We start from the raw sequence: 57671 nt of genomic DNA, 5'->3' as shown, positions 1-57671 counted from the left end.
GTTCCCGCTGTATGAACAGCTCCACCAAATCCGCGCCCAGTGGAAATCCATTATTAGCGTCTGTTTTATTGGCAGCATTGTCGCCATGGTCACGGGAACTGCCATCGCATTATGGGCAGGTGCAACACCTGAAATTGCAGCCTCTGTCCTGCCCAAATCGGTGACGACCCCAATTGCGATGGCTGTGGCCACTTCCATTGGTGGAATTCCTGCCATTAGCGCAGCTTGTGTCATTGCAGTCGGTATTTTGGGCGCTATTTTTGGCCACAATCTGTTTAACGTTCTAAAAATAAAAACGCAGGCTTCACGGGGGTTGGCAATGGGTACGGCTTCCCATGCGGTGGGAACGGCTCGCTGTGCGGAAATGGATCATGTTGAAGGGGCATACAGTTCACTGGCCTTAATGACCTGCGGCATTATTACCTCACTGATTGCGCCTTTTCTCTTCCCGATATTATTGCACCTGTTTGGTTAATCATTCTACAAATGACTATTTTATTAATGGCTATGCTATTAATGGCTATTTTATTAATGGCTATGCTATTAATGACCATGTTATTAGCGGTGAGGCGCCTAATGGCTGCGGTGCCCCATTACGATGGCCTGAATGGTTGCAAAACGGTAACAAAAAAGTAAAAAATCCCATTAAAATATTAAAAATTTGATATAACTCGCTAAAATAATGTCTTTATTACACGAATTTCATTAATTTTATAGCGCTTATCACATTGCAAACCTGAAAAGACGTCCTAGAATGATCTTCAATCAATTTGGAGATCATTCTATGCAAGCTCGTTTTCACGCCATTTGGTCAGGGATTGCGCCTGAACTGCAAAAAGCGCTATTGCCTTATCTTGGCAACGACGATTTTCCGGCCATGCTGACAGCAGAACAAGTGGAAGCTATCAAACAGATCAGCGGATTTGATGATCAGGCACTGGCATTGGCTTTATTGCCACTTGCGGCAGCCTGCTCCCTTGCGCCTATTTCTCACTTTTATGTGGGCGCAATTGCACGGGGAGAAAGTGGCAATCTCTATTTCGGTGCCAATATGGAATTCGCCGGCGTTCCCTTACAGCAAACCGTTCATGCAGAGCAATCCGCCATCACGCATGCTTGGCTGCGTGGGGAGAAAAAGCTGGTTTCCATCACGATCAACTATTCACCCTGTGGTCATTGCCGACAATTTATGAATGAATTGAATAGTGGAACACAATTGGAAGTTTACCTGCCCAACCGTCCACGGTTAACGTTGGCCGACTACCTGCCAGAAGCCTTTGGCCCGCGTGATTTAACCGATACCCCCTTGTTGCTGGATACGGTCAATCACGGCTATCAATTGACGACCAATGATGAACTGGTTCAGGCAGCACTGGATGCAGCGAACCGCAGCCATGCACCTTATAGCCAATCCCATGCCGGCATTGCCCTGCTGGATGAACAAGGGAAAATTTATACTGGCCGTTATGCAGAAAATGCCGCATTTAACCCAAGTTTGCCCCCCTTACAGGCAGCGCTGATATTCATGAATATGGCCGGCGGCAATTGTCAGTCCATTAAACGAGCGGTATTGGTGGAAAACGGAAGTAGCCATTTATCACAATGGAGTGCGACAGAATCCACCTTAACTGCGCTAGGTTGTACGAAAATAGAGCGTCATGCATTTTAACGAGATACATCCTAAAGCAGAAAAAGAGTAAATTAACAAAATAGCGGTTTTCTCCTCGATATCCTCCAAGAGGGGCAAAACGAAAAATTAAATAACATTTTTTTAGCTAATTCTGTTTGTTATCTCTCATTTTTGCTCATGATAATGATATTTAAGTAACATTTACTGTACTTATTTTTCTTATCTTCTTAGGATCTATCAGCCGATTTTGTTATTGATAAGTTCAAGAGTAAGCATCATGGAACTGGAACACGAAAGTAAACGTCCTCTTTATATTCCCTACGCTGGCCCTATCTTGTTGGAATTTCCCCTATTGAATAAGGGCAGTGCCTTTACCGAAGAAGAACGCAGTAATTTCAACTTGCATGGTTTATTGCCACAGGCCGTTGAAACCATTGAAGAGCAGGCCGAGCGCGCCTATCGCCAATATCGCGATTTCAAAAACGACATTGATAAACACATTTATTTAAGGAACATTCAGGACACCAACGAAACGCTGTTCTACCGGCTCCTTGACGCCCATCTCAGCGATATGATGCCTATTATCTACACGCCAACCGTTGGGGCTGCGTGTGAGCATTTTTCTGACATTTACCGCCGCGCCCGTGGCTTGTTTATCTCCTACCCAAACAAGGCTTATATTGATGACATGCTGCAAAATGCCACCAAGCAGAATGTAAAAGTTATCGTTGTTACCGATGGTGAACGCATTCTCGGTCTGGGGGATCAGGGGATCGGCGGCATGGGTATTCCTATCGGTAAACTGTCACTGTATACCTCCTGTGGCGGGATCAGTCCGGCTTATACCCTGCCCGTGGTGCTGGATGTCGGGACAAATAACCCACAGCGCCTCAATGATCCACTCTACATGGGCTGGCGTCATCCACGCATTACGGGCAAAGAGTACGATGAATTTGTGGATGAGTTTGTTCAGGCCGTGAAACGTCGCTGGCCTAACGTACTGCTGCAATTCGAAGATTTCGCCCAGAACAACGCCATGCCGCTATTGACCCGTTATCGCGATGAACTTTGTTGTTTCAATGATGACATCCAAGGCACCGCAGCCGTTGCCCTGGGTAGCCTGATTGCCGCCAGCCATGCCGCAGGCCGCCAATTGAAAGATCAAACCGTCGCCTTCCTGGGTGCTGGCTCCGCTGGTTGTGGTATTGCAGAACAGATCATTGCTCAAATGAAGTCTGAAGGATTGAGCGATAAACAGGCCCGCGCCCGTGTGTTTATGGTTGACCGCTTCGGTCTTCTGACTGACAAACTGCCAAACTTACTGGATTTCCAAAGTGCCTTGGTACAAAAAAGCGCTGCCTTGCAATCGTGGGATGTCACCAACGATTCTCTCTCATTGATGGACGTGGTTCGCAATGCCAAACCGACTGTCCTGATTGGTGTTTCCGGTCAGTCGGGCCTGTTCACTGAAGAGATTATCCGTGAAATGCACAAACATTGTGAACGTCCGATCGTGATGCCGCTGTCCAACCCAACATCACGGGTGGAAGCGCGTCCGGAAGACATCATCAACTGGACGGATGGCCAAGCACTGGTCGCGACAGGCAGCCCGTTTGCCCCCGTGAAATATGGTGATCAGGAATACCCGATCGCGCAATGCAACAACTCCTATATCTTCCCGGGGATCGGCTTAGGTGTTATCGCTTCTGGCGCTAAACGTGTTACCGATGACATGCTGATGGCTGCCAGCCGCGCATTAGCAGACTGTTCACCACTGGCGCAAACAGGCTCTGGCCCATTGTTGCCGCTGATTGATGACATTCAGGAAGTTTCCCGCAAAATAGCCAAAGAAGTGGCGAAAAAAGCCCAAATCCAAGGCGTCGCGGTTGTGACATCGGAAGATGCACTGGATGAAGCGATTGAGCGCAATTTCTGGAAACCAGAATATCGCATCTATAAACGCACCTCATTCTGATCATCGCTGTGATAAGCCTGCCAATCCTATTGGCAGGCGTTAAAAATCCCCCAATTATCCGCCAGTTAAACCATCACTCGCCTCTCAGCATTGAATCAGGTTAGATCTAATATGCTCCAGCGAAAACTTGCTTCGCTATTTCAAGTCAAGTAGCCTTTAGAACCATTGCTCATCAGCCCATATCACTTTTAAGGCAAACAAAAATCATGTGGAAGCGCTTGATTACTGGTTTCATTTTTATCATTGCTGTCCTGATATTGACGGCTATTATGCTTGATCGTTGGATTAGCTGGAAAACCGCCCCGTACATTTTTGATGATCTCAGGCAACTTCCTGAACGAGAAGTCGGTATGGTACTCGGCACATCCAAATATTATAAGACCGGTAAATATAACCAATATTATTTCTACCGGATCCAAGGCGCCGCGAATGCTTACAACAGTGGAAAAGTCAAATATTTGCTATTGAGTGGGGATAACGCCCAACATAATTATAATGAGCCAATGACCATGCGGAAGGATTTGATCAAGGCAGGCGTTCCGGCCAGTAGTATTGTCATGGATTTTGCCGGTTTCAGGACACTGGACTCGATTGTCAGAACCCGAAAAGTGTTTGATACCAACGACTTTACTATCATTACTCAGCGCTTCCATTGCGAACGCGCGCTGTTTATCGCGATGTATTTTGGTATAGAAGCGCAATGTTATGTCGTTCCCTCCCCGAAAAACATGATGACAATTCGTCTCAGGGAAGTATTGGCTCGTCTCGGTGCCTTGACTGACCTCTATATTTTAAAACGCGAACCCCGCTTTTTAGGCCCATTAATGCCTATTCCTGCCCCATATGCCATACCAGCAGGAATTCAAGGTTATCCTGCCGTATCACCGGAAGAGTTACAGGAATTAGAAAAAAAATCACAAAAGCAATAAGAATGGAGTTGCAGTTTATTTAATGGCCAGAACTAAAACTGCAACTTAAAATCTGTCAGTGGTGAAATGGTTGGCAAAATGTTTCCCTAAACCTTACCTGCCAATTTTGCGGTTAAACTACGCCAGAGCTTTTCCATCGGCCCCTGAGAATAATGTTTCAACCACCAGCAAGCAAACCCGATATTCAATGCCCAGATAAAAGGAATAAATGCCATCAACTCCAAACGACTAAACTGCCCGAATAACTCAAAGCGATAAAAAAGTGTGGTACAAATCAAGGTTTGCAGCAAGTAGCTGCTTAACGCCATTTTCCCGACCTGCCGGAGCCAAAATGTGACTTTCCAATGCGCAATAGCAGGCCAAAACCCATAAATCAGCGCGATATAAGCCAATGCCAGTAACGGTGTTGCTAATTCGGTAATGGTATAACGAACCGTCCATGAAGCATAATAACTGTAGGGATATAAATATTGTATCGACAAAGCAATACATTGAATCACCATGCCAGCAGGCAGCAGACATAGCGCCAGCCGGCGGTAATGCCTACGACTGAATTTTCCTTTCAACCAACCATTGCGCAGTAACATGGCACCACAAAGCATCACCCCCACTATTTGCCAACCGTATTGCACAACCACCAAAATCATCGCACCGCTTATCTGCCGAATACGATGTTCTATCGCTAATAATCCACCGTATGTTTTCCAATAACTTTCATGAAAAATATCCTCCTGTGTAGGCTGCCAGAATGAATTATTTTCCCCTAAAGGAAACAACCCCAGAAGATAAAACATCATCAAACCGAACAAATAGCAAGTCGCCGCTGTACTAAACAGCTTTTGCCGGGTATTGATAAAATGCCATGCCAATAAGCCAACAATGCCATAGGCCAACAAGATATCACCATCCCACAGCAAGGCACCGTGCAACAAACCAATCACAGCCAAAATCAGTAGCCTGGGAATATTCCAGTCACGCCCCCGTTGCCGAAGCAATTCAAGTGATGCACCAAACAACAGCGTCAGGATGAACAGGAATTTTCCCTGAGTAAAGGCATTCAATACCGACCATGTCACCACATCAGAAAATGAGACTGAATCTTGATAAAACAGATTCATATAGGCGGCATATGGCAAGGCAAAGCTGGAAATATTCAGCAACAATATTCCCAAAATAGCAAAACCACGCACACTATCCAGTACCTCGATTCTCTTATGCATTACCCCATTATCACTATGTTGCATGAGTTTCATGATAATAAAAATTCATCATGATAAATGCAGGGGACGCACGGCACGCAGGAATTCCTGCCGTGTATTCTGGCTGGTTTTAAATAACCCGCCCAGAGACGTTGTTGTCGTGGTACTGGTTGCATCGCGAATGCCACGCGCTTTCACACAATAATGGACAGCATCAATGGAAACAGCGACATTATTTGTGCCAAGCAGGGTTTGTAGTGCAATCAGGATCTGCTGTGTCAAACGCTCCTGTACTTGCGGGCGCTGTGCAAAAAACTGAACAATCCGGTTAATCTTCGACAAGCCAATCACTTTATCCTTAGGGATATAAGCCACCGTGGCTTTGCCATCAATGGTGACAAAATGGTGTTCACAAGTGCTGGTCATCGTAATATCACGCACGGTCACCATTTCATCCACGTTCATTTTATTTTCTATCAGGGTAATTTTCGGAAAATTGTTATAATTCAACCCTGAAAATATCTCATCCACATACATTTTCGCGATACGACTTGGTGTATCCGCCAGACTGTCATCACTCAAATCGAGATTTAACAGCTTCATAATTTCTGTCATGTGTTCCTCAATGCGCACCTTACGCACTTCTGGCTCCAAAGTTTGTTCACGCAATGGGGTTTCAAGACCACGGGTAACCAGTGCCGAATGCACCAGTTCAGCTTCTGTACTTAGGGATGACATCAGTTTCTCCAAGGGAATATTTTCCGTTACTTGAGGGAAATAAGGTCGCTTATTTTACGCAGATATCCACAAATGTAACACTACACAATGTCTATTTATTTATCTTGTTCTACACCTATCAATAAGCTTTCATCATTGTGATACACGCAAATGATGAGGATAGCTGCGCATCATCAATTTCAATGCAGCAAATCAGGCGGGTTCATGCTGCGTATTGGTGCGATAAAATACCAAGGAGCCGGCAATGAGCAACCCAATAAATGCGAGATATAAAGCCGGCTCCAGTTTACCCGTCAGCCATGTTGAAATGGCCGATAACATTGGCCCGATCAGTTGCCCCAGCGCATAACCTGTGGTCAGCAATCCCGCCATATAACGCGCATGATGAGGTGCCAGTTCACGTCCATACTGCAAAGCCAGTTGTACCACGCACATAAATCCACCGCCTATCAGCAATGCCCCCGTCATCAGGCCACCAATGCCCGGCACCATTTCCGCAATCAAAATACCCAGTGCCTGAAGCCATAATGTCACCGCCAGACGGATTTGAGTGGTTGATACATTACGCAGCAAAATTCCCAACATAATGCCAATGACCGAGGCTCCCCCAAATATCGGCCAGACAAATTGGGCAAACAAGCTATCAGGAAAACGCGCGGTCGCCATTTGAGAAAGAAATGTCGCAGGCAAAATATAGCCAAACCCGGCCAGACTATAACTCCATACCAATCGCTTGATTTCCGGTGTCAGGCTCAGTGCCTGGATCGCTGTTTGCGGACGGTGCAATTCACCACGGCGAGGGAGATAGCGACTGACATAAAGGCTGAATAACAACGCTAAAATGCCATATAACACCCACGCACTGGCTGCACCCAACTGCCAAGATTGAACCCCGATTGCCAGCATGCCACTGATAAAAATCCCGACGCCTGTACCGGAGAAAACCGCCGCACTCAACCCCGGACGATTCAATTTTCCCAATTCCTCATTTGCCCACGCAGCGACCAGCACCAACGTCCAACCACTTGCCCAGCCAATAAAAAAACGGGCAATACTGTGCAATATCGGCCCATCCAACAAGGCGGAAAGCAGGGTAATCATGACGGCTCCCCATAATCCGCTCCACAAGCGGTATTCCACAAAACGCTGCGCCCGCATGGCATCATAAGAACCCACCAGATAACCGAGGTAATTGAATGCGGCAACGATACCGGCACTTGTCAATGTGAGCTGGGATTCAGCGATCATCAATGGCACTTGTGGGGTAAAAGTGAAGCGCCCTATTCCCATTGCAACAACCAACGCAAGGAAACCGCTTAAGGCAATCTGAAAGGCTTGATAGTGACGATGATGAGAGGTAACCGTTTTATTTTTCATAGTGATTAAAGAGTGATGGAATTAATGGATTGAGTTGGCATCGTTTGGTTATAACAAATCATATATGTAATATATATCTTTTATTAACAACGCGTTTCTCAGCGACAATCAGCCTTTCCCGTCATTCCCCATCAATGCAATCTTTGCCATAATGCCCAGAATACAAGCATAAACACTTGTCCGTAATCTGTGAGAATGACAATTTGCGGCATATAGGGAGTTTGTTATGGATCACTGTCATACCTCTGGCTTAATTTCACTTGAGCAAGCACTGGAAAAACTACTGGCACAAACCGTCCCCCTGACTTCCAGAGAAACCATTAACCTGACTGAATCGGCGGATCGAATTACCGCCGCAGATATTATTTCTCCGATCAATGTTCCCTCTTTTGATAATTCAGCAATGGATGGTTATGCCATCCGCCTTGCCGATCTTAATGGCAAACAGACCTTACCCGTGGCAGGTAAGGCACTGGCTGGCGCGCCGTTTCAGGGAGAATGGCCGACTGGTCGCTGCATCCGCATCATGACCGGTGCCCCTGTGCCTGCCGGCACGGATGCCGTTGTGATGCAGGAACACACCGAGCTGACTGAAACCGGGGTCCGATTCACCCATCCGGTAACATCAGGGCAAAACATACGTACCATCGGAGAAGATATCACGCAGAATTCGCTGGTATTGCCAAAAGGAATCAAACTCTCCACCGCACAATTACCACTGATGGCTTCACTTGGCATTGCAACGGTTGATGTGGTGCGCAAACTGAAAGTGGCCGTTTTTTCAACGGGTGACGAATTGCAAGCTATCGGTGAACCTTTACAGGCAGGCCAAATTTACGATACCAATCGATTTGCTATTCGCCTGATGTTGGAAAAACTGAACTGCGAAGTTATCGATCTGGGGGTGATCCGCGACAATCCCGATACATTGCGCCAAGCCTTTATCACGGCAGGCCAACAAGCGGATTTAGTGATCAGCAGCGGCGGCGTTTCTGTTGGTGAAGCCGATTACACCAAACAAATTTTAGATGAAATAGGAAAAATCAGTTTCTGGAACCTCGCCATTAAACCGGGTAAACCGTTTGCCTTTGGTCAATTGCAAAATGCCTGGTTCTGCGGCTTGCCGGGCAATCCCGTGTCTGCCGTGCTCACGTTTTACCAACTGGTGCAACCGCTGATTGCGCATTTATCAGGTTTTACTGCATGGCAGCCACCGGTGCGTCTGGCTGCCAAGACAACAACGCCTTTAAAGAAATCCACCGGCAGGCTGGATTTTCAACGCGGTATTGCTTCCCTGAATAAACAGGGGGAGTTAGAAGTACAAACCACAGGACATCAAGGTTCCCATATCTTTAGTTCATATCATCTCGGTAACTGTTTTATTGTTTTGGAACGGGAACGCGGGCACGTTGCGATCAGCGAAACAGTGCAAATTGAATTTTTCAATCACTTACTGAAAAATCAATAATAGAGGCTGCCTTATTCCCCTCGCGTGGCGAGGCGAAATAAATGCACCTTTCAATACGAATGAGTATAAGAACATATCATTTCAAGAAGATAGCGAAAAATGACCGTTAAACTGACCGATGAAGAAACCTTGCGTTATAACCGGCAAATTGTCTTACGTGGTTTCGACTTCGACGGACAGGAAAGATTAAAATCTGCCAAAGTGCTGATAGTCGGTATGGGCGGCCTCGGTTGCGCGGCTGCCCAATACCTTGCAGCGGCAGGGATTGGCACCATGACCCTGCTGGATTTTGATACCGTTTCCCTTTCCAATCTGCAACGGCAGATCCTCCATCGCGATGAACGCATTGGTATGGCAAAAGTGCATTCTGCGGCGCTGGCCCTGCGGGAGATCAATCCACATACCCTCATCAATCCCGTTGCAGGGCTTTTGGATGATCCGGCGTTAGATGAGTTAGTGGGTCAACACGAAATGGTACTCGACTGTACCGATCATGTTGCCATTCGCGAACAGCTTAACCGCCTGTGTTATGACCGGAAGATACCGTTGGTTTCGGGGGCAGCAATCCGCATGGAAGGCCAGCTTGCTGTCTTTACTTACCAACCGCAGTCGCCTTGCTATCGTTGCCTGAGTCGCTTGTTCGGTGAAAACAGCCTGACGTGTATTGAAGCGGGCGTTATGGCGCCATTGGTAGGCACCATCGGTTCCCTACAGGCAATGGAAGCCATTAAGTTATTGACTCAATATGGAAAAATCTGTCATGGCAAAGTATTACTTTTCGATGCCATGACAATGCAATTTCGCCAAATCACGTTGCCGAAAGATCCGCTGTGTGAAGTTTGCCAATCGTAAGACGAAAATAACTTATTCTCTCCCCGCGCTGCGGGAAGAGAATAAAACATCATGCGATTTATTCGGCAATATTACTCAACAATTCCCTGACTTGTCAGGTACTCATCATAAGTGCCTTTAAAATCAATCACTTTATCGGATTTAATTTCCAAAACACGACTGGCCAGTGAACTGACAAAGGCACGGTCATGAGAGACGAAAATCAGCGTTCCCTGATAGATCTCCAGCGCCAGATTCAAAGATTCGATAGATTCCATATCCAAGTGGTTGGTCGGTTCATCCATCACCAGAATGTTAGGCTTATGCATCATCAGCTTACCAAACAGCATCCGGCCTTGTTCACCACCGGAAAGCACGCCAACTTTCTTCTTGATATCATCCTGCCCGAACAGCAAGCGGCCGAGAATACCGCGCACTGCCTGCTCATCATCACCTTCGCGCTTCCATTGGCTCATCCACTCAAATACGGTCATATCACAGGCAAAATCACTGGCATGATCCTGCGCATAATAGCCAATGGCACTGTTTTCAGACCATTTCACCGTGCCACTGGTCGGATTTTCTTCCCCAATCAGTGTTTTCAGGAAAGTGGTTTTACCGATACCGTTTTCACCGATGACCGCCACTTTTTCGCCAACTTCCAGCAGCAGATTCAGATTGTTGAATAATGGCCCGTTATCGTAACCCTTAGTCAGACCTTCCAATTCCAGTGCATTACGGAACAGTTTTTTCTCCTGCTCAAAGCGAATATAAGGGTTCTGACGGCTGGAAGCCTTCACTTCTTCCAACTGGATCTTATCAATCTGACGGGCGCGGGAAGTCGCCTGTTTAGATTTGGAAGCATTGGCACTGAAGCGGCTGACGAATGACTGCAATTCAGCAATCTGCGCCTTTTTCTTGGCATTATCTGCCACCAGACGTTCACGGGCTTGCGTGGCGGCGATCATATACTCATCATAGTTACCGGGGAACAAACGCAGTTCGCCATAATCCAAATCGGCCATATGAGTACATACCGTATTCAGGAAATGACGGTCGTGGGAAATGATGATCATGGTGCTGTTACGGTCGTTGAGCACTTGCTCCAACCAGCGGATCGTATCGATATCCAAGTTGTTGGTTGGTTCATCAAGCAGCAGGACGTCAGGGTTGGAAAACAGGGCTTGCGCCAGCAATACACGCAATTTCCAGCCCGGTGCCACGGCACTCATCAGGCCATAATGCTGCTCTACGGGAATGCCGACACCCAGCAATAATTCGCCGGCACGCGCTTCTGCGCTGTAGCCATCCATCTCACCATACGCGACTTCCAGATCAGCGACCCGATAGCCATCTTCTTCGCTCATTTCTGCCATCGCATAAATGCGGTCACGTTCCTGCTTGACTTCCCACAGCTCCGTGTGTCCCATGATGACGGTATCCAACACGGTATATTCTTCGAAGGCAAACTGATCCTGACGCAATTTACCCAGACGCTCATTAGGATCAAGACTGACATTACCGGCAGTCGGGACTAAATCGCCGCCCAAGATTTTCATGAACGTCGATTTACCTGCCCCATTCGCGCCAATCAAACCATAACGGTTGCCGTTGCCGAATTTAACAGAAATATTTTCAAACAGTGGCTTACTGCCAAACTGCATAGTGATGTTGTTTGTACTTAACACAACTGTTGCTCTTAAGGTGAATAAAAAAGGGAAATTATAAAATCGATAGCTGCGTATTATGCCACAACAGGGGAAAAGTATCGCCAGAATGCGTTATCCCCCCTTAAAATCAGAACAAAGCATCAATTACACCATTGAATATTAACTATTTTTTATAAACACACCTGAATCTATCGAATGGAGAAATAGAGAACAAAAAATGGTACTGTTACAGGCTTCTCACTGAATTTTACGACTTAACAATTTGATATACCGGAAAATACAATGCAAAAAGTAAGATGGGGTATTATAGGTTGTGGTGATGTCACGGAAGTCAAGAGTGGCCCGGCTTTTTATAAATTGGAAAATTCAGAATTAGTCGCCGTCATGCGGCGCAATGCGGATTTAGCCAAAGATTTTGCCGAACGGCACAATATCAGAAAATGGTATTCAGATGCCGAATCTTTGATTAATGATCCGGAAATTGACGCCGTTTACATTGCGACCCCGCCTTCTACCCATAAAGAATATACTCTTCTGGCAGCACAGGCCGGAAAAAACGTGTATGTCGAAAAACCAATGGCATTAACATTCGAAGAATGCAACGAGATGATTGCCATCTGCCGATTTCAAAAAGTTTCGCTGTTCGTCGCTTACTATCGCAGGGCGTTACCCAGATTTATCAAAATAAAAGCATTAATTGATTCTGGCGCAATAGGTACACCACGCATGGTCAATTGCATGTTATTCCGGGAAATGGCTGCTATCTATCAAGATCCTGATAATTTGCCGTGGTTTGTGCAACCAGAAATATCGGGTGGAGGCTTGTTTGTTGATTTAGCTTGCCACACGCTCGATATATTGGATTTTTTGCTGGGTAAAATTATTTCAGTTAAAGGACATGCCAATTCACAGGCAAAAGCCTATCCTGCCGAAGATTGTGTTTCCATGTCATTGGTGTTCGAGAACGCCGTCCAAGGGGTGGGGATTTGGAATTTTGTCGCCGGTTCTCGCGAGGATAAAGTCGAAATTATCGGTACAAAAGGAAAAATCATTTTTGCTACCTTTGGTGATTCCCCCATTTCATACTATGACGAAAATAACCAACTGCATCAGTACTCTTTCGAAAATCCCAAACATATTCAAATGCCACTCATTCAAACAGTGATTAATGACATGCAGGGTAATGGCCGTTGTCCATCCAACGGTGAATCAGCCGCCCGTACCAGTTGGGTGATTGATGAAGTATTAAAAGAGTATCGGCTAGCTTCAATTAACTCAAAATAATCACGTAGTATCATTACAGCCAGCATTAGCTGGCTGATTTGGCTATTTAAAGGGAAAGTTTAATCTATTATGTTTAGATCACAGCGTAATCGCCATCGTTCTGCCCACTTCTTGATACCCTTCCCTTACATAAAAACGGATGGCATCAACATTCTGAGATAATACATTCAATTCCAGATGTGAATAATGTTTTTCTTGCGCCCACTTTTTCATACCAGCCAATAATTTCTGACCAATTCCAAGGCCCCGGGCATCCTGACTGACGACCAAATCAAAAATATGACCATAAGTTCTCGGAACCAAACAATTAAAAGGCGGGGTTTTCTGCTCTTGCGCAATAGCAAAACCGCTAATATCACCTTTTTTATCTTCTGCAACGAGCAGGTGAAATTTATCATTATTGATAGAGGAAGAAATAAAATCCCTGTCTTGTTCAACCGCTTGTAATCTATCAGGCTGTAATACAGACATTTCGCTAAATAATAGACGATAGAGAGATAAAATAGCCTCGATGTCCTGCGTGGAAGCAGTTCTTATTATCATGAATTCCTCCTGATGTTGAAATTATTCCTGATAATTTTTCACCTTAGATTTTTCACCTTAGATAATAGTCTATGGTGATGAAAACAATCAAGCCATTATCCCCATGATAGTGGCGTGAATAAGAGAGGGGATCCTCAATCCAAGACCCGCTATTTTTATAGCAGCCGATGATGATGATAAAACAGCCTAACACGCCTACACCGGATAATAATCGTGTTGAGTTATTTCTGGTTCACTGCGAAGATGGCTCCCTTTAATAACACGTTATGACAGAGGTTTTCTCTAAAATGTCTCTTTCCAAGCATCGGGCGGCTTCTTTTCCACTGCTTCCTGTGATTCTATTGTTACTGTCAATGACATCAATTCAAGCTGGGGCCTCACTGGCTAAAACACTATTTCCTGTCATTGGCGCGCCCGGTGTCACCGCCATGAGACTTGCATTAGGAACGATTATTCTATTTCTGATTTTTAAACCGTGGCGCCTGAAATTTCAGCGTGCTTCGCTGATCCCACTTTTTGCCTATGGTATTTCTCTGGGAGCAATGAACTACCTGTTTTATATGTCTTTATCCCGGATTCCTCTCGGCATTGCCGTTGCACTTGAATTTACCGGACCTTTGGCAGTAGCCATGTTTTCCTCCCGACGCCCGTTGGATTTTCTCTGGATTGGGTTGGTTATTGTTGGATTAGGCTTCCTGCTGCCACTCGGAGATAGCGTCAATACACTCGATCCTATCGGTATTTTATACGCTCTGGGCGCAGGCGTTTTCTGGGCACTTTATATTATCTTTGGACAACGTGCTGGCGCGGGTTATGGTGCCGCAACGGTATCTGTCGGTTCACTGATTGCTGCCTTTATCTTCTTCCCCATCGGATTAATGCAGACTGGCCCTGAATTACTGTTTGATGTTTCCCTGCTGCCTATTGCGCTGGGGATTGCCATCTTATCTACTGCATTTCCCTACACGCTGGAAATGATTGCGCTGACCCGTCTGCCAGCCAAAACATTCGGGACATTAATGAGCCTTGAACCTGCATTGGGGGCATTATCGGGTATCATCTTCCTTAATGAACATTTGACAATGACCCAATGGGTTGCCCTTTTCTGCATTATTTGTGCTTCCATGGGTTCCACCCTGACCATTAAACGAAAAACTAAAATAGAAAAAGTAGAATAATGATTTAAAAATAGTGATGTCATTCATTAAACCGGAGAAAATTTTTTATTCTCCGGTAGCTTATTTTCATAAATTATCAATGTGTTAATGACGGAAGTGATGGCTATCAATTCAATAGAGATAAGCAATATGACATCTGGCAGATGATCAGCTAAATTTATTCTATCTAATGAAACAATTCATTATTCAGAATTAAGGAAGCATTATTATGAGTACAGCGAAATTAATCAAAACCCAACCTTCCGGCCTGATTTATACCCGCAACAATATTGATGAAGGTATTAAACAGAGAACGATTACTGCCTTAAATCATAGGGTGACCCAATTCATTGACCTCTCCATGCTGACTAAACAAGCCCACTGGAATATGCGTGGCCGAAATTTCATTGCCATCCATGAAATGCTGGATGATTTCCGCAATGCTATCATGGAACATCTTGATATATTTGCAGAACGGGCAGTCCAATTAGGTGGAACCGCATTGGGAACTGTTCAGGAAGTGCATCAACGTACCACACTGAAAAGCTACCCAACGGATATTCACAATGTTCAAGACCATCTCAAGGCATTGGCCGATCGCTATGCTGTTGTTGCCAACGATACCCGTCAGGCTATTGTTGATGCCGAAGATGAAGATACTGCGGATATGTTTACTGCTGCATCCCGTGATCTTGACAAATTTTTATGGTTTATCGAAGCAAATATTGAGCAATAAAATAAAAACACTATTTTTTCATTAAGTTAAGGCCACGGTTGTGGCCTTTTTTACATCAATTTTGTTGTTGATGGAGAAAAACATTAAAAAACAGAAGCTATCACCGTGAAAAGCATACCAGCCTTTAAAAAGATCGATTTTCTCTCTATAATCCCTGTTTGACTCAAAAATAAACATGAGGATTCTATAAAATGGATATCGAAGTTAAAGATTCTAATGGTGCGTTGCTGGATGACGGCGACTCCGTTCAGGTTATCAAAGACTTGAAAGTCAAGGGAACTTCCAAGACCCTGAAACGCGGCACCCTGATCAAAAACATCCGCCTGACTCACCGCGAGGATGAAGTTGAGTGTAATGCGGACAAAATCAAAGGGTTAGTTCTGAAAACCTGCTTCCTGAAAAAAGTAGATAAATAACAGTTACAAACCCATTTTTGATTAAAGGATAAATAATATTAACTCTTATATTATTTATCCTTTTTTATTAATAGGGTTAAAAATCGAATAATATGAGATCAGATGAATCATTATTACCACTGCCAATTACATTTGATCAAAAAAGTGAAATATTACCTAAAAAATCAAACCATTAAATAGATCATCCATAAAAAATACCAAATAGATTGGAATTTCAACAAAGGGGATTTATTATAATTCCGTCTTTATTCCAACACAGATTAAAGATATTTAAAATACTGAAATTTACCTGATGGTGATAATATGAAAACACTACTGGCTCTATGTACGGCCATTTTGCTATTAGCATCATGGAATACCTTTGCAACACAAGCAACACAAGATCCCGACAAATCTGGTCGATGTATGGAAAAAGCACGTACCATATGTGCTAAGCATATAAAACACCATAAAAAATATAATTTTTGCATCAAAGAGGTATATAGCGATTGTATGCACCAATAGATACAATCAATTTCACTTTTACATGAAGGTGACAAGATGAAAATTTTACTGACTCTATGCACAGCCATTTTACTATTAACATCATGGAGTACCTTTGCGACTGATAAACCTGATGAATGTTCACTACGCGCGCACATTGCATGTGGCAAATACCTGGGCCACCCTGGAAAATATAAATACTGTGTTGATACGGAATATAACAAGTGTATGCACCAATAGATACCGTATAACTTCAATTTTGGTTAACATTTGGGGTTTCAATAGGCTGTGATTTCAACTCAATGTTTAATTTGGAATGTATATCCGTCATATTAAGGTACTCAATACCTTCAATAGTGACGGGTATACATACCTGAAGCTGACAGTCCCTTAGCCATTGCCCCGTTGAGATTTATCCATGAATAATTTTTTATAAAAAACTATTTTTTAGCATGATAAAGAATCATTTATAAAATCACCAAGAATAAAGGTAAAATCAATTTCGTTAAAGGTGTTGATCAAAACCCTTGCTGACAAAAGAATTTTCATTCTAAGTGCTCATGATGAGAATTTTTTACAAGGGTTAATGACCCATGATTATAAAATAGATAAGAATCAAATCATCAAATTATAGCATTGATGTAACGCGATTGGATAAATAACGCCTCCTTGTGTTATTTATCCTTTTTCATGATGACCAATTCCTTTTCCGAGGGCACATTTGGCCGTTCGATGGGAAATACAGGCAAAGACTTCAATAAACGCGGGCCATAACGTTTGGTCAGTAACCGATTGTCATAAATCACCACCTCACCATAACATTGATGGCTACGAATTAACCTTCCTACTTGTTGGATCAAGTTAAAAGATGCGCAAGGCAAACTCTGTACTTCGAATGGGTAACGCCTCAACGATTTCAACCATGCACTTTCAGTCACAATGACCGGATTGGTTACCGGAGGAAATGCAATTTTATGGATATGGACTTGTGAAAGATAATCACCTTTTAAATCCAATCCTTCGGCAAATGACTGCAATCCAATCAGGACGCTGGCTTGCCCTTCATCAATACGCTTGCAATGCGTTTCTACCAATCGATAGCGAGGCTGATCACCTTGTACCAATAACATCAGCCGCAGGTCTGTAACAAAAGTCAGGAATCCTTCCATTGCTCGCTGGCTACTAAAAAGTACCAACATTCCCCGATGCTTCCCTTCCATTACCTGAGAGCGAAAATAGCGTGCCATTTCCTCAAGGTGCTGCATTTCATGATGAATGGTCGGTTCCTGTGTCATTTGGGGTATAATCAGACGCCCTTGTCGTACATGCTCAAAAGGTGATGACAGGGCAACAAAACGATCATCATGATTTTCATGCAATCCGGTCAGTTCCTGAATGCGGGAAAAACTATTCAGTGAACGCAATGTGGCCGATGTCACGACAACATGGGGAATAGAGCGCCATAATAGCTGAGTTAATTGTTCACTGACCCGAATTCCCGCACAATGAAAATAAAGATGCGATTGGTTTTTCTCATGGCGACGCGTCAGCCATTTAGATATCGGCGCATGGGACGACTCTTCTTGTGAAGCCAAACGCCACAGTTTTGCCATATTTTCAAAATAGCCCAGTGTTCGACTGGTTTGCAAAATGGCACGATGTAATCGGACAATATCCTGTTTGGCCGTCTGATCGTTTAAATCATTTAAAATTGCTTCAGCTAAACTACGCAGGCTATCTGTAAGTTTAAATAATTGCTGACAACACAGCAGTAAACTATCCGGCAACTTTCCCAGTTCGAATAAGTATTCTTCTGCTTCACCGCGCTCAGGCAATAGCGCCTGAGTTATCTCCGCCAATTCCTTAAAGTGTTCGCTGATTGTTGCACAATGCGTTTGTAAGCGAGGGATATTTGCCAAAGCAGGCGGTTTTGCCGGCCGAAACTGCGTCAGGTATTGCTCGACATGACGAACAAATGCGTCTAACTGCCCATTAAGCTGGAATAGGGTAATCTCGCCTTCAACTTCCAACGCATCCCTTGCCACCTCAGGGATATGATGCCCTTCATCCAGCACTAACAACAGATTTTTTGCTTCCGGTAAAACCGATTCACTTTCCAATGCCGCCATAACCAAAGCGTGATTAGCAACGATAACATCGGCCCCTTCAATTTCCCTGCGGGCAAGAAAAAATGGGCAACAGTAGTAAAACTGGCAGTTTCGTGCCAGACAGTTCATTTTGTCCGTACTGATTTTTGCCCACAGAGAGTCAGCCAATGCCAGTTTATGGTGGTCACGTAAACCATCCCATGCAAACGTCGTATAATCACTGCGCAAGCGGCGACAGAGTTCCCGCTCTTCACTATTGGCTATTTCCGCCTGATCTTCGACCAGAAACATCAGGTCAATCTGCTCTCCCTCTGCGGCACAAATGGCTTCTAAATTGCGCGGGCAGACATAACGCGCCCGACCAAAAGCGCCCGTAAATTTCAGGTCAGGAATAATTTTACGCAGTAGTGGCAAATCCTTGCTGTAAATTTGATCTTGCAAGGCTACATTGGCTGTACTGACCACCAAGGGTTTCTGCACTGCCCGGCTAACGGCAATCCCCGGAATCAGATATGACAATGTTTTTCCCACTCCCGTTGGGGCTTCTATCACCAAATGCCGCCCCTCTTCATCCGCCAATGTTTTTGCAACCTCTGCGATCATTTGACGTTGGGGTGCACGTGGAATGAACCCCTCAATATGGGTGGATAATGATTTATACCACTGACTAATCTGATTCTTTATTGAACTGGAAAGTGCCATAAGTTTTGCTGCTTAAAAATCGGTTATTGCTTGTCTGATATGAAGAACCCGATATACTTTTGACCGTCTATCTTTCGGCTTTTTATGGCTATTGTCACGCTTTATTAAAACCTTATCGGATACAGAGATGAAAAAAATCCTGCTCATTATCATCATATTATTTTCTATCGGCTCAGTTGGTGGGATCTTTCTGGCGGGGATGAATATCTATACCCGCTCAACCACACCCGCCGAAGAACCACAACAGACTCAGCAGGAAAATACTTCCGTCGGGCAACAATAATACATTGGCTTGTATCGTAACACCAAATGAGGAAGCACATGAAAAATGAATATTTTGTCAATCCACAATGGTTAAACGAGCATCTCTTTGATGAGAATGTCGTTGTCGTTGATGCCAGTGCCCCAATGCCCACCCAATCTATTGATTATCACCAACTCTGGTTGGAAAAACACATTCCGGGCGCCCCGTTTTTTGATCTTGATAACATCGCCAATCGACAGACCGACCTGCCGCACATGCTGCCAGAACCAGAAACATTCAGCCAAGCGGTGAGTCACATGGGCATAAGTGAAAATCATTTGGTGGTCATTTACGATCAGGGAAATATGTTTTCCGCCCCGCGGGCATGGTGGACGTTCAAAATCTTTGGCGCCCGTCATGTCCGTATTCTTGAAGGGGGTTTACAAGGCTGGCAACAAGCCGGTTATCCCACCGAATCAGGAAAAGTTGCCCGTTCCCCCGAAGTTTTCAATGCTCAGTTGACGCCTGAAAAAGTCTGTTCCCAGACTCAGATCCTTGCTGCACTGCATAACAATGCCTCTGTACAATTTATTGATGCCAGGGCAGAAGAGCGTTTTCTGGCAAAAGTGCCAGAACCCCGACCAGGCTTAAGAATGGGGCATCTGCCCGGCGCTAAAAATGTTCCGTGGACCGCATTGATTGATAACGGTCGTTATAAATCAGTAGAAGAAATTGCGGCAATATTCCGTCAACAAGGCGTTAATTTAGACCAGCCGATAATGACCAGTTGTGGCTCTGGCATGACCGCAGCCGTTTTAGTTTTGGGTCTTGATATGATTGGTTACAAAGAAGCAAGATTATACGATGGTTCTTGGGCTGAATGGGGAGCCAATGATTCACTGCCGTTAGAAAAATAACGATTAGCAAAATAACTCATTGGAAATGATGAACAATAACGAAGGGCAGCCAAATAGCATGCCCTTTCTTGTTATTAATCATATGGATTCCAATCCTTAAAGCAGAGGTATAAAACTATTGATGTATAGAGATCTTGATGTATAGAGATATCGTGTATAGAGATATCATGTATAAGGTTATTGGTTAGCAATTTTATGATAGGCAAATAGAACGATGATTGCGCCAATCACGGCAATAACGAAGCTCCCTAAATTAAAGCCATCCACTTTCCCCATGCCAAAGAATGTACTAATATACCCACCAACAACGGCGCCTACAATACCTAAAATCACAGTCATAATGATGCCACTACTGTTATTTCCCGGCATAATCCATTTAGCAAGAATTCCAGCAATCAGGCCAAAGATAATCCATGACAGGATACCCATATGCAACCTCCAGAATTGTTTAGATTATTGTGTTATGAATTTCATTATGCTTTTACACCCTAAGTTAAGACACTAATGAAAAAAATTGCAAATTTTAAAAATTTCACTAAATAAGTAAGAAGGCTAATGATCAAATTTTTCTATATTAAATAGGATGTTATAATAGTAACACCCTCAAATTATGAGTATCCCTTACTCCTTGCACCGCAAGGAGTAAGGGGGTGCTCGACAACTTTGGAGTATTATTTAACTTCATGCATTTAACCCTCTGATATTTTGAATAATAGTTTGGTTGAAAAATTGAAATGCATTATCATCTAACAATATATTTTGCGGGAAATTTAGATCAGGCGATAAATATCGTAATTCATGATATAGCCACTCATTGACACTAAAACGAGAAAAATCGGTTCTTCCCCAAATGTTTTTCATTATATTCATTGTACTAACATTAAATTCTGATACGTTTCTTATGTTAGTAAGCACGATATGGCGAAAACCAGTAACAATATTAGTAACAGAAGAACTTATATCACGAGTATTTAATATGCCAGTACTTATAAAGGGCAAATATAATTTTTCAAAATCTTCATTTGAAATATTGAATGGTACTTGAGAGACCTGTCCTACTGTAGTGGTATTATTGACAATTTCTATTGTGGAGTTATCCCCTCTTGGCCTGAATAGTGCTCTTCTCAAGTATTCTACTTCTCCTCCCTCAGGCAATAATCCGTTAGTTTCGAGTCCTACAGTATAAATACCGCTGCCAACAGGGTTTTCAATTTGCATAATCCTATTATCGCTCATAGCATGCCTAAACGCGATTTCATAATCATTACTTCCTGATACTGAATGGGAAGCCAGACTCGATCCCGCAGCTCCCCGGCCGGACAGTCCCTCACCAAACGCGCCGGTTAGCCGCCGGCCCAGCCGCTGTAAGCCGTTGGCAATCCCGACCGCCCCGATGGCACCCAGACTCGCCACCCCCAGCCCCAGGGATACCCAGCCGAGCACAGCGGACGCCTGCGGGTTGCTGTCTTCGGTGGCCGCACTGGCAATTCCCGTGATATCCGCCAGCGCGCCCACCCCGGCGATAATCGCCCCACTGACGCTCAGCGATGCGCCCCCGGTCGGGATCGCCAGCGCTATCCCCACCACCAACCCGATCGCCCCCAGCACTATCCCAAAAATACCGCCCCAACTCATATGCCCGGTCGGGTCCATCCGGTTAATGGGATCACCGAGGCAATAGGCATAGGCATTGATGCCCCCGGCACCAAACGGGCTCTCGCTGTCGGGGGCATTGAAGCGCATCAGGACCGGGTTATAGGCCCGATACCCGTTGCCCAGGTGATAGCCACCCGCCAGCGGATCCAGCCGCTCGCCATTATAGGCCGGGATATCCGCCCCCTGTTCCGCGGGGTCCTGCTGCCCATAAGGCGAGTAACGATAACGGGTTTCGGTGCCGTCACCGTGCTGGTTGACCAGCACACTGCCGTGGTTATCCGTGCCCAGCACATGGGTTTCCGCCCCCGTCACCGTGGCAACCGTGGTGCCGTGCGCCTGCAACAGCCGGGTCACGGTGCCCTGCTCGCGCACGATTTCTGCCACCCGCGCGGCCCCCTGATAATAGAGTTCGTGGGTGTTGCCTGTGCCGATGTGCTGTAGCACCAAACGGTCAGCGGCATCATAGCCATAAGTCCCGGCGCTCTCCCCCTGATGGATCGCCGCCAGCCGCCCCAGTGCGTCATAGGTCAGCCGGCGCCCGGCTTCATCCTGGATCAGGCGCCCGGCAGCGTCATACGCCAGGGTGACCGTGGCCGGATACCGGGGATGGGTGTGGGTGACCGTCTGCAACTGGCAGGGATCGGACGGGCTGTAGGCAAAGGTCGCCGTGTCACGGCTGCCGTCCGCCAGTGTCGTGGTACAGGTCAGCATATTCCCCAGTACGTCATAGGTAAAACGCTGCCCGGCCAGGCTAAAACCGTACGCATCCCTTGGACATTCCGCACCGGTGCAATCGTATGCCACTAGCCAGTAACGGGCGGGATCATACCCGTAGGTTTCCTGCCGCAACAGGCCGGCCTGTTGGGAACGGGTCGTGCGCGAGGCCACCTGCCCGTTGACCGTATAACCCTGTTCGAGGGTCAGCGTGTCGCTGCCCGTCTGGATCTGCCGGCTGACCTCCCGGCCAAAGTCATCAAAATCCACGGTGGTGGTTAACCGCCGGTCATGCGGTTTGTCATGCACCTGCCAACGCTTGACCCGGCTGGCCGCGTCGTAGGTCAGCGCGATATCAATCGCCGGATCACTGGCCGCCACCGGACGGCCATACTGATCAAAACTCACCTGCCGGCAGTTCCCCGCCACATCCTGATACCCCGTCAACTGTCCCCCCGGCGAATAGGCATAACCGGCCGTCCGCGCCGCGTCCTTCTGAGCGGCATCCGCCCCATCGTCCTCAAAACGGAAGGTTTCCTGCTGTAACCGGCCGGCGGCGGTATAGTGCCTGCCGTGGTCCAGCTGCCCGACGGCACTCGCCCGGCTTATCGCGCCGGTCTTCGGGTCGTAGGCAAAGCGCTGCCGGATGTCCCCGGCGTCAACCTGTGTCAGGGCGTTGCCTAACTGCGGCTCATAGTGGTGGGTGACTGTATTGCCCAGCGGATCGGTGATCTGGTCGGGCAACGGGCTGTCCTGCTGATAATGGGCGTGATAGGTCCGCCCGCCACAGGTGGTCGATATCACCCGATGCAGGCTGTCGAATTCGCGGGTTCCCAGGATAATATCGCCGACCTGAATCTGCGTCACCAGGTTGCCCGGGCTGAACGGGGCGTAGGATTTTTGGATCACCGTGCCGTCGCTGTGCCGGATGCGGGAAACCCGGCCAAACAGGTCATAGCTGTATTCGGTTTTTTGCCCCGAGGGGTCAACGGTAGCCCGTAACCGGCCCAGGCCGTCATACTGATGCTGTTGCTGGCTGTATTGTTTGCCCTGGCTGTCATAGAGGGTGGTGGTGACCGGCTGGTGACGCAGGTCATACACCACGCTGCAACGACTGAACAGTACCCCTTCCGCCTGCCGGGTTATCTGCGCCGTGCGGGTGACCGGATCATAATCGTGCTGGATAAGCTCGCCCGTGTCCCGGATAACCCGGTGGATGTGTCCCCAGTCATCGTATTCAAAACGCTGCTGCACCGCCACCGGCACCGGCACCACCGGGGTCTGGCCAGTGGCGTTTCCCACCGGCAGCCAGTCATAATGGGTCTGGCTGATCACCCGTCCCCAACTGTCCCGCGCCGTGTCAGACAGTGACCGCCAGCCCCCGGCTTCCTGTCCCTTCTCCAGCACCGCCTGCCGGCACGGTTGCCCCAGCCCGTCAAAGTGCACGCGCGCCTGGTTGCCCCACACATCGGTTTTCGTGGTGGTCACCGCCCCCTTTTCTTTTTCTTCATCTTCAATGGCATAGGCATACTGCACCTGTTGGGCATAGTCGGTATGCGCATTGCTGGCCTGCGTGAGGAGCCGGCCAAGGTGATCATAGTCATACGCGCCGTGCATTTCTGGCTATCCACTTCATGCCACAGCTGGCCGCTGACCTGCGATTGCCGGCGCTGGGCCGTCCGGCTGAGCCGGTCATGCCCGATCCATTGGGTGCTTTTGACCAGCGCCTCCCCTTCAAGCGCATAGCGGAAGGTTTGGCTACTCGTCCAGGCCTTGCCGGCGGCCAGCCCGTCTTCCGGCAGGGCATGTTTTGTCCCGTCAATGCGCTGGACGCGCCCGTGATCGGGGGAATTCACGTCATTCACGTAGCAGATATGGCTTTCATGCAGCAACCGGCCGGCGCCATACTCGCCCTGATAGGTACAGACCACCGCATCGTCACTAGGCGCACCGGGGAGCGTCGGTAACGTCCCATAGCGATAAACGGTTTGATGCACCGGCGCATCCTCATGGCTCCCCGCCGGTGAGGCCCTGCCCGGGGTGACCGTTTTGGATTTGACAAAACGCACAAAATCCTGCCGGGTCGCCGGGCTGCCACCGGCTTTTTTGTCTTTCTTGTCTTTCTTGTCTTTCTTGTCTTTCCTGCCGGCCTCGCCGGCCGGGTAATAGACCCAGTCCGTGCGGGTGCCGTCCGGCGTTATCTGCACGGTCGGGTTCCCTGCTTCATCGAACTCCGTCTGCATCACCTCCCCGTCAGGGGCATCATTAAAGCTGACCGTGGCCGTTTTAGGCATCTGGAACTGGGGCGGTTGTTCCTTAAACGAATGCCCCACCCGGGCATAATAGTCCGTCTGGTGCACCCGCTTGCAGCCGTTCTGCTCCGTGGTTTCGCTCACCAGCAGGTGGTATTGGTTATAACGCCGGGTAATATGGCGTTGTGATGTCCCGTTATCCCAGTGTTCCGTCGAGCCATACCGGTAATCACTCAGGGTACCGTAAAGGTAGTCCTCATCCGGGTGCCAGCGCCCCTTCGCGCCGTGACCGAGAAAGTTCGCCCCGGTGTATTCATAGGTGCGCACAATCTCAGGGCCGTGGCCGGGAAATTGCGTGTAGCGGGTGACATACGGTAAATACGACAGCGGTGCCCCGTCAGGAAACCGGTGACCCCGGGCGAGATAATTCACCTGCTCCGTCAACCCGGTCGGGGAAGCGATCCGGGTTAAGAACCGGCTCTCGGGGTCATACCCCAGCGCCCAAACCAGCGGTTTATCGCCCGGGGTCTCTTTTTGCACCCGGCTCACCCGGTCGTTCTTAAACTGCACCCGGATCGTGTAAGCCTCCGTCGTCCCCGGCCAGACCGAGAAACGGGTGTAACTGCCGGTTTCATAGTGCACGTTCAACAACACCCGCCCGGTGTCATCCGTGATCGCCGTCAGGCCCTGGACAGCCCCCACATGATGATCCCATGCCAAGGTCAGGGCATGCCCCAGCGGGCTGATTATCCGGGTCGGCACCTTGAGGCTGTAGGCATTGTCCGGCCCGGTCAGCACCTCCACCGTGCCGGACTTGTGGATCACGCGGTAGACATTCTGGGCCACATCCTTTTCAAACCGCACCACATCCTGCTTATACTGTTTCAGGTAGACGGCATCCGCGTATTCATCCACCTTATAGCGCTCGCCGGTGGACAGGCTTAACACCCGTTGCTGGCGGTCATACTGGGTCAGCCCCAGGGAAAAACCGATACCGAACCCGCGGTTGCCGCTATTCAGCGGGCTGTACGCCAGTGCGATGGTCTGGGCCGGGCCAAGGTGATGATTGCCGGTTAACTGGGCAATCAGCAGGGTATACGTAAACAGGCCGGTACGGGGATCGACGCTGCCGGCGGCCGCACTTTGGAAATTGTGGGCCTGCGAGAAAAAATCATTCTGCATTTTGCTGCCTCACTTTTTGATTTTATGGGGAAATGGGTTTTTCTCATTTCATCAATAAAGGATGTGCAAGAAAAACTCGTTACGGCAACGGGCAAAAAAACGTTATATAGAGAGCAAACATTCTCGTTTATTTAAGCAGTAACTATCCCAGATTCAATATGTAATCTCTTTAAGGCGAAATTTTATCTTTAAGATGAATTTTGGCTTTTTCGTCGTTATTATCATTTCGTGGCTCCACAAGAAATGTCCCTGTATTTCCATATTGATCATAAATGGTAATATAAAAATCATCATACCAAGTATCCTGTATTCTAGGATTATTAGAAAGAGAAATAAGAGTTATTATAGTAAAACAAAGCGAGTCAATTTTTTGTCCAATTTCGATTTCTAAATCATGATCAATAGACAGTCCAAACCAATCAGTTCGGCCTATGGAAACTTTCCTTGGTTTTCCTAGAGACCAAAGGAAATGTGCAAAATAAAAAACAGTTACAATCGGAAAATTATCATGATAAAGCTGATGAACTTTATCAACATATCCCCCTTAATCGTCTAATTTTATAATACGTCGTTTTTCATAGAGATCATGCGAATCTTTTATTGTTACATATGTATTAGACTGGGCCCAATTAAAGCCATTTTTTAAATCTTCTATATGTGAATCGACTAATTCAGTCTCCATATCTAGATCAGATACCATATAAAGCATTTCAGCTTTAGCGTTAAGTTGGATACATGAATCAAATTCTTTTCCATATGCAGAAGAGTATTTTGTGTTATCTGGTGCCACTACCAAGGCCGCCACTTGTTTTATTTTATTCGCTGCCGCAGGTGAGCAGTATAGATAAAAAGTCACTTTACTGAATTTATAATTGCCATTTTCCTCATAATGAGTAAAAGATGAAATTCCTGGCGTTGCAGTAAATTCATTAATTCATCCGTATAAGCCCAGGTAAAATTACTGCTTTCCGCTGCCTGCCAGCTCAACTTTTCCCCTGTGTCATAATCAATAAGCCAAGTATGCTGTAAAAGAATCTTACTTGGAACTAATACCTGATTATTATCAGAATCAGTGCCTTGAATATAAACATCGACAATCACCCTGTTTCTTCCGTTAGCAAAGATACCGGCCTCATTACTTACCTGACGTAATTTTATCCTCAATACAGTTAGCCCATGCCAAGTTCCAGATTGATCGTTATCTTGAGAATTTTTCATATATTTTTCCTCTAACTTAATAAAATCATTGACGAAATAACAATAGATATTAGAATGTCGCCTTATTAACAACAACTCGTTACATTAAATTTCAATAAGTTAATAACTGGAAGATTTCCCTCTATTTATAAAAATTAAATATATTTATACTTTACCAAAAAATCCATTTTAAATACTTTCAGTTATAAGTCACAAGCGACTCACGCAATGGCCTTTAGAGTATAAATATAGTCAAAACGGCCAGATTTTCCAGTGGTGAAAAAGCCTATTTACCATATTCTCTTATATACTAATGTTTATTTCATCATATAAATAAAAATAGATAAATTAATCTTGATTTAAATGAGAAGAAAAAATGGGTCAGTTTATTTTTCATAATGATAATTAAACATAAATCCAATCTATCTCTATAAAACCTTTATAGTAAGATAAATTAGATTTAATCGGTATTATTCCTGATTTATAAGAAAATAGTATGTATTTTATTTATCCTCAATAGATAAAAGTATGCGATGTCACCCAATGTAACTGGAGGAAAATAGTTTGGTTAACAGAAAATCGGGGATTCTTTGGTAAGATACCGCTGCCGCAGTAAACATTTATCTACAGCAGAAGCAATAACATCAGCGATCTGAGCAGAGGTTTTTAATGCCCTGATCTGCATAAATAACGCATCTGCTTCACGATACTCTTTACGCAAATACCCTGACCATTGCTTGATTCGGGCAACGTGATACAGCCCCGTATCACCCTGTTTTTCCAGATAAGTGTATTTTTGCAATAACTTGAGTACGCCACTCCACGGCATCTTTGGTTCGTTATATTTAATCACCCGACTTAAATTTGGCGTATGCAGTGCACCACGGCCGATCATCACAGCATCACATCCTGTCGTGTTGATACACGCCTGAGCACTTTGCCAATCCCAAATTTCGCCGTTGGCAATGACAGGAATAGAAAGGCGACGCCGGATCTCGCCTATCGCCTCCCAGTTGATACGCTCTGCCTTATAACCATCTTCTTTGGTTCGTCCATGCACAACCAGTTCAGTCGCACCCGCCTGCTGGACTGCATCCGCAATCTCAAACTGGCGTGAATCAGAATCCCATCCCAGACGTACTTTTACCGTTACCGGCAGATGGGCGGGCACCGCTTCACGCATGGCCTTGGCACCCTGATAGATGAGTTCGGGATCTTTCAATAAGGTAGCCCCACCACCACTGCCATTCACCGCCTTGGAAGGGCAGCCACAGTTCAGGTCAATACCCCATGATCCCAGCTCAACCGCCCTGACCGCGTTTTCTGCCAACCATGAAGGATGTTGCCCCAGAAGCTGAACCCTGACCGGTGTTCCCGACGGTGTGCGACCCTGATGACGCAGCTCAGGGCACAGCCGGTAAAAAGATTTTACCGGCTGTAAGCTGTCAACCACACGCAGGAATTCTGTGATACACAGGTCATATTCATTGACTTCACTCAACAATTCCCTGACCAGAGAATCCAAGACACCTTCCATCGGCGCCAGCAAAACGCGCATGGATTACTCTCCCGACGACGCCGCACGTGGTGCTTTGGTGCTGATCCGTTGACGACGTTGACGCGATGGTGTCCCTTGGTTACGTGGACGATCACCATTTTGGTTCACATGATCTGATTTGGCATGACCTTGCTTGCCATTGCTACATTGACTGCGGGGCTGTTCACTACGTGAATGATTATCGCGAGAACTGTTACCCCACGGGCTATTGCCATGAGAATGGTTTTCACCAGAGCCATTTCTCCGAGAACTGTTGTCACGTGGGCTGTTGTGACTCTGTGACTTGTTGTTATCACGCGAATGGTTGTTACCGCGTGAAGGGTTGCCACGATCATTGCGCCCATTCTGAATAGGTTCTGCCTTGATAGAAGGATCAGGTTCATAACCCTGAATGGCAATGCGCGGAATTTCTCGCTTCAATAAGCGCTCGATATCTTTCAGCAGCTTGTGTTCATCGACACACACCAGTGACAGTGCCTGCCCAGTCGCATCTGCACGCCCGGTACGGCCAATGCGGTGCACATAATCTTCGGCAACGTTTGGCAATTCATAGTTGACGACATGTGGCAATTGATCAATGTCCAGTCCACGCGCCGCGATATCTGTGGCGACCAACGCACGGATGTTCCCTGTCTTGAAATCAGCCAGCGCACGGGTTCTCGCTCCCTGACTCTTGTTACCGTGGATCGCTGCGGCAGTCACACCATCTTTATTCAACTGTTCCGCCAGCCGGTTTGCCCCATGTTTGGTTCGGGTAAATATCAATACCTGCTGCCAGTTCTGGCTGCCGATCATGTAAGAGAGCAATTCACCCTTACGCTTTTTGTCCACAAAATGGACGGATTGTTCAATCTGTTCAGAGGCCGAATTACGCCGTGCCACTTCTACGCTTACGGGTTCTTTCAGCAACTTATTGGCGAGGCTTTTAATTTCATCGGAGAATGTCGCAGAAAAGAGTAAATTTTGGCGTTTTGCTGGCAGTTTGTTCAGAACACGACGAATATCGTGAATAAAACCCATGTCCAGCATGCGATCGGCTTCATCCAACACCAGAATTTCAACGTGGGAAAGATCGACTGCATTCTGGTGCTCTAAATCCAACAAACGCCCGGGGGTTGCAACCAGAATATCTACCCCGCCACGCAGCTTCATCATCTGTGGATTAATGCTGACACCACCAAAGACAACAAACGAACGTAATCTGAGATGTTTGCTGTAATCACGTACATTTTCACCCACCTGAGCCGCCAGCTCTCTGGTCGGGGTTAAAATCAATGCCCTAACCGGGCGGCGACCTTTTCCTTGGGTCGGGAATTCACTCAAAAGTTGCAGGATAGGCAACGTAAATCCTGCTGTTTTGCCTGTGCCTGTCTGGGCACTGGCCAGTAGATCTTTGCCGGATAACACAACAGGAATGGCCTGCTGCTGAATAGGGGTAGGTTCCACGTAGCCTTGCTCTTCGACGGCACGCAAAATATCAGCTTTCAAGCCGAGGGACTCAAAATTCATAAATAAGAAATACTCCAGACTTCACCATTCCTGATATCAATTCAGGGGCAGTTTTATGGGAAGAAAACAGACGCGATAAAACGCAGAGAAATTACACAAACTGCAATGTGCCATAATAATAACGTGGGATTATAACAGATATGTCTTTCCACGCAGACCTAAAGAAACCAATAAATTAAATAAAAACCGGCTGAATCGCTTTCGCCATAGAAAGTGAGTGAAAACAGGCGGATTATTTTTTATGGACGTCTATTAAAAAGACAATTTGTGTCAACTTTACTTCGAATGACTTTAGCCTTAAAGTTAATCATACGATTGATATATTTTTTGGCATTCCCGAAAATTCTTTGTAACAGGAAATAGTTAAACATGGCAGCGAAGACAGCTCAGACATTACGGGGCGAACAAGCCAAGCAACAACTGCTCGAAGCAGCAATAGAAATCTTTGGCAAATCAGGCCTGGATGGTGCAACCACCCGCAACATTGCCCAACGTGCACAGCAAAATATTGCCGCCATCGCCTACTATTTCGGTTCCAAAGAAGGATTATACCTCGCAGTCGTGCAACATATTGCCGATAAGCTGAAATCGGAGTTTTCCCCGCTCATTGAAGTGATTGACCGTTTTTTCGATGAAACGCCGAAACCCTATCCACAAGACCAGATACTGGCATTGATTCATCAGGGCATGGTGAGCTATAACCGGCTGATTTTTGAGAAAAGCAGTATCAATATCAGTCGGATCATGTCCCATGAACAATTGACACCCACAGAGGCTTACAGTGTCATGCACGAACAGGGACTCGCCCCCATCTATTCCCGGCTGAATAAACTCATCGCCAATTATATCGGCGCAGATGAACGCCACATTTCAACCCAGATCCACACCCATGCCTTATTGGGTGAGATCCTGTCTTTTCGTCTGGCCAGGGAAGCCTTACTACGCCAGACAGGATGGGACAATATTGGTGCCAAGGAATACGAATTAATCAATCAGGTTTTATCTCAACACATCAATTTATTGCTTGATGGATTAAGAAAGAAATCATAAGACGAAAACAGCTTATTATCTCCCCTATTCTGTGGGGAGGGTATCCATTGAACAAGGCATAAGGGATAGTATGAACAGTAAAAAGTTTGCTCTTGCCCTATTGGCGCTCATTGTTGTTATCGGTGCGATTGTTGGTATCTACTATTATCAGGAACAAAATAGCAGGGAGTTGACCCTGTATGGCAATGTCGATGTCAGGTCTGTCAATCTGGGTTTTCGAGTGGCAGGTAAGCTGGCTTCCCTACACGTGGACGAAGGTGATGCCATTACGGTCGGTCAGGCGCTGGGTCGCCTTGATGATGCCCCCTTTATTAATGCCTTGAATCAGGCCAAAGCAGCCCGTGATGTCGCCAGGGCAAATCTTGCCAAGGCGAAAGCGGGTTATCGCAGTGAGGAGATCGCTCAGGTACGTTCTGAAGTGGCGCAAAAAGAGTCAGCATTTCGTTTTGCCGACAGTTTCCTGAAACGCCAGCAAGGTTTGTGGCAAAGCAAAACTATCTCAGCCAATGATCTGGAAAATGCCAGAACCGGACGCAATCAAGCACAGGCCGCTTACCAAGCGGCAAAAGATAAATTGCGGCAGTTCGAAACAGGTTATCGCTTGGAAGAAATTGCGGCGGCAAAAGCCCAGCTTATTCAGGCAGACGCTGCTGTAGCACAAGCTGAACTCAATCTGAAAGATACCCAACTCACCGCGCCATCAGCAGGGATGATCCTGACCAGGGCCATTGAGCCGGGCACCATGCTGGCGGCCGGCAATACGGTTTTTACTCTGTCACTCACCAACCCTGTTTGGATCAGGGCCTATATTGATGAGCCTAATCTCAATCAGGCTATCGCCGGACGGGAAATCCTGATTGATACCGATGGACGGAAAGATCAACCCTATCACGGCAAAATCGGTTTTGTTTCCCCGACCGCCGAATTTACCCCCAAAAATGTCGAAACGCCCGATTTAAGGACAGACTTAGTTTATCGCCTGAGGATCATTGTCCTCGATCCCGATGAAAGCCTGAAACAAGGGATGCCTGTCACCTTGCGTTTTGCCGATGCAAATTTAACCGAAGCCAGTCTTCCTGCAACAAATCTTACTAAAACAAGCAAATAAGGCGATCACATGACCAGTTCAGCTTATACGATAAAACTGAACGGCGTGGAGAAAACGTTTTCAGGATTGGACGTACCTGCTGTCTCTCATCTGCAAGCCGAAATTCAGGGCGGATCAGTGACGGGGCTTGTCGGTCCAGATGGCGCGGGAAAAACCACGCTGATAAGAATGTTGGCCGGTTTGTTGAAGCCTGATAGCGGCAACATTGAAATTATGGGGCTTGATCCCATCAAGGACAGTGTTCAAGTCCGTTCTGAACTCGGTTACATGCCGCAGAAATTTGGCTTATATGAAGATTTGACTGTCATGGAAAATCTCACTTTATATGCCGATCTCCGTGGGGTACTGGGTGAGGAGCGCATAACAACCTTTCAGAAGTTATTGACCTTTACGGACTTAACCCGTTTTACCGCACGGTTGGCGGGGAAATTATCCGGTGGCATGAAACAAAAACTGGGGCTGGCTTGTACCTTATTGGGTAGCCCAAAGGTTTTACTTCTGGATGAACCGGGCGTAGGTGTTGATCCCATCGCCCGTCGTGAATTATGGCAAATGGTACATGAGCTCGCTTCTGACGGTATGTTGATCCTGTGGAGTACCTCTTATCTGGATGAAGCTGAGTTATGTCGTGATGTTTTGTTGATGAATCGGGGTGAGTTGCTCTATCGCGGCCAGCCACAAGATTTAACGCAAGGGATTGCTGGCCGATCATTTTTGCTTGATGTCAAACAAGGTGCCCGTCGCAAAACGCTGCAACAAGCCCTCACCCTGCCCCAAGTGACGGATGGTGTCATTCAGGGGAAATATGTCCGCCTGATCTTGAAAGAACAAGCGGATAAAAACACATTACTCCAGCAAATCGGGCTGCCTGAGGGCAATATCTTCGATGCCGAACCGCGCTTTGAAGATGCCTTTATCGATTTATTGGGTGGCGGCCCGTCCCATCGCTCCGAATTAGCGGAGATCATGCCGCAAATTCCGCCAAACCCGACAGAAACCGTGATCGAAGCCCGTCACCTGACGAAAAAATTTGGCGATTTTGCGGCCACCGACCATGTGGATTTTCAGGTGAAACGGGGGGAAATTTTTGGCCTGTTAGGGCCGAATGGTGCCGGAAAATCAACGACCTTCAAAATGATGTGTGGCCTGATGATCCCTACTTCGGGTAAGGCACTGGTTCTGGGCATGGATTTAAAAACCGGTTCAGGCAAGGCTCGCCAGCGCCTTGGCTATATGGCGCAAAAATTCTCACTGTATGGCAACCTGACGGTTGAGCAAAATCTTAAGTTTTTTTCTGGTGTGTATGGGCTGAAAGGTCGCCATCAACAAGAAAAGATGACCGGCATGATCCATGCCTTCAATCTTGAGTCAATTTTATACCAAAAGACGGACAGCCTTCCGCTCGGATTTAAGCAGCGGCTCGCCCTTTCCTGCGCATTAATGCACGAGCCTGATATTCTGTTTTTGGATGAACCGACTTCGGGCGTTGACCCGCTGACCCGCCGCGAATTTTGGCTGCACATTAATGGCATGGTGGATAAAGGGGTAACCGTGATGGTCACCACCCATTTTATGGATGAAGCAGAATACTGTGACCGTATCGGGCTGGTATTTCGTGGCAAACTGATTGCAGCCGGCACGCCCGATGAACTGAAACAACTGGTCGCAACGGATGAGCGCCCGAATCCTTCCATGGAAGAGGCTTTTATCGATCTCGTGGTGAACTACGATAAGGAGCCGCAATGAGTCATTCTGAACAGGCAACCGCCCAGAAAGCGGTCAGTTTCTCATGGCGTCGCTTGAAAGCACTCTGTATCAAGGAGACTAAGCAGATTGTCCGTGATCCCAGCAGTGCGTTGATTGCAGTGGTTATCCCTTTGATGTTGCTGTTTATTTTTGGTTATGGCATTAATCTGGATTCCAGCAAACTTCGCCTCGGTATTTTAATGGAACAACAGAGCGAAGACGCCCGTGAGTTAGTGCATGTATTTACCGGATCGCCCTATATTGAGGCCACTATCAGCGACAACCGCCAGCTTTTAATCAAAAAAATGCAGGAAAACCAAATCCGGGGCATTATCGTCATCCCTGTCAATTTTGCTGCCCGGCTTGCCCGCGCAGGCAGCCACGCGCCCATTCAGGTGATCACCGATGGCAGTGAACCCAACACCGCGAATTTTGTTCAGGGTTATACCAAAGGCATCTGGCAAATTTGGTTACAACAACGAGGGCAAAATCGTGGGATATCGACCACACCCTTGATTGATACGGAAATTCGCTATTGGTTTAATCCCGCTGCCATCAGCCGGCATTTTCTCATTCCCGGGGCCATCTCAATTATCATCACCGTGGTAGGTGCCATTCTTACCTCACTTGTGGTCGCCCGTGAATGGGAGCGCGGAACCATGGAAGCGCTGCTTTCAACCCAAGTGACCCGCACCGAATTACTGCTCGCCAAATTATTGCCTTATCAAATACTGGGATCTTTTGTCATGGTACTTTGCATGATATTCACGGTATTTGTGCTGGGCGTTCCCTATCGCGGCTCACTCTGGCTATTGGCACTCGTCTCCAGCCTCTATCTGGCTACCGCCTTGGGGATGGGGTTACTGATTTCTACCCTGACACGCAATCAGTTCAATGCGGCGATGATCTCGCTCAATGCGGCGTTTTTACCTGCCATCATGTTGTCTGGTTTTGTGTTTGAGATAGACAGTATGCCTGTGCTTATTCAGGCTTCAACTTATGTCATACCTGCACGTTACTTCGTCAGCAGCCTACAGACACTCTTTCTGGCTGGCAATATTGGTACGGTATTGATGACCAACCTGCTCCTGTTAATCGCCAGTTCCATTGTCTTTATCGGCTTGACCGCGTGGAAAACCCGTCGGCATCTGGATTAAAAAGGAAAGCGCATGTTTTATCGTCTGTATACCCTCATCATGAAAGAGTTGCAGTCTCTTTTGAGAGAGCCACAAACACGGAATATTTTGATTTTGACCGTGATTATACAAATGATCCTGTTTCCGTGGGCAGCAACGCTGGAAGTCAAGAACGCCACCATAGCCATTTATAACGAGGATAAAGGGCAGGCATCGATTGAATTAACCCAACGGCTGGCAAAATCGAAAGCCTTCCCTGATGTTATTTTGCTGACCAGTTCGCAAGCCATCCGCCCGACGCTGGATAACCGTAAGGCGCTATTACTGGTGCGTTTTCCCCAAAATTTCAGTGCTAATCTCGCCAATCATCAGCCGGCTTCAATTCAGGTTTTGCTGGACGGGCGTAATTCAAACAGTGCTCAGATTGCTGCCAACTATATCCAGCAAATCGTGCTGGATTATCAGAAACAGTTATTGGGCAATAGCGCCAATTTCAATAACAGTGAGTTAATTATTCGTAACTGGTATAACGCGAATTTGGATTATAAATGGTTCGTTATACCGTCACTGGTTGCCATGATTACCACCATTGGCGTGCTCATCGTGACGGCACTGTCGGTCGCACGTGAGCGGGAACAGGGAACACTGGATCAATTGCTGGTTTCCCCATTGGCGACGTGGCAAATTTTCCTTGGCAAAGCCATTCCGGCGTTAGTTGTCGCGACGATGCAGGCAAGCATTGTGTTGCTGATTGGCACCCTGTTTTATCAAATTCCATTCGCCGGTTCATTGCTGCTATTTTATGGCTGCATGTTAATTTACGGATTATCTCTGGTGGGTTTCGGTCTGCTGATTTCTGCGGTCTGCTCCACCCAGCAACAAGCGTTTATTGGCGTATTTGTATTTATGATGCCCGCTATTCTGCTTTCTGGTTATATCTCTCCGGTTGAGAATATGCCGGTTTGGTTACAAGACATCACCTGGATTAACCCCATTCGACATTTTACGGATATCACCAAGCAAATTTATTTGAAAGGCGCGGATTTAGCGGTTATTTGGCCCAATTTATGGCCTTTGTTGGTCATTACGGCAACAACCGGAGGGATTGCTTATCGGTTGTTCCGTCGTCAAATTGCTTGATAACCCCTTTATTCAACATAACACTCTAACCAATAGGAAAGAGAACGGATATTGATAAAGTCTGCTCTCTTTCTTAATGTTTTTTAGGGAGTATCTAATTACTTCTCCTGAAATTTTGGCGCGCTTAATCAATGGAGGACTCATGGATACCGCTTTGTGGATTGCCAAACATCAACACCATAATATGGCTTTGTCCGAAGCCTTAAAGGCTCTTGATATTTTATTAGGTGGGTTAAAAAAGGTATAAATGAAATAAGTTCAAAGCATTACCAAATACCTGTAAATTTACACACTACTATTAGCAATTACTTGATAATGATAAATTACCTATTAATTGCTTTCCAAAGGAAATTTCGCTATCTTATGCCATCATTGGCTGTTCCATCACGTACTTAACCTTCAATATACTTTAACTTATAGCTATTGTTTGGTCTAATGGAATAAATAGATTTTTATCATAATGATATATTCAAGTTATGCGGGAACAGTAATCTATTACTTTAATATTTTTCATAAAATCAACTTTATAAAAAATAACATACATTAAAATACATCTAAACAACCATCATATAAACTCATTAATTAAGATAAATAATATGTCCATAGAAACTATTCTTAAAAATGCATCAAATCATTCAAGGAATTTATTTAACTTAAAGTCCGAAAACAAACTTTACTTAAGACCTGAGAGATTACCAGAACCCAAACGTCAATTTTATTCATTAGAAAATTGGCATATGAAGAAAGAACTGTTTTCAAGGACATTAAATGAAATTCCGATAACAAGTAATCCGTATGAAAGGAACAGTATTCTTCTTAGAGTACAAGGCAACAACAACGTGGGTAATTGTGATCAATTCTCATATATGGCTCTAGAATACTTAGTAGAAAACTCAAAATTTATTTTTGAGTTATACAAAAAGCCATTTAATATTTCACTTGTCAGTGTTTGTTCTAATTCAAATGATTTCGGTCATATTTTTGTGGTATTATCGAACAATTACCAACATCAATTGAATGAATTATTCAAACAGCATGAAAACTCAGAGGTATGGATATGCGATCCTTGGGCAAATATAGTTTGTCGTTCACATAAATATCCTTTTGAATGGAAAATTAAAATGCTAAAATGGCATGCACAAGAAAAATATTTATTCACACAGAAAGGAATTACTTCACCAACGAAACCACAGGTTTATCAATTAATGGAACTTAATAATAGTCATATAAATGTATCGTATAGTGAATTTATAGATTTTACTCACTACCCTATACGATAATAGATAGCGCATTTTATATGTTGATTATTCTTAAATAAAATACCAACGTGTAGAGCAAAACTTTTCTTCTCACAGGCAATCCAACGTTGCCTAAATGGTCGTTCCTAATATCGTTAATATCAGGGAAATTAGATGTTTTTTGGTGTTTAATTGTCTATAAGTAAAAAGCCCTGCTGGTGCAGGGCTTTTTATATTAAAGAATGATTAGATATATCAATAACTACCGACGATCACCCAGAATACGCAGCAACATCAAGAACAGGTTAATGAAGTCGAGATATAGCGTCAGTGCACCTGTAATCGAGTATCGGCGCAAGTTCTCTTTATCATTAACATCTAATTGCTCACCCATTTCTTTCAGCTTCTGGGTATCGTATGCTGTCAGGCCGGCAAAAACCACCACACCGATATAGGTGATTGCCCACATCAATGCCGAGCTTTTCAGCCAGATATTTAATAAAGAAGCCAGAACAATACCGATTAGCCCCATAAACAGGAAACTACCCATACCGCTCAGGCTACGCTTGGTGGTATAACCATAAATGCTCAATGCACCAAACATACCCGCTGAAATGACAAAAGTGCTGGCAATAGAACTACTGGTATAAGCCACAAAGATACTGGAAAGTGTCAACCCGGTCAGCATGGAGTACAGCATAAACAACCCAGTCGCCAGTGCGCCACTCATTTTATGCACCAAACCAGACAGGACAAATACCAATGCAAGCTGTGCAATGATTAAGCCATAGAAAACAATGGAGCTACTGAAAATAGCGTCTAAAAGATCAGGGGTATTTGCCACATACCATGCAACAAATGCTGTTAACAACAAGCCACAAGTCATCCAACCGTAGACTTGCGCCATGTACGTTTGTATACCAGAACCCGCTTTCTGAACAATCGAACCATTAGAACGTTGATATCGGTCCATGACGATTACCTTTTCATAACAATGTTTAGGGATTAAGAATGTTTAAAAATAAACAATCTACTCAAAAGTTATACATTAGCATAGAACATTAATAAAACCATCCGCCAATTAATGACTACTTCAGTGACATATTATTTATCTATCCCGTTACCAGCGCTTCACCGCGTCTTGATCACTCTGTCTCGCCCCTACCCAACGCTCTCCCTCTGCAAGGGATTCTTTTTTCCAGAATGGGGCCTGGGTTTTCAGATAGTCCATGATGAATTCCGTTGCCATAAAGGCCATATTGCGATGAGAACTGGTAACACCGACAAATACAATCTCCTCCCCCGGATACAATTCACCAATGCGATGAATAACACTGACGCGTTGCAGGGGCCAACGCTCGCGGGCTTCATCAACAATTTTCTGCAACATCTTTTCTGTCATGCCGGCATAATGTTCCAAGGTCAGTGCCTTAACATGATCGCCCAGATTATGGTTGCGAACCTTTCCGGTAAACGTCACAACCGCGCCATCTTCATCACATTGCGCGAGCCATTGATATTCTTCACCAACATTGAATGTCTCCCGCTGAACACTGATCCGCGTATGTTCCATTGTCATCCCCCCGTCACCGGCGGGAAAAAAGCCACTTCATCACCCTCATTCAAGGCATATCCTGCATGAGTAAAAGATTGATTCACGGCAGACAACACTTTACCTTCTTCCAATGCCAGCGCCCAGCGTTCCCCCTTTTCGGTCAGTGCATGACGCAGGTGTGCAACCGTTGGGTAGTCGCTAGGCAGTTCAAGTGAATCCGTACCCACCAATTCACGGACTTGCGCAAAAAACAGTACCTTTATCATGCCTCCACCTTAAAATTTCCTGATTTGCCACCCTTTTTTTCCAACAAACGCACAGGCCCGATGGCCATATCTTTTTGCACGGCTTTGCACATGTCGTAAATGGTCAAAGCCGCTACCGATGCCGCGGTCAGAGCCTCCATTTCCACACCGGTTTTCCCTGTTAAACGGCAACAGGATTCGATTCTGACCCGATTGTGTTCTGCTTGTGCTTCCAGTTGGACTTCAACTTTACTGAGCAGCAGTGGATGGCAAAGCGGGATTAATTCCCATGTCCGCTTCGCCGCCTGAATACCCGCAATACGGGCAGTCGCAAAAACATCCCCTTTGTGGTGATCGCCGGCAACAATCATGGCTAACGTTTCAGCCTGCATTGTCACAAATGCTTCTGCCCGTGCTTCACGCACCGTTTCTGCTTTGGCAGAAATATCCACCATATGCGCTTCACCCGCCGTATTGATATGGGTTAATTGAGACATGCTTTACTCCTGAAAAATTGCATCTGAAAAATAAACTTTGCCGCTAAGTTAGCCGCCAATAAAAGAAAGATTCGGGGTAATGCCGCTGTCACCCTGATGTAGAAAATGCGTTTCACGCTTATGGCGCAAGCCACCTTGAATACGTAGTTTCAACTCAGCAAGTGATGCGTCATCCGACAATAAATCACGCAATGGAATGCCCTGTTCACCAAACAGGCACAAATGCAAATTGCCGATGGCGGATATTCTCAGGCGATTGCAGCTTTGGCAAAAGTCTTTTTCATACGGCATGATAAGGCCAATTTCTCCCTGATAATCGGGATGACGGAAAACTTGAGCCGGCCCGTCACTCCGCGCACGTTGTTGCTGTTGCCACCCCTGTTGCAGCAGTTGATGACGGATCACTTCACCAGAAAGGTGATGGCGGTGAAAAATATCACTGCCCTCCCCCGTTTCCATCAGTTCAATAAAGCGCAACTGGATAGAACGCGGTTTAATCCAATCAAGAAAAGCGGGCAGGTTGGTATCATTCACATTCTTCATCAGCACGACATTCACTTTCACGGTGTTGAATCCCGCTTCAAAAGCCGCGTCAATACCTCGCATGATCTGGAAAAACTTATCTTGTCCGGTAATGGCGTAAAATTGACGGGGATCTAAACTATCAACACTCACGTTAATCGCGGTCAGGCCAGCCCGTTTCCATTGGGAAACGTTCCGCTCCATGCGGTAGCCGTTCGTTGTCACCGCAATTTTTTTGATTTGTGGGTTTTCATGAACCGCTGAGATAATGTCGCTGAAATCACGGCGTAGGGTAGGTTCTCCGCCTGTCAGTCGGATTTTTTCTGTGCCAAGTTCAGCAAATGCCCGGCTGACGCGACGAATTTCTGGCAGGGAAAGAAATGATTTGTGGCCATGAGGCCGATAGCCATCAGGCAGACAATAGGTGCAACGAAAGTTACACACATCGGTAATAGACAATCTCAAGTAATAGAACTTGCGCGAGAATACATCGACGAGTTGTTCCACAGTAACACCTTCCAAGTACGGGAGATGCCGGCATTTCTACCTTGCATCTTGGTGACTCAGGAGCCACGGCCAGAGCATCATATCAATGTGGTATCCATTTGATAGAACAGCGACTTAGACACAGAGGCTAGGAGTTAATATCCGTTAAATTTTTATATGAATCATTGCGCGGGAAGCGGTGCGCCAGCCGGAGATTCTAACGCTTAAAATAACAAAAAGCGAATGCCATAATCGATATCCATCTTATTATACAACGAGTTAACTAATGGTGATAACATCAGCTTCCGGCGATATTTCTGAACGCATCCTATTTTGTGATAGATTACATGCGATTTATTAAAGCCCTTACATTTAGCCAGTAACAGGAATCCTATGCGAAATCGCACATTAGCTGATTTGGATCGCGTTGTCGCCCTCGGCGGTGGTCATGGACTTGGACGCGTTATGTCTTCTCTTTCTTCCCTTGGCGCCCGCCTGACCGGCATAGTCACGACAACGGATAATGGCGGCTCAACCGGTAGAATACGCCGCTCGGAAGGTGGGATCGCGTGGGGCGATATGCGTAATTGCCTCAATCAGTTAATCACGGAACCCACCATCGCTTCTGCCATGTTTGAATATCGGTTCAGTGGCAACGGCGAATTATCTGGGCATAATTTAGGCAATTTGATGTTGAAAGCGCTGGACCATTTAAGTGTCCGCCCGCTTGAGGCGATTAACCTGATCCGCAACCTGCTGAAAGTCAATGCACAGTTGATTCCTATGTCCGAGCAGTCGGTTGATTTAATGGCTGTCGATGATCAAGGCAATACCGTGTATGGCGAAGTGAATATCGATCAGCTCAATTGTGTGCCACAGGAGCTATTGCTTTACCCTCATGTCAACGCCACGAAAGAAGCCCTGGATGCCATTGAGCAAGCCGATTTGATTTTGATCGGCCCCGGTAGTTTTTTCACCAGCCTGATGCCATTGTTGTTATTGGAAGATTTGACACAATCCCTGCGCCGCAGTAATGCAAACGTGATTTATATCGGTAACTTAGGGAAAGAACTCAGCCATGCCGCTGCCGGACTCTCGTTAAAAGATAAACTGGATATCATGGAGAACAAAATTGGCCGCAAGATGATTAACGCGCTGATTGTCGGCCCGCGTACTGATACCAGCCCTTTCAGCGACCGGATTGTGACCCAACAAGTTTTGGAAGCACAGGATATTCCTTACCGCCATGACCGTGAATTATTGCGTCAGGCCATTGAACATACCCTGCAACAATTGGGTTAGCTATTTCTGATTGGATATCACGTTCAAGATACCTTTATTATCTCCCCCCGCAGTGGGGAGATAATAAATGACTTTTGTCTTGCAAGCGGCAACTTGAAGTTTATCGGGTATATTTCAAATTAATGTTCAGGAATTGGCGATAAATTGTGCCCGCAATGCCTGAACCTGATCACGAATATTGGCCGCCTGTTCAAACTCAAGATCCCGTGCATATTGGTACATTTTCTCTTCCAGTTGACGGATTTTGTTCTCCAGCTCTTTCGCCGGCAAGTTGCGGTAATCATCCGTACCCAAGGAAGTTTTATTTTTTCCTCTCGCTTTCCCTTTGCCATTGACCGGCTGACCAATTTTCAAAATGTCACCGATTTTTTTGTTCAACCCTTGCGGTACAATGCCATTTTCTTCGTTAAATGCCTGCTGTTTAACACGGCGGCGCTCTGTTTCGTCAATGGCTTTCGCCATCGAATTTGTGATCCTATCGCCGTATAAAATGGCTTTACCATGCAGGTTACGCGCCGCACGGCCTATGGTCTGGATCAGGGAGCGCTCTGAACGCAGGAAACCCTCCTTATCGGCATCCAACACGGCAACAAGGGAAACTTCCGGCATATCCAAGCCTTCACGCAGTAGGTTAATGCCAACCAAAACATCAAATTCACCAAGACGAAGATCACGGATGATTTCTACCCGTTCGACGGTATCAATGTCGGAATGGAGATAACGCACGCGTTCACCATGCTCTTCCAAGTATTCGGTCAAGTCTTCCGCCATTCGTTTGGTTAAGGTTGTGACCAGCACGCGCTCATTTTTTGCCGCACGGATACGGATCTCAGACAGTAAATCATCCACCTGAGTTGCCACAGGGCGCACTTCAACGTCAGGGTCAATCAGCCCCGTCGGGCGCACAACTTGTTCAACCACTTCATGACCCGATTTTTCCAGTTCATAGTTGCCGGGCGTGGCAGAAACATAAATGGTTTGCGGAGCCAACGCCTCAAATTCCTCAAACCGCAGTGGACGGTTATCCAGCGCGGATGGCAAACGGAAACCATATTCCACCAATGTTTCCTTGCGGGAGCGATCCCCCCGGTACATGCCACCAATCTGGGGGATCGTCACGTGGGATTCATCCACCACCAGCAACCCCTCTGCCGGCAGGTAGTCAAACAATGTTGGCGGGGGTTCGCCGGCAGAACGCCCGGACAGATAACGGGAGTAGTTTTCAATGCCAGAGCAATAACCCAATTCATTCATCATTTCGAGATCAAATTGGGTTCGCTGGGTAATACGCTGCTCTTCCAGTAACTTATCTGACGACAACAGAACCTTGCGCCGTTGTTCCAGCTCCACTTTGATCTCTTCCATCGCCTGAAGGATACGTTCACGCGGGGTCACATAGTGGGTCTTGGGATAGATGGTATAGCGCGGCACCTCGTATTGAACCTGACCGGTCAGCGGATCAAACAGGGAAAGGCGCTCGACTTCATCATCAAACAATTCTACGCGCAAGGCGTGCTCATCCGATTCTGCGGGGAAAATATCAATCACTTCACCGCGCACCCGAAATGTTCCGCGCTGGAATGCCTGATCATTGCGGGTATATTGTAATTCTGCCAAACGATGCAAGATGGCACGCTGGTCAATTAACATGCCATGCGTCAAATGAAGCATCATTTTCAAATAGCTATCAGGATCACCCAAACCGTAAATCGCAGAAACCGAAGCCACCACGACGACATCACGACGTTCCAGCAAGGCTTTCGTTGCGGACAAGCGCATCTGCTCAATATGTTCATTGACTGAAGCGTCTTTTTCGATAAAGGTGTCGGAACTGGGCACATAGGCTTCAGGCTGGTAATAATCGTAATAGGAAACAAAATACTCCACGGCATTTTCAGGGAAGAACGCTTTCATTTCGCTATAAAGCTGTGCCGCCAATGTTTTATTCGGGGCAAGGATCATCGTGGGTCGATTTAAGTTTGCGATCACATTGGCAATCGTGAACGTTTTACCCGATCCCGTTACCCCCAGAAGTGTCTGATGGGCGAGTCCATCTTCCAGCCCTTCCTGCAATTGTCTGATGGCCGATGGCTGATCGCCCCCCGGTTTAAAATCAGAATGTAACTGAAATACCTTGTTCGTTTCTTTGCTCATTTTCCCCACGCCATCCGCATGTCCCCTATAAACGCCAAGTTGCGCTCGCAAGACGAAAGCCTCTGATTATCTCCCCGTGCCGCAGGGAGATAAATCAATACATCTTGAAGTATGACGAGCATACTAACAAAACACTTTTATAATACTGGATAAAAAAACAGCTTCAAGTCAATTGGCAAAATAATGTCTTACCGCAATATGATATTAACCTTGCGGTATTAACCTTTAATTAACATTAATGGTGGCTATTTTTATCCCCAGATAATGATCTTGCTTTTTTCTATTTTTGTATTAACGATTGAAATGATAAAGCACAGAATAGCAAAGGGATGAAGAAAGGAATTGATTTTATTTAACGCATTGATCTTGATTACAAAAAAATCCAAGTAGAGAATAACAGCAAATCTTGTGCAAGCCGCGTATTGCCTTGCACGAGGATACTTTTCTAAAACTAATACACAAGGTTATCCACAGGAATAGTGGATAACTCAGCAAAACCTATTAAGCATGGGCGGTTGCGGAGTTATCCCCACTGATCAATTTTTTCAATCGCAGAATATTTTTATGCTGTTTTGGGACTGATTCGCGTTATTTGTTGATCAAAAATGGCTCAATCGTTGTTGAAATAAAACAGCTTTTACTTAAGAACATCAATGAGAGAGCCATTACAGACGCCAATTTTAACTAACCCAAAGTAAACAATTAGTTAACCAATAAATCAATCGTGATATATTTTCCCAGATTATTTTCATCCCATGATCCACCCAGATGGGGGATCACGCCCAGTAAAGGTGCGGGGATCATCTGCGCCAGTGTTGCCAAATATTCAGCCTGATGCTTGCCGGCCGGCTCAATTTCATTGGCAACCCAGCCTGCCAGTTTCAATCCAGAATAGAGGATCGCTTTGGCAGTTAATACGGCATGGTTAATACAACCTAATTTAACCCCAACGGTCAAAATGACCGGTAAATCCGCCTGAGTGACCCAATCAGCAAACGTGGTATTTTCCGATAGTGGCGTATACCATCCCCCTGCGCCCTCAACCAACACCCAGTCAGATTTTTTTGCCAATACGTCTAATCCCTTTGATAAAACAGAAAAATCGATGGGTTGATTCTGTTTTGCACTGATGATGTGAGGTGATGTCGGTTCCACAAATACCAGAGGGTTCACCTCCTGATAAGTTAATGGCACGGCACTGTTACGCTGTAAGGCCAAGGCATCGCCATTGCGTATCCCTTCCGCCGTTACTTCGCTGCCGGATGCCACGGGCTTGTAACCCGCAGTCAGATACCCTTTTTGATGAGCCGCTTGTAGCAAGGCACAACTCACCACCGTTTTACCGACTTCCGTGTCGGTTCCGGTCAGAAAATATTTATTTGTCACAATAAATGACTCCAAATGCAATTTGATAGCTTAAAGGGTAATCCCCGTTGTTGCGTGGATAGGCTTCGGCAAGGGCATTTAGACGTTTTCTTGTCATTAATCCCTGTTGGCGGCCGTGATGAAGGTGTGTCGCACCAATCCCTTTTAGCGAATTCAATAAGGGTAACAGTTGTGGATAGCACTGGTCATATTGCCGGTTAATGACCTTATGTCGATAGGGCTGGCATGCCTGTGTCATCGTCTGCAATGGCAGAAATGGGTTAATATGCTGATAACCATCCACGCGCTCCCACGCCGCAGCCAATTCATGCAACGAGCCTTGTGCCAACGTGGAAAATACGATAAGGCCGCCGGGACGGGTAACCCGGTAAAACTCCCGCAATGCGCACGGCAAATCATTGCACCATTGTACCGCCAGATTGCTGAAACAGAGGTCTACGCTGTTATCCGCCAATCCCAAATGCTCAATATCGCCTTGCAGATAATAATCAGCAACTTGCTGCCCCTTTGCATAGTTCAACATGCCGGAAGCCAGATCCAGTGCAATCACTTGTTTACCCTGCTGTTTCCAGCGAGCACTGAAAAAACCGGTTCCGCATCCTGCATCCAATACCCGCATACCGGTATCTTCCGCTTGTGCCAATACCATCAAATACTCACCGGTTTGCTGTTGCAATTTAGCCAGCGTGTCATACTGGGAAGCCGCGCGGCCAAAAGCACCGGCAATCGCTTGCTTATCAACGGCGTTAACCACCCGATCCATGCAGCGCCTCCAGTAATAGATCAATGTCGTGCCGTGTATGGCTGGCGGTTAACGTAATGCGCAATCGCGCACTGTTAGGGGGAACCGTGGGGGGCAGGATCGCGTTGACCCACACTTTTTTTTGCTTGAGCGCCTGAGATAGTGCGCTACAACGCGCATTGTCACCCACAATTAGCGGCTGGATAGCCGTTTCTGAATCCATCAATGAAAAAGGCAGGTGCCGTGCTTCGCGACGAAAGTAACGAATATTGTTTTGTAATCGCTGGCGCAACACATCTCCCGCCCTGATTTGTCGCACTGCTGCGGAAAGAGCCACAGCCTGAGCCGGTGGCATTGAGGTACTGTAAATCAGGTGCCGGGCATATTGGAGCAGGTATTCTGCGGTTTGCTCATCACATAAAACGGCGGCACCGCTCAAGCCAAATGCTTTGCCAAAGGTAATGACCAAAATCTCCGGTTTAACCTTTTGCACCCAGCAACTGCCGCGCCCTTCATCACCCTGAATACCTATGCCATGAGCATCATCCACCATCAACCAACTTGCTGTCGATTTCGCTTGCTGTGCGATCTCTGCCAGTGGTGCACAATCGCCATCCATGCTAAAAACCCCTTCCGTGACCACCAGCGTTTTACCGACACTGGTTTTTGCCAGATATTGCTGCAAGGAGCTCATATCATTATGCAGAAAACGCCGTAGTTGGGCGGGAGAGTGCAGTGCGGCTTCAATCAACGAAGCATGACTCAGGCGATCAGCAATAATGCGATCTTCGCTTGCCATCAAGGCCGCAATCACGCCTTGATTAGCGGCATAACCCGAAATAAAAAGCAGTGCGCGGGAGTATCCCAACCACTGTGCCAATTGTTGTTCCAGAGTATGATGCGCGGCAGTGTAACCCGTAACGTGCCCGGAACCGCCACTGCCCACACCATATTGTTCGGTACCTTGCTGCCAGGCGGCAATAATCCGGGGATGTTGGCTCAGGCCAAGATAATCGTTACTGGAAAAATTAAGGTATTGACCCGCCGAAGTGGATAATACGCGCCCATCCGATCCATCATGAGGTTGCCTGTTACGCCATAACGAAGTGCCCCGACGTTCGGCCAAACGCCGGGAGAGAAAGTCTGACCAGCTCATCATACTGCCGCATTATAGAATTGTTCGTTATCAGCATGATGAATAATGGCTTCAGTCAAGTGCCGCTGCTGTTGATTGTCACCAAAAGCGATTTTTGTCTGTTGGGGGTTGATGCCCAAACGGCGGAACAGTTGCAGATCTTTATCTTCACCGGGGTTTGGTGTGGTCAGCAATTTACAGCCGTAGAAAATGGAATTGGCGCCGGCCATAAAACACATGGCCTGAGTTTGCTCATTCATCTGTTCACGTCCTGCGGATAAACGGACATGAGATTTTGGCATCATGATCCGCGCGACAGCGATGGTACGAATAAAGTCAAAAGGATCAACATCGTCATTGTCTTCCAGTGGCGTTCCTTTCACTTTTACCAGCATATTGATCGGCACACTTTCCGGCGGCTTCGGTAAATTCGCTAATTGCACCAATAATGCTGCCCGATCGCGAATTTGCTCGCCCAAACCCACGATCCCGCCTGAGCACACTTTAATGCCCGCATCCCGGACATTAACCAAGGTGTCCAATCTGTCCTGATAACTGCGCGTCGTGATGATATTGCCGTAAAATTCTGGCGAGGTGTCTAAGTTATGGTTGTAATAGTCCAGACCCGCCCCTGCCAAACGTTGTGCCTGAGACTGATTCAACATTCCCAGCGTCATACAGGTTTCCATTCCCAGCGCTTTGACTTCTTTGACCATTTTTTCCAAATATGGCATATCGCGTTCATGCGGGTTTTTCCAGGCAGCGCCCATGCAGAAACGCGTTGAACCCGCACTTTTAGCTTTGTGCGCTGATTCAATGACTTTTTCCACTTCCATTAACCGCTCTTTTTCCAGACCTGTTTTGTAGCGGGAACTTTGTGGACAATATTTGCAATCCTCTGGACAAGCCCCTGTCTTTATTGAAAGCAGTGTACTGACCTGTACTTGTTGTGGGTCAAAATGTTCACGGTGTACCTGTTGTGCCTGAAATAATAATTCAAAAAAAGGTTTATCAAACAGCGCTTGTGCCTGTTTGATTGTCCAATGTTGACGCTCGCTCACAATAACATCTCCGATGTAAAAAATGTTGTCAGTTTAAATAATGCGGTTATCATGTCAACCAAAATGAAACTAAAAAGGTTTACAACAAAGTTATTATGACCCCTTCAGATCTTGAATTTGATCAGCGCCATATTTGGCATCCCTATACCTCAATGACTCATCCACTTCCCACTTATCCTGTCGTCTCAGCCGGTGGTGTGGAGCTGGTTTTATCAGACGGCCGCAAATTGGTTGATGGCATGTCTTCATGGTGGGCAGCTATCCACGGTTATAATCATCCCATCCTCAATGAGGCGGCAAAATCTCAGATCGATAAGATGTCTCATGTTATGTTTGGCGGCATCACCCACCCTCCAGCGGTTGAACTGTGCAGGCAATTAGTGGCGATGACACCGGGTTCTCTGGAGTCTGTTTTTTTGGCAGATTCGGGGTCTATCGCTGTGGAAGTCGCCCTGAAAATGGCCTTGCAATATTGGCAAGCGAAGGGGGAGATACGCCATCGTTTCCTGACGCTGCGTCATGGTTATCATGGTGACACTTTTGGTGCCATGTCGGTCTGCGATCCGGACAATTCCATGCACAACCTGTACAAAGGTTATCTCCCCAATCATCTGTTTGCTGATGCCCCACAATGCCGGTTTGGTGATGAGTGGCAACCGGAAGACATGGGTTCTTTGCAACGATTATTGCTGCAATACCATGATAAAATCGCCGCCGTGGTGTTAGAACCTATTGTTCAAGGCGCTGGCGGGATGCGGATTTATCACCCTGAATATCTACGCCAAGTTCGCCGACTTTGTGATGAATATCAGATTTTGTTGATTGCCGACGAGATTGCGACCGGATTTGGGCGAACCGGCAAGCTATTCGCCTGTGAACATGCCCGGATCGAGCCAGATATATTGTGCTTAGGCAAGGCGTTGACGGGGGGATATATGACATTATCCGCCACACTGACTTCCCGTCATGTCGCTGAAACTATCAGCCAAGGTGAAGCAGGCTGTTTTATGCACGGCCCAACTTTTATGGGCAATCCTCTGGCTTGTGCCGTCGCCAGTGCCAGTCTGAAATTGCTCTCTGACAGCCCGTGGCAACAACGCATTCAATCCATTGAAACGCAGCTAAAAACGGAATTAGCGCCGCTCAAATCACACCGTTCTGTCAAAGACGTTCGGGTTTTAGGTGCCATAGGGGTTGTTGAAATGAAACAGCCCGTTGATGTCGCTTCACTGCAACGCCATTTTGTCCAGCAGGGGGTGTGGATCAGGCCATTCGGCCGGTTAATTTACCTGATGCCTCCTTATATTATTCAGGCAGAACAGCTATCGAGACTGACAAAGGCCATTATTGATGCGGTAAATTAAAGCATAATATCCAGCCACCTATTTAATTAGCGTTTCAAAATGATAGGCGTAAACCTTGTCCTCCGCGCCGTGGGGGACAAGGTTACAAACTCTCACTATTATGAAAATTTATTTAATTAGGTGACTGGATAAATAAATTTAATCTTCTATTTCTAATAAAAAACCACAGTCTATTATCGCATCCACAAATAGCAATCACTGACAAATATTAATGAGTCAAACCGGGGTCACTACATCACCTAAAAATAAATTATCTGATATATTCATGACGTAACCATACTTATTTAAACAAAGAGGAATAAATCATGAATAAAGAAAATTTGCTTTCAATTTCCAATGAAGAAATACAAGATGTATTTGAACTCTCTAAGACCCGGTATGACCAAGAGATTTCACATTACGAAATTCTGGTAAAAGAAAAACCTGAATTAGCCCATCTGTTTGCAGAAAATGTCAAACCAGATTCATTAACCCGCCCTGCATTACAACAAACAGAATTTGTCAGTGGGCATTTTAACATTAACACCTATCATCAATATGGCAGCTATCCCTTTATCCAAGTATCATCTTATCCTGCCATCATTGGACACGAGCCGAATATAGGGAAAAAAACCAACTTCAATGGCTATATTCAGGGCGGGTATAATACCCCTATATTGAATTTTAATAATATTCATCTTGGAGGTGTCGTAAAACATGCCAGATCCATTATCAATACGCCACTCAATTTCCAGCTTTACATTAATCCAAGAAATATCGTCTTACGTCTTTATAGTGGAAGTGTCTATTTAGGCGATCTATTTTCTGTATATCAGAATCATATATTAATCACATACCCGGTTGTTTTTTCGGGTATCGGAACATTCAGTTTAATCCAACATCAATAAGTTATTCCCGCTTATTATGTTAGAATTGGTTATTTATTTTATATAATTAGTCGATTTTAAATGCCAATCAAGGCCTGAAAATTAATATCGCCGCGCCAAAAATAGCGCGGCTCAGGTTTACAGTGCCAATACTGTCACCCACATCGGGGCTTTGCCAACCGGATAACGTGCCAGTTGAGTTAATTCTCCCGAATATTTGTCAATGCGTGATACTGAAATATGATCCGACTTCTGCCCCGATGCAATCAGAAAATGACCGCTATGATCGATGGCAAACCCACGGGGTTGGGTTTCTGTCGGATAATGCCCGGCTAATGTCAAATGATAACCCTCTTCTGATACACGGAAGTGGCTGATTAGACTCTCAGAACGCTCACTGGCATACAGGTGGCGGCCATCCGGTGTAATATGAATATCCGCCGACCAACGAACGCTGGAAAAATCGGTTGGCAGCGAATCAATGGATTGCACAATGCGATATTTTTCCCATTTACGCAGCACATCAACGGTTGAATCCAATTCATTAATACAGTAAATAGCCGTTTTTTTCGGATGAAATGCCATATGACGCGGGCCTGCACCGGCTGCTGTGGTCACTTCATCAGCCCTGTTTTCTGTCAGGCAGCCCTGCTCATCCAAGTTGAAAATACGAATATGATCTTCTTTCAGACATGGAACCAACAATTGACGGTTTTTCCGATCAATATTGGCAGAGTGTGGCGCTTGCAGACCTTCTACAATTTGGCTTGGTGCTTGGACGATCCCATTTTCATCAATAGGATGGACACTTAAGTTATTGAAGCTGTAAGAAGCAGAAAATAAAAAACGCCCCGTCCTGTCAGTGGATATATGGGTCGGGCTGCCCGGCAAGGGAGCAATGGCCTGCTGTTCAAGACATCCATCTTGCCCAATGGCATAAGTAACGAGACTAAATTGCGGACGAATTCCCACATATAAGTGTCTGCCATCAGGATTAACGACCATGGGCTGTACTTCACCCGGCACATTGACGGTCTGGAGAAGCGAAAGTTCTCCGGCTTCATTCAGCGACCATACGTGGATCTGTCGGCTATTTGGGCTGGCTGTATAAACCACCTGTTTCATGTTCTCTCCTTAATGCTTCATTGCCATTTCATTGATCTATAACGATTCTTGAATAAATTTGTTTGCTAAACTGCCTATATAACCATTTAATGATGTTCAACTACCCTATAATATTTGTTTGTATCATAGACAACCCAGAGGCCAACCCATGTCATATCGCGTTATCGCGCTGGATCTCGATGGAACATTGCTCGATCCACAAAAACGTATTCTGCCAGAATCACTGTCAGCCCTAAATGAAGCCCGCCAGTCAGGTATCAAGGTCTTGATTGTCACCGGACGCCATCATGTCGCCATCCATCCTTTCTATCAAGCGCTGCAACTCGATACGCCTGCCATTTGTTGCAATGGGGCTTATTCATATGATTATCATGCCAAGAAAGTATTGGCCTCAAATCCACTCTCTATTCAAGAAGCCTCTCAAGCACTTTCCTATCTGCAAGACACGGAAATTCAGCATCTGATGTATGTTGATGATGCCATTTTATATCAATTTCCCCACACTGTAGCCCAAACCTTGGCATGGTCGGATTCCCTGCCTGAGCACCAGCGCCCTAATGTCCGGCAAACCGGAAATTTCCAAGATGCCATCCATAATGTGAGTGCGATTTGGAAACTCGCCACCAGCTCATCCGATTTAGTGAAGCTGCGTAAAATTAGCGAACAAATTGAGGAAAATATTGGCCTTGAGTGTGAATGGTCATGGTTTGATCAGGTCGATATCGCCAAGAAAGGCAATAGCAAAGGTATGCGGCTGCAACAATGGGTGGAGTCGCAAGGCATGAGCATGAAAGAGGTGATTGCGTTTGGTGATAATTATAACGATCTCAGTATGCTGGAAAGCGTTGGATTGGGCGTTGCCATGGGGAATGGCGTCGATGCCGTCAAAGCGCGGGCAGATATTGTCACGCGGGATAATACCCAGCCCGGCATCGCTGAAATCCTGCGAAAATATGTGCTGTAATCACTGTTGACATCCATTCAACGGGAGCAAATCAGCCCACGGCTGTGCTCCCTATAAATGTGACTTTCTACCTGTTCATAAAGAACGATTTAGCGATATGCTCTTTATCTGTGCATATAACCATTGCCCTGCCCGCAGATTAAGTTCTTCCCGCGCCCAAGGGGTAATTCTCGCCCATAAACGATGTTCGCCCAGCGCCAGTTTGACATCAACCTGACCATTATCCTCAAAAAACTCAAGAACTTTGACTTGCAAGGTGTTACGGATGCTGCTGACTTTTGGTGGCTCCACCACTAAGGAAACGTCTGAGGCATCAATGCGGATACGCAGATCCGTTCCCGGAGAAGCATTCATTTGTGGCAACCAAAGGAGTTTATCAGCCACCGCGACGGCGGTCATATGATAACGCTGATGATGTTCCATAACGGAAACTTTCAGGATACTGCCCAGACTCTCTTTTTGCAGCCACGGGCGCAGTACACTGCTCGACCAAACCTCTTCCAGAGTTCCTGTCGCCCTGATTTTTCCCTTGTCCATGACAATAACATTATCTGCCAAGCGTAAAATTTCATCCAAACTGTGACTCACGTACAGGATCGGAATTTTGACGTCTTCGGATAATTTTTCGAGATAAGGCAATAACTCACGCTTACGGGGTAAATCTAATGATGCCAAGGGTTCATCCATAAGCAGAAGCTCAGGGGCTGTCAGTAATGCCCGGCCAATCGCTATCCGCTGTTTTTCTCCACCCGATAATGTGCCGGGAAAACGTGACAGTAAATGCTCAATCCCCAACAGGCCAATGATGCTGTCAAACTGCGGTTTCATCTCTGGTGCCATGCCGTATTGTAAGTTTCCCTTCACGCGATAATGTGGGAAAAGGCGTGCATCCTGAAAAACATAACCAATACGGCGCTTTTCTGGTGGCAAAAAGAGGTTGCGTTCTGTATCCACTAACGTGGAGCCATTTAAAACAATGCGGCCTTTTTGTGGGCGGCTCAACCCCGCAATGACATTGATCAGTGAAGTTTTTCCTGCCCCCGAAAGCCCGAATATGGCAGTAATGCTTTCCGTGGGCAATGTGGTATCAAGTTGCATGTGCAGCTCGCCCAAGCGCTGTTCAAAATCCAGTTCTAACATACTGCCCCCAAACGTTTCCGGCCCCAACGTGTCAACCATTCGGAAAGCATCAATGAAATCAGCGCCAACGCAATCGCAATGATGCACAGGCGGGCGGCAGCGGTTTCAGATCCCGGCATTTCTATCAATGTATACATGGCAAGCGGAATGGTTCGGGTTTCCCCCGGAATATTCGACACAAAGGTAATGGTGGCACCAAATTCCCCCAACGAGCGGGCAAAGGCCAATACCGCCCCCACAATGATGCCGGGTAATGACAACGGCAGGGTAATGGTGAAAAAGACTCTAAGCGAGCCGGCTCCCAACGTCCGGGCGGCCTGTTCCAAACGCTGATCGATGCCCTCCAGTGATAACCGGATGGCCCTGACCATCAGCGGAAAAGCCACCACCGCCGAAGCTAATGCCGCTCCTGTCCAGTTAAATGTAAAACTGACACCCAACCAGTCATAAAGGAATTCACCAATGATTCCCCGGCGCCCCATACTAATGAGCAACAGATATCCCACCACCACTGGCGGTAATACCAGTGGCAGATGGATGATGCTGTCAAGCAGGGTTTTTCCAAAAAACTGGCAACGGGCCAGCATCCATGCCATCAGTATCCCGAATGGCAAACTGAATAACACGGCAATTCCTGAAATTTTTAAGCTCAGTAAAATTGCCTGCCATTCATATTCACTTAACATCGCCAAAAGATCAGTTCCTACAGTGGACTAAAGCCATAACGTTTAAAAATAGTGGCGGCTTCAGGGGTCTTAAGATAGTCATAAAAATCGCTAACAACCTGTTTTTCATGACCTTTAATGATTGCGATCGGATATTCCACCGGTTTATGGCTTTCAGATGGGAAAATGCCGACCACTTTCACCTTATGGCTGGCGACGGCATCAGAACCATAAACAATGCCCAACGGAGCCTCTGCCCGCTCGACCAGTGCCATGCCACTACGCACATTGTTAGTACGCGCCATCAGTGGATTAACCGTCTCCCACGCATGTAAATATTGCAGTGATTCTTTGGCGTAAATACCCACCGGCACATGATCGGGATCACCCACCGCTAAACGCCCTCCTGCCAGCAAGGATTTCCATTTGGTTTGCCGGTTGATAGCCACCTTATCCAGTTTGCTCTCTTTAGGTGCAATCAGGACAAGCTGGTTGCCCAACAAGGTATGGCGGGTATTTTCAGCAATTAATTGTTTATCCGTCGCGTAATTCATCCATTGCTGATCGGCCGAAATAAAAATATCCGCCGGTGCGCCCTGTTCTATCTGACGTGCCAGTATCGAGGATGAAGCGTAGGAAGCCACAATATCGCCCTGCTTCTCTTGTTTATACTGTGCCGCAATATCATCTAAGGCATTGGTTAATGAAGCCGCCGCAAAAACTGTCACTTTATCTGCTGCCCAAACATTTCCGACCAGCGCACAAGATACTACAGCCCCTGTCAGCAACGGATAAACGTTCTTTTTCATTTTATACTTACCTAAGATAATCAATATGGTACGTTGTATATAACAAGATACAACGTTAAATGAAAATGCTATCCTGAGATTAATCGGCAGGTTGTGAGCCAGTTTTAGTTTTTATGTTGATTTTAATGCAAGGATTACATCTGGCTGGGGTTAATATGAAGAGAAGGTAGGAATTGATGATTACCCGGATAACCGGGTAATGGAAATCACAAGGATCAAGGCTGCTGACGGGTATTTTCTGTTTTGGAGATCGCATTGAATAACCCCCCCAACACGTAAATCAGCGCCAAAATAGCGGCCATCACCACGGGAACCATGATCAACGCAAATCCCAAACTTTTAAGCAATTCAAACATGCTAACCTTATCTCCTGAGTGACTAACAAATTAACTGTATCACACCTGAATCTGACACAGACGTTAATCTAACTATTCTAGACAATAAAACAGTCACAGTAATCGACGAAACGTGCGATTTTTATTGTTCAATGCGGATAAAGTGATTATTGCCACTCTGTGCTGACTCCGAAACGGATTCATCTGCAATGATAACCGTAGAAACTGTCATGAAAGGCACTCCCCTTGGCAATGCCGTGAGAAGACGCTGAAAGTGGGCGTAAAAACTAAACGTCAGAAAGCAGGTTGGGATAATGGTTATATGATGAAAGTTCTTACTGTGGGATTTCATCTGTATAAATTAGAGGGAACCTCTAAAAACTTTTCACAGCCACCAAATTGAGTAAAATGTAGACACAATGCATCTCTGTAAGGTAGCGCCGTCATGATACCGCCTCGTTCTGCTTTAAAAAATCTATGGTCTTCCCCGTTTTTGCAACACTAATTTTTAATGAATGGTTGGCTTGCTTAAATCTATCCAGCGTCTCTATGGGAGTGGATTCCCGCGCCACGATGAGTTCTGCGCCTGATGAACCTAAAAAGACTATCGGCTTCAATGAGCCATTTTTTTAATCAGGTTATTCATCAGGCCAATTGGCCGTTCATGTCATCAATAATCAGTCTTCGCAAAACCAGATGGGTGACGTGTATTTCACGGTCTAATAATCAAGTCATTGAGTCAGCAGTATCTGTTAGACCTGGTATCCACTTTGCCGAGTGGTGAGAGCCCAGGCTATTCGTGCCAGTTTGTTAGCCAGTGCACAGGCCACCACATTCGAATGTTTCCTGTTGAGTTGCTCCCGAACCCACTCGGCAAGCCTGCCTTTCTGATGCTCAAGCTGCATCATAAACGTTCGGGCACACAGAACCAGCAATCGACGCAAATTTTTGTTGCCGCGTTTGCTAATCCCCAGCAACGTGGGTTTTCCTCCCGTACTGTATTGTCGGGGAACAAGCCCCACCGAAGCCGCAAAATCCCGGCTGCATGAAAATTGTTTGCCATCCCCGAGCTGGGATGAAAGTAAACTGGCGGTAATTGGCCCCACCCCCGGTATTGTCATCATGCGTTGAGCCGCCTCGTCCGCCTTGAGGGACTGATTTAATTCTGATTCCAGTGCCGTTATTTGCTCGACAAGATAAAGATAGTGGGCATGTAATTTCATCCGCAAACGGCTCAGATAATCGGGAATTGCGTGCTCTGCCAGAACCAGAGATAACCGTTTAATGACCGCCTCACCTTTTGGCAGGCTGATACCAAACTCCAGCAAAAAAATCATGCATTTGGTTAGGGCCTGTTGACGTTTTGTGTTCATAAATCAATCAACCCACATAGGCAGCCAAATAACGATAAACGCCAAGGCTAAT

The 57671-nt window shown here is 46.2% G+C and carries 53 protein-coding genes, 1 pseudogene and 1 riboswitch (1 of these 55 running past the window's edge); of the genes and pseudogenes, 25 read left to right on the top strand and 29 right to left on the bottom strand.

The window, feature by feature from the left end; genetic code table 11:
• The 4 genes from PSI17_RS02770 to sanA form a co-directional block, all read left to right on the top strand.
• Positions 1-475, top strand: the 3' portion of a protein-coding gene (locus tag PSI17_RS02770) for a CidB/LrgB family autolysis modulator (RefSeq protein ID WP_273550496.1). Its footprint begins 221 nt before the window's first position; the window shows 475 of its 696 coding nt (coding positions 222-696); its start codon lies beyond the left edge, outside the window; its stop codon occupies positions 473-475.
• A gap of 309 nt (positions 476-784) precedes the next feature.
• Complete coding sequence (cdd, locus tag PSI17_RS02765; RefSeq protein WP_273550495.1) at positions 785-1669, top strand: cytidine deaminase; 885 nt, start codon at positions 785-787, stop codon at positions 1667-1669.
• A gap of 238 nt (positions 1670-1907) precedes the next feature.
• Complete coding sequence (locus PSI17_RS02760) at positions 1908-3605, top strand: NAD-dependent malic enzyme (RefSeq protein ID WP_273550494.1); 1698 nt, start codon at positions 1908-1910, stop codon at positions 3603-3605.
• Positions 3606-3811: 206 nt separating this feature from the next.
• A complete protein-coding gene (gene sanA, locus PSI17_RS02755) occupies positions 3812-4534 on the top strand; it encodes an outer membrane permeability protein SanA (protein ID WP_273550493.1) in 723 nt (240 codons plus the stop codon).
• An 86-nt stretch (positions 4535-4620) separates the two neighbouring features.
• On the opposite strand, the gene yeiB is transcribed toward sanA, so the two are convergent.
• From yeiB to PSI17_RS02740, 3 genes are all read right to left on the bottom strand, one after another.
• Entirely contained in the window at positions 4621-5754 is a 1134-nt protein-coding gene (yeiB, locus tag PSI17_RS02750; RefSeq protein WP_273550492.1) for a DUF418 domain-containing protein YeiB, read from the bottom strand.
• A gap of 48 nt (positions 5755-5802) precedes the next feature.
• Positions 5803-6471, bottom strand: a complete 669-nt coding sequence (gene folE, locus PSI17_RS02745; RefSeq protein WP_273550491.1) for a GTP cyclohydrolase I FolE — start codon at positions 6469-6471, stop codon at positions 5803-5805.
• 192 nt (positions 6472-6663) lie between these two features.
• Positions 6664-7848, bottom strand: coding sequence for a YbfB/YjiJ family MFS transporter (locus PSI17_RS02740; RefSeq protein WP_273550490.1), 1185 nt, complete (start codon positions 7846-7848; stop codon positions 6664-6666).
• A 226-nt stretch (positions 7849-8074) separates the two neighbouring features.
• On the opposite strand from PSI17_RS02740, the gene moeA reads away from it, so the two are divergent.
• Positions 8075-9316 (top strand): molybdopterin molybdotransferase MoeA, encoded by a 1242-nt coding sequence (gene moeA, locus PSI17_RS02735; RefSeq protein ID WP_273550489.1) that lies wholly within the window; start codon positions 8075-8077, stop codon positions 9314-9316.
• Between the two features lie 99 nt (positions 9317-9415).
• Positions 9416-10168 (top strand): molybdopterin-synthase adenylyltransferase MoeB, encoded by a 753-nt coding sequence (moeB, locus tag PSI17_RS02730; protein ID WP_273550488.1) that lies wholly within the window; start codon positions 9416-9418, stop codon positions 10166-10168.
• A gap of 71 nt (positions 10169-10239) precedes the next feature.
• Here the strand turns inward: moeB and PSI17_RS02725 are convergent, their stop codons facing one another.
• The gene (locus PSI17_RS02725) at positions 10240-11835 is read right to left on the bottom strand and encodes an ABC-F family ATPase (protein WP_273550487.1); all 1596 of its coding nucleotides are present in this window, start codon (positions 11833-11835) and stop codon (positions 10240-10242) included.
• Positions 11836-12099: 264 nt separating this feature from the next.
• Here PSI17_RS02725 and PSI17_RS02720 point away from each other — a divergent pair, with 264 nt between their 5' ends.
• Entirely contained in the window at positions 12100-13101 is a 1002-nt protein-coding gene (locus tag PSI17_RS02720; RefSeq protein WP_273550486.1) for a Gfo/Idh/MocA family protein, read from the top strand.
• Between the two features lie 78 nt (positions 13102-13179).
• Here the strand turns inward: PSI17_RS02720 and PSI17_RS02715 are convergent, their stop codons facing one another.
• The gene (locus PSI17_RS02715) at positions 13180-13644 is read right to left on the bottom strand and encodes a GNAT family N-acetyltransferase (RefSeq protein WP_273550485.1); all 465 of its coding nucleotides are present in this window, start codon (positions 13642-13644) and stop codon (positions 13180-13182) included.
• A 287-nt stretch (positions 13645-13931) separates the two neighbouring features.
• Between PSI17_RS02715 and rhtA the strand changes: the two genes are divergently transcribed.
• The 3 genes from rhtA (at position 13932) to PSI17_RS02700 (ending at position 15953) form a co-directional block, all read left to right on the top strand.
• Positions 13932-14822 carry a threonine/homoserine exporter RhtA gene (gene rhtA / locus PSI17_RS02710; protein WP_273550484.1) on the top strand — a complete coding sequence of 297 codons (891 nt, stop codon included), beginning with the start codon at positions 13932-13934 and terminating at the stop codon, positions 14820-14822.
• Positions 14823-15030: 208 nt separating this feature from the next.
• On the top strand, positions 15031-15537 hold the full coding sequence (gene dps, locus PSI17_RS02705) for a DNA starvation/stationary phase protection protein Dps (RefSeq protein ID WP_273550483.1): 507 nt from the start codon (positions 15031-15033) through the stop codon (positions 15535-15537).
• 191 nt (positions 15538-15728) lie between these two features.
• Positions 15729-15953 carry an alkylphosphonate utilization protein gene (locus tag PSI17_RS02700; RefSeq protein WP_273550482.1) on the top strand — a complete coding sequence of 75 codons (225 nt, stop codon included), beginning with the start codon at positions 15729-15731 and terminating at the stop codon, positions 15951-15953.
• A gap of 1157 nt (positions 15954-17110) precedes the next feature.
• Here PSI17_RS02700 and dinG read toward each other — a convergent pair.
• A complete protein-coding gene (gene dinG, locus PSI17_RS02695) occupies positions 17111-19246 on the bottom strand; it encodes an ATP-dependent DNA helicase DinG (RefSeq protein WP_273550481.1) in 2136 nt (711 codons plus the stop codon).
• 127 nt (positions 19247-19373) lie between these two features.
• Here dinG and PSI17_RS02690 point away from each other — a divergent pair, with 127 nt between their 5' ends.
• Positions 19374-19529, top strand: coding sequence for a hypothetical protein (locus PSI17_RS02690; protein ID WP_167541625.1), 156 nt, complete (start codon positions 19374-19376; stop codon positions 19527-19529).
• A 38-nt stretch (positions 19530-19567) separates the two neighbouring features.
• Positions 19568-20407: a 3-mercaptopyruvate sulfurtransferase gene (gene sseA / locus PSI17_RS02685; protein ID WP_273550480.1), complete on the top strand. Its 840-nt coding sequence runs from the start codon at positions 19568-19570 to the stop codon at positions 20405-20407.
• Positions 20408-20584: 177 nt separating this feature from the next.
• On the opposite strand, the gene PSI17_RS02680 is transcribed toward sseA, so the two are convergent.
• Positions 20585-20836, bottom strand: coding sequence for a GlsB/YeaQ/YmgE family stress response membrane protein (locus tag PSI17_RS02680; protein ID WP_273550479.1), 252 nt, complete (start codon positions 20834-20836; stop codon positions 20585-20587).
• Positions 20837-21088: 252 nt separating this feature from the next.
• On the bottom strand, positions 21089-23224 hold the full coding sequence (locus PSI17_RS02675; protein WP_273550478.1) for an RHS repeat-associated core domain-containing protein: 2136 nt from the start codon (positions 23222-23224) through the stop codon (positions 21089-21091).
• Between the two features lie 249 nt (positions 23225-23473).
• On the opposite strand from PSI17_RS02675, the gene PSI17_RS02670 reads away from it, so the two are divergent.
• Both PSI17_RS02670 and PSI17_RS02665 read left to right on the top strand, forming a co-directional pair.
• A complete protein-coding gene (locus PSI17_RS02670) occupies positions 23474-23779 on the top strand; it encodes a hypothetical protein (protein WP_273550477.1) in 306 nt (101 codons plus the stop codon).
• Positions 23780-23860: 81 nt separating this feature from the next.
• Entirely contained in the window at positions 23861-24148 is a 288-nt protein-coding gene (locus PSI17_RS02665; RefSeq protein WP_273550476.1) for a hypothetical protein, read from the top strand.
• A 113-nt stretch (positions 24149-24261) separates the two neighbouring features.
• Here the strand turns inward: PSI17_RS02665 and PSI17_RS02660 are convergent, their stop codons facing one another.
• From PSI17_RS02660 to rhlE, 5 genes are all read right to left on the bottom strand, one after another.
• On the bottom strand, positions 24262-26211 hold the full coding sequence (locus PSI17_RS02660) for a hypothetical protein (RefSeq protein ID WP_273550475.1): 1950 nt from the start codon (positions 26209-26211) through the stop codon (positions 24262-24264).
• A 544-nt stretch (positions 26212-26755) separates the two neighbouring features.
• Positions 26756-27001: a hypothetical protein gene (locus PSI17_RS02655; RefSeq protein WP_273550474.1), complete on the bottom strand. Its 246-nt coding sequence runs from the start codon at positions 26999-27001 to the stop codon at positions 26756-26758.
• Positions 27002-27063: 62 nt separating this feature from the next.
• Complete coding sequence (locus PSI17_RS02650) at positions 27064-27429, bottom strand: hypothetical protein (RefSeq protein ID WP_273550473.1); 366 nt, start codon at positions 27427-27429, stop codon at positions 27064-27066.
• Between the two features lie 547 nt (positions 27430-27976).
• Positions 27977-28966 carry a tRNA dihydrouridine(16) synthase DusC gene (dusC, locus tag PSI17_RS02645; protein WP_273550472.1) on the bottom strand — a complete coding sequence of 330 codons (990 nt, stop codon included), beginning with the start codon at positions 28964-28966 and terminating at the stop codon, positions 27977-27979.
• A 3-nt stretch (positions 28967-28969) separates the two neighbouring features.
• Positions 28970-30475 carry an ATP-dependent RNA helicase RhlE gene (gene rhlE, locus PSI17_RS02640; protein ID WP_273550471.1) on the bottom strand — a complete coding sequence of 502 codons (1506 nt, stop codon included), beginning with the start codon at positions 30473-30475 and terminating at the stop codon, positions 28970-28972.
• Positions 30476-30844: 369 nt separating this feature from the next.
• On the opposite strand from rhlE, the gene cecR reads away from it, so the two are divergent.
• The 7 genes from cecR (at position 30845) to PSI17_RS02610 (ending at position 37935) form a co-directional block, all read left to right on the top strand.
• Positions 30845-31525, top strand: coding sequence for a transcriptional regulator CecR (gene cecR, locus PSI17_RS02635; protein WP_273550470.1), 681 nt, complete (start codon positions 30845-30847; stop codon positions 31523-31525).
• A 70-nt stretch (positions 31526-31595) separates the two neighbouring features.
• Entirely contained in the window at positions 31596-32633 is a 1038-nt protein-coding gene (gene hlyD, locus PSI17_RS02630) for a secretion protein HlyD (protein ID WP_273550469.1), read from the top strand.
• 9 nt (positions 32634-32642) lie between these two features.
• Positions 32643-34379, top strand: a complete 1737-nt coding sequence (locus PSI17_RS02625; RefSeq protein ID WP_273550468.1) for an ATP-binding cassette domain-containing protein — start codon at positions 32643-32645, stop codon at positions 34377-34379.
• Positions 34376-35536, top strand: coding sequence for an ABC transporter permease (locus PSI17_RS02620; RefSeq protein ID WP_273550467.1), 1161 nt, complete (start codon positions 34376-34378; stop codon positions 35534-35536). Before PSI17_RS02625 ends, PSI17_RS02620 begins: the two co-directional genes overlap by 4 nt.
• A 12-nt stretch (positions 35537-35548) precedes the next feature.
• Positions 35549-36655 (top strand): ABC transporter permease, encoded by a 1107-nt coding sequence (locus PSI17_RS02615; RefSeq protein ID WP_273550466.1) that lies wholly within the window; start codon positions 35549-35551, stop codon positions 36653-36655.
• Positions 36656-36731: 76 nt separating this feature from the next.
• Positions 36732-36902 carry a hypothetical protein gene (locus tag PSI17_RS17315; RefSeq protein ID WP_337927200.1) on the top strand — a complete coding sequence of 57 codons (171 nt, stop codon included), beginning with the start codon at positions 36732-36734 and terminating at the stop codon, positions 36900-36902.
• 349 nt (positions 36903-37251) lie between these two features.
• A complete protein-coding gene (locus tag PSI17_RS02610) occupies positions 37252-37935 on the top strand; it encodes a hypothetical protein (protein WP_273550465.1) in 684 nt (227 codons plus the stop codon).
• A 220-nt stretch (positions 37936-38155) separates the two neighbouring features.
• On the opposite strand, the gene PSI17_RS02605 is transcribed toward PSI17_RS02610, so the two are convergent.
• The 5 genes from PSI17_RS02605 to moaA form a co-directional block, all read right to left on the bottom strand.
• Positions 38156-38866 carry a Bax inhibitor-1/YccA family protein gene (locus PSI17_RS02605; protein WP_273550464.1) on the bottom strand — a complete coding sequence of 237 codons (711 nt, stop codon included), beginning with the start codon at positions 38864-38866 and terminating at the stop codon, positions 38156-38158.
• A gap of 147 nt (positions 38867-39013) precedes the next feature.
• Positions 39014-39466 (bottom strand): molybdopterin synthase catalytic subunit MoaE, encoded by a 453-nt coding sequence (gene moaE / locus PSI17_RS02600; RefSeq protein ID WP_273550463.1) that lies wholly within the window; start codon positions 39464-39466, stop codon positions 39014-39016.
• 2 nt (positions 39467-39468) lie between these two features.
• The gene (gene moaD, locus PSI17_RS02595; protein WP_273550462.1) at positions 39469-39714 is read right to left on the bottom strand and encodes a molybdopterin synthase sulfur carrier subunit; all 246 of its coding nucleotides are present in this window, start codon (positions 39712-39714) and stop codon (positions 39469-39471) included.
• Complete coding sequence (gene moaC, locus PSI17_RS02590) at positions 39711-40190, bottom strand: cyclic pyranopterin monophosphate synthase MoaC (protein ID WP_273550461.1); 480 nt, start codon at positions 40188-40190, stop codon at positions 39711-39713. Before moaC ends, moaD begins: the two co-directional genes overlap by 4 nt.
• Before the next feature lie 48 nt (positions 40191-40238).
• Positions 40239-41219 (bottom strand): GTP 3',8-cyclase MoaA, encoded by a 981-nt coding sequence (gene moaA / locus PSI17_RS02585; protein ID WP_273550460.1) that lies wholly within the window; start codon positions 41217-41219, stop codon positions 40239-40241.
• Positions 41209-41365, bottom strand: a riboswitch (molybdenum cofactor riboswitch). It overlaps the preceding gene by 11 nt.
• A 226-nt stretch (positions 41366-41591) precedes the next feature.
• On the opposite strand from moaA, the gene yvcK reads away from it, so the two are divergent.
• Positions 41592-42500 (top strand): uridine diphosphate-N-acetylglucosamine-binding protein YvcK, encoded by a 909-nt coding sequence (gene yvcK / locus PSI17_RS02580; protein WP_273550459.1) that lies wholly within the window; start codon positions 41592-41594, stop codon positions 42498-42500.
• Between the two features lie 126 nt (positions 42501-42626).
• Here the strand turns inward: yvcK and uvrB are convergent, their stop codons facing one another.
• From uvrB to bioB, 5 genes are all read right to left on the bottom strand, one after another.
• On the bottom strand, positions 42627-44654 hold the full coding sequence (uvrB, locus tag PSI17_RS02575; protein ID WP_273550458.1) for an excinuclease ABC subunit UvrB: 2028 nt from the start codon (positions 44652-44654) through the stop codon (positions 42627-42629).
• A 702-nt stretch (positions 44655-45356) separates the two neighbouring features.
• Positions 45357-46040, bottom strand: coding sequence for a dethiobiotin synthase (bioD, locus tag PSI17_RS02570; RefSeq protein ID WP_273550457.1), 684 nt, complete (start codon positions 46038-46040; stop codon positions 45357-45359).
• A complete protein-coding gene (bioC, locus tag PSI17_RS02565; RefSeq protein WP_273550456.1) occupies positions 46030-46803 on the bottom strand; it encodes a malonyl-ACP O-methyltransferase BioC in 774 nt (257 codons plus the stop codon). Before bioC ends, bioD begins: the two co-directional genes overlap by 11 nt.
• Positions 46787-47938 carry an 8-amino-7-oxononanoate synthase gene (bioF, locus tag PSI17_RS02560; RefSeq protein ID WP_273550519.1) on the bottom strand — a complete coding sequence of 384 codons (1152 nt, stop codon included), beginning with the start codon at positions 47936-47938 and terminating at the stop codon, positions 46787-46789. The genes bioC and bioF overlap by 17 nt, the downstream gene beginning before the upstream one ends.
• Positions 47938-48978 carry a biotin synthase BioB gene (gene bioB / locus PSI17_RS02555; RefSeq protein ID WP_273550455.1) on the bottom strand — a complete coding sequence of 347 codons (1041 nt, stop codon included), beginning with the start codon at positions 48976-48978 and terminating at the stop codon, positions 47938-47940. Before bioB ends, bioF begins: the two co-directional genes overlap by 1 nt.
• Positions 48979-49073: 95 nt before the next feature.
• On the opposite strand from bioB, the gene bioA reads away from it, so the two are divergent.
• Entirely contained in the window at positions 49074-50342 is a 1269-nt protein-coding gene (gene bioA, locus PSI17_RS02550; protein WP_273550454.1) for an adenosylmethionine--8-amino-7-oxononanoate transaminase, read from the top strand.
• A gap of 305 nt (positions 50343-50647) precedes the next feature.
• On the top strand, positions 50648-51229 hold the full coding sequence (locus PSI17_RS02545; RefSeq protein ID WP_273550453.1) for a hypothetical protein: 582 nt from the start codon (positions 50648-50650) through the stop codon (positions 51227-51229).
• A gap of 117 nt (positions 51230-51346) precedes the next feature.
• Here PSI17_RS02545 and pgl read toward each other — a convergent pair whose 3' ends face one another.
• On the bottom strand, positions 51347-52333 hold the full coding sequence (gene pgl, locus PSI17_RS02540; RefSeq protein WP_273550452.1) for a 6-phosphogluconolactonase: 987 nt from the start codon (positions 52331-52333) through the stop codon (positions 51347-51349).
• Positions 52334-52481: 148 nt separating this feature from the next.
• Between pgl and PSI17_RS02535 the strand changes: the two genes are divergently transcribed.
• Positions 52482-53297 (top strand): pyridoxal phosphatase, encoded by an 816-nt coding sequence (locus PSI17_RS02535; protein WP_273550451.1) that lies wholly within the window; start codon positions 52482-52484, stop codon positions 53295-53297.
• Positions 53298-53372: 75 nt separating this feature from the next.
• On the opposite strand, the gene modC is transcribed toward PSI17_RS02535, so the two are convergent.
• From modC to PSI17_RS02510, 5 genes and pseudogenes are all read right to left on the bottom strand, one after another.
• The gene (gene modC, locus PSI17_RS02530; RefSeq protein ID WP_273550450.1) at positions 53373-54437 is read right to left on the bottom strand and encodes a molybdenum ABC transporter ATP-binding protein ModC; all 1065 of its coding nucleotides are present in this window, start codon (positions 54435-54437) and stop codon (positions 53373-53375) included.
• Positions 54431-55123: a molybdate ABC transporter permease subunit gene (gene modB / locus PSI17_RS02525; RefSeq protein ID WP_273550518.1), complete on the bottom strand. Its 693-nt coding sequence runs from the start codon at positions 55121-55123 to the stop codon at positions 54431-54433. Before modB ends, modC begins: the two co-directional genes overlap by 7 nt.
• Positions 55124-55140: 17 nt before the next feature.
• The gene (modA, locus tag PSI17_RS02520; RefSeq protein ID WP_273550449.1) at positions 55141-55911 is read right to left on the bottom strand and encodes a molybdate ABC transporter substrate-binding protein; all 771 of its coding nucleotides are present in this window, start codon (positions 55909-55911) and stop codon (positions 55141-55143) included.
• A gap of 215 nt (positions 55912-56126) precedes the next feature.
• Positions 56127-56267, bottom strand: a complete 141-nt coding sequence (locus PSI17_RS02515; protein ID WP_273550448.1) for an AcrZ family multidrug efflux pump-associated protein — start codon at positions 56265-56267, stop codon at positions 56127-56129.
• 731 nt (positions 56268-56998) lie between these two features.
• A pseudogene (locus PSI17_RS02510) lies at positions 56999-57607 on the bottom strand (IS110 family transposase); the annotation flags it as partial.
• Positions 57608-57671 lie beyond the last annotated feature (64 nt).

The organism is Xenorhabdus sp. IM139775, assembly GCF_028598745.1.
Lineage (GTDB): Bacteria > Pseudomonadota > Gammaproteobacteria > Enterobacterales > Enterobacteriaceae > Xenorhabdus.
This window is presented reverse-complemented; position numbering and strand designations above follow the sequence as displayed.

Bases quoted from the DNA above. Each gene is read 5' to 3' on its own strand.
- cdd (WP_273550495.1), top strand. From the start codon at position 785: ATGCAAGCTCGTTTTCACGCCATTTGGTCAGGGATTGCGCCTGAACTG.
- PSI17_RS02760 (WP_273550494.1), top strand. From the start codon at position 1,908: ATGGAACTGGAACACGAAAGTAAACGTCCTCTTTATATTCCCTACGCT.
- sanA (WP_273550493.1), top strand. From the start codon at position 3,812: ATGTGGAAGCGCTTGATTACTGGTTTCATTTTTATCATTGCTGTCCTG.
- yeiB (WP_273550492.1), bottom strand. From the start codon at position 5,754: ATGCATAAGAGAATCGAGGTACTGGATAGTGTGCGTGGTTTTGCTATT.
- folE (WP_273550491.1), bottom strand. From the start codon at position 6,471: ATGTCATCCCTAAGTACAGAAGCTGAACTGGTGCATTCGGCACTGGTT.
- PSI17_RS02740 (WP_273550490.1), bottom strand. From the start codon at position 7,848: ATGAAAAATAAAACGGTTACCTCTCATCATCGTCACTATCAAGCCTTT.
- moeA (WP_273550489.1), top strand. From the start codon at position 8,075: ATGGATCACTGTCATACCTCTGGCTTAATTTCACTTGAGCAAGCACTG.
- moeB (WP_273550488.1), top strand. From the start codon at position 9,416: ATGACCGTTAAACTGACCGATGAAGAAACCTTGCGTTATAACCGGCAA.
- PSI17_RS02720 (WP_273550486.1), top strand. From the start codon at position 12,100: ATGCAAAAAGTAAGATGGGGTATTATAGGTTGTGGTGATGTCACGGAA.
- PSI17_RS02715 (WP_273550485.1), bottom strand. From the start codon at position 13,644: ATGATAATAAGAACTGCTTCCACGCAGGACATCGAGGCTATTTTATCT.
- rhtA (WP_273550484.1), top strand. From the start codon at position 13,932: ATGTCTCTTTCCAAGCATCGGGCGGCTTCTTTTCCACTGCTTCCTGTG.
- dps (WP_273550483.1), top strand. From the start codon at position 15,031: ATGAGTACAGCGAAATTAATCAAAACCCAACCTTCCGGCCTGATTTAT.
- PSI17_RS02700 (WP_273550482.1), top strand. From the start codon at position 15,729: ATGGATATCGAAGTTAAAGATTCTAATGGTGCGTTGCTGGATGACGGC.
- dinG (WP_273550481.1), bottom strand. From the start codon at position 19,246: ATGGCACTTTCCAGTTCAATAAAGAATCAGATTAGTCAGTGGTATAAA.
- PSI17_RS02690 (WP_167541625.1), top strand. From the start codon at position 19,374: ATGAAAAAAATCCTGCTCATTATCATCATATTATTTTCTATCGGCTCA.
- sseA (WP_273550480.1), top strand. From the start codon at position 19,568: ATGAAAAATGAATATTTTGTCAATCCACAATGGTTAAACGAGCATCTC.
- PSI17_RS02680 (WP_273550479.1), bottom strand. From the start codon at position 20,836: ATGGGTATCCTGTCATGGATTATCTTTGGCCTGATTGCTGGAATTCTT.
- PSI17_RS02660 (WP_273550475.1), bottom strand. From the start codon at position 26,211: ATGCAGAATGATTTTTTCTCGCAGGCCCACAATTTCCAAAGTGCGGCC.
- PSI17_RS02650 (WP_273550473.1), bottom strand. From the start codon at position 27,429: ATGAAAAATTCTCAAGATAACGATCAATCTGGAACTTGGCATGGGCTA.
- dusC (WP_273550472.1), bottom strand. From the start codon at position 28,966: ATGCGCGTTTTGCTGGCGCCGATGGAAGGTGTCTTGGATTCTCTGGTC.
- rhlE (WP_273550471.1), bottom strand. From the start codon at position 30,475: ATGAATTTTGAGTCCCTCGGCTTGAAAGCTGATATTTTGCGTGCCGTC.
- cecR (WP_273550470.1), top strand. From the start codon at position 30,845: ATGGCAGCGAAGACAGCTCAGACATTACGGGGCGAACAAGCCAAGCAA.
- hlyD (WP_273550469.1), top strand. From the start codon at position 31,596: ATGAACAGTAAAAAGTTTGCTCTTGCCCTATTGGCGCTCATTGTTGTT.
- PSI17_RS02625 (WP_273550468.1), top strand. From the start codon at position 32,643: ATGACCAGTTCAGCTTATACGATAAAACTGAACGGCGTGGAGAAAACG.
- PSI17_RS02620 (WP_273550467.1), top strand. From the start codon at position 34,376: ATGAGTCATTCTGAACAGGCAACCGCCCAGAAAGCGGTCAGTTTCTCA.
- PSI17_RS02615 (WP_273550466.1), top strand. From the start codon at position 35,549: ATGTTTTATCGTCTGTATACCCTCATCATGAAAGAGTTGCAGTCTCTT.
- PSI17_RS17315 (WP_337927200.1), top strand. From the start codon at position 36,732: ATGTTTTTTAGGGAGTATCTAATTACTTCTCCTGAAATTTTGGCGCGC.
- PSI17_RS02610 (WP_273550465.1), top strand. From the start codon at position 37,252: ATGTCCATAGAAACTATTCTTAAAAATGCATCAAATCATTCAAGGAAT.
- PSI17_RS02605 (WP_273550464.1), bottom strand. From the start codon at position 38,866: ATGGACCGATATCAACGTTCTAATGGTTCGATTGTTCAGAAAGCGGGT.
- moaE (WP_273550463.1), bottom strand. From the start codon at position 39,466: ATGGAACATACGCGGATCAGTGTTCAGCGGGAGACATTCAATGTTGGT.
- moaD (WP_273550462.1), bottom strand. From the start codon at position 39,714: ATGATAAAGGTACTGTTTTTTGCGCAAGTCCGTGAATTGGTGGGTACG.
- moaC (WP_273550461.1), bottom strand. From the start codon at position 40,190: ATGTCTCAATTAACCCATATCAATACGGCGGGTGAAGCGCATATGGTG.
- yvcK (WP_273550459.1), top strand. From the start codon at position 41,592: ATGCGAAATCGCACATTAGCTGATTTGGATCGCGTTGTCGCCCTCGGC.
- uvrB (WP_273550458.1), bottom strand. From the start codon at position 44,654: ATGAGCAAAGAAACGAACAAGGTATTTCAGTTACATTCTGATTTTAAA.
- bioC (WP_273550456.1), bottom strand. From the start codon at position 46,803: ATGGATCGGGTGGTTAACGCCGTTGATAAGCAAGCGATTGCCGGTGCT.
- bioF (WP_273550519.1), bottom strand. From the start codon at position 47,938: ATGAGCTGGTCAGACTTTCTCTCCCGGCGTTTGGCCGAACGTCGGGGC.
- bioA (WP_273550454.1), top strand. From the start codon at position 49,074: ATGACCCCTTCAGATCTTGAATTTGATCAGCGCCATATTTGGCATCCC.
- PSI17_RS02545 (WP_273550453.1), top strand. From the start codon at position 50,648: ATGAATAAAGAAAATTTGCTTTCAATTTCCAATGAAGAAATACAAGAT.
- pgl (WP_273550452.1), bottom strand. From the start codon at position 52,333: ATGAAACAGGTGGTTTATACAGCCAGCCCAAATAGCCGACAGATCCAC.
- PSI17_RS02535 (WP_273550451.1), top strand. From the start codon at position 52,482: ATGTCATATCGCGTTATCGCGCTGGATCTCGATGGAACATTGCTCGAT.
- modC (WP_273550450.1), bottom strand. From the start codon at position 54,437: ATGTTAGAACTGGATTTTGAACAGCGCTTGGGCGAGCTGCACATGCAA.
- modB (WP_273550518.1), bottom strand. From the start codon at position 55,123: ATGTTAAGTGAATATGAATGGCAGGCAATTTTACTGAGCTTAAAAATT.
- modA (WP_273550449.1), bottom strand. From the start codon at position 55,911: ATGAAAAAGAACGTTTATCCGTTGCTGACAGGGGCTGTAGTATCTTGT.
- PSI17_RS02515 (WP_273550448.1), bottom strand. From the start codon at position 56,267: ATGTTTGAATTGCTTAAAAGTTTGGGATTTGCGTTGATCATGGTTCCC.